We start from the raw sequence: 56870 nt of genomic DNA, 5'->3' as shown, positions 1-56870 counted from the left end.
GCGGGAAACGGTCACGCACCGGCGGCCTCCTGCGCGGACGGCGCGGCGAGCAGCGGAGCGGTGAGGGCGCGGAACTCGCGGTAGCCGTCGGCGCCCACGGGCACGTGGCCGTACCACGCGAAGTCGAAGCGGCGCGTCAGCTCACGGAACGGGGCCTTCACCTCGGGGCGGCCCCGGAACGCGCGCAGGTAGTCCCAATTGGAGAGCGTCACGTCGTACTGGATGGCGCCGTCACGGTGCAGGCGCGACAGCAGCGCGAGGTACAGGTTGCGCACGGCTTCGCGGTACTCGCCCTTCGCGGCCAGCGCGTCCGCCAGGTGCGCCCAGCCTTCGGGCGGACGCGACAGGGCGTGGTCCGGACGATTCGCGAGCGCCGCGGCGTCCAGGGTGCGCACCTCCAGCGCCGGGCCGGAGTCCTCGCGCTTGCGCTTCAGGAGGCTCACGAGGACCCACCCCAGCACCGCCAGCGTCAGCGCGACCAGCACGGCGACGAGGGCGTTGGCCACCGCTCCGCCCAGGGGGACGCTCGTGTCCTGCGGTGGAGGCTTCGGGTCGTAGTTCTTGAAGAGGTCCCTGAGCCACTCGCCCAGCTTGTCGATGAACCGGCGCCACCAGCCGGGCTCCGCTGGAGGGACCTCCTCCTCCTTGGGCTCGTCCGGAGCCTTCTCCGGGCGCTCCTGGAACTCCGGCCGCGCGAGGATGGACCGCGCCCGGTCCGTCGCCGCCCGGGCGTCCACGCGCGCCTGGGCCTCGGCCGTGGCCGTCACCTGCGCCAGCCCCTCCTCCAGCGTCACCGCCGCGCTCTCGCAGTCATCGTCGTCGAAGGCCTGGTGCTCCAGGCGGCGCACGAAACGGTCCAGCTTCACCGTCTCCCGCGCGTCCAGCGCGTCGAAGTGACGGAGCGCCGTGCCCTCCACCTGCTCGGGCACCTCACACGTCGTCGCGACCTTCACCAGCCGGGCGCGCACGGCCTGACGGTCCACGGGCGCGGCTTCCGGCGCGGCCCGCGCTGGCGCCGGGGCCGCGAGGAACAGCCCGGTGAGCAGGAGCCACGCGGCGGCCGCGCCCTTCGGCGCGAGCGAACCGCGCTGCTTGCCGCGCTCCGGGAGCTGCTCCACGGCGGCCAGCAGGTCCAGCCCCTCCTGCCGCACGCGTCCGTCCACCAGCAGCAGCGTGGTGGTGGCCGCGCGCAGGGGCTCGAAGAGGGCGAACGTCGTCGCGGCGAGGAACACGAGCCACGGCGGGTTGTCCAGCGACGCGAACCGCTCCGCGAACGTCAGGTCGATGCCCACGAGTTGCCGCCCGATGTAGAGCAGGAAGTTGAGCCCCACGTGCAGGTTGAGGAACACCAGCACCTGCACGCTCATCAGCCAGCGCACCGCGGTGGCCGTCCCTCGCGAAGGCCCCAGGAGCCGCGCCCCCAGGCCATACAGCTTCAGCGGGCTGCCCCGGCCCTGCATCGTCACGGCGTAGCCCACGCCCTGGGCGGAGAGCAGGAACAGCGCGATGCCCAGCGTGAGCGTCAGCGTCAGCACGTTGAAGCACGCCAGGTACGCCACCGCGATGAAGAGGCTGGGCAGCCGGGACAGCGCCGCGCGCAGCGACTGACGCACGGACGGCTCCGCCTTCGCGCCCAGCAGCACCTCCTGCACGTAGTGGCACGCCGCGCCCTGGCCCACGCCCCTCAGGAACCACGCGAGCGTCAGGAGCAGGGCGGGCAGGGTGGGCGAGCGCCCATGCTCCACGGCGTCCAGCAGGTGCAGCAGCGCGGCCACCACCGCCGCGCCGCCCGGCAGCGTGAGGGCCCACACGCCCGTGTCGCGCGCGCACAGCCGCAGCGCCGCGTCCATCAAGGCCACCGGACCCCGGGGGCGCAATTCCAACGCGGAGACGGCCATCGCGCTAGCCCACCGCGTGCGCCGCCAACAGCACGCCGCCCCACACGATGAATATCCCCACCAGCGCCAGCACCACGTGCGCCACGGTCCACTCGCGCCGGGGCGGCGGCCCCTCCAACGCCATGCGGCGCTTGTCGAGGCAGCTGGCGCAGCGGTTGATGCCCTCGAACTGCGTGGTGCACTCGCGGCAGATGACGCGCCGGCACTCCACGCAGACGCCCAGGCCCGCGCGGTCCGGGTGGTAGTGGCAGCGGCCCGAGCCCTGAATCATGCGCTCACCTTACGCAATCCAGGGCTCGCCACACCACCCCCGCGCGGGCCTCCCTCGCCTACAACTCGTCGAAGAACTCGTCGTTGTAGGTGTAGCGGCCCAGTCGTTTGACGAGCGCCTCCATGGCCTCCACCGGCTTCACGGAGAAGAGCATCTGCCGCAGCTTCTTCACCTTCTCGTACTCGCGAAGGGTGAAGAGCTTCTCCTCCTTGCGCGTGCCGGACTGGGCGATGTTGATGGCCGGGAAGACGCGCTTCTCCGCGAGCAGGCGGTCCAAAGTCACTTCGGAGTTACCCGTGCCCTTGAACTCCTCGAAGATGACCTCGTCCATGCGGCTGCCGGTGTCGATGAGCGCCGTGCCGATGATGGTCAGCGAGCCTGCCTCCTCCGTGGCGCGCGCGGCGCCGAAGATGCGCTTGGGGCGCTCCAGGGCGCGGCTGTCCACGCCGCCCGTCATGGTGCGGCCGGAGCTGTCCACTTCCTTGTTGTAGGCGCGCGCCAGGCGGGTGATGGAGTCCAGGAGGATGACCACGTCCTTGCCGGATTCCACCAGCCGGCGGGCGCGCTCCAGCGCGAGCTCCGCGACCTTGAGGTGGTCGCCCGTGGGCCGGTCGGAGCTGGAGGCGATGACCTCCGCCTTGATGCTCCGGCGCATGTCCGTCACTTCTTCCGGGCGCTCGTCGATGAGCACCACCATGACGTGGCACTCCGGGTGGTTCTGGATGATGGCCTGCGCGATGCGCTGGAGCATGATCGTCTTGCCCGTCTTGGGCGGGGCGACGATGAGCGCGCGCTGTCCCTTGCCGATGGGGGCAATGAGGTCCAGCACCCGCGTGACCATCTCCTTGTGGCCGTTCTCCAGCTTCAGCCGCTCCGTGGGGTCCACGGAGGTCAGGTCGCTGAAGTGCGGCAGCCGGGGCGCGCCGTCCAGCGGGCGGCCGTCCACCGTGTCCACCTTCTGGATGATGCCCTTGTGGCCGCGCATCTGCGCGAACGCGGTGAGGTACTGGCCCTGCCTGAGGCGCAGCTTCTGCACCAGGTTCTTGGGCAGCTCCGGGTCGTCCGGCGACGCCAGCAGGTTGCGCTTCACCTGACGCAGGAACGCGTTGGGGCCCTTGGCCTCCGTGTCCAGCACGCCCTCCACGGGCGCCAGGTTCTGCTGCGGCTGGCCCTGCTGCCCGCCGCCGCGCTGCTGCTGCTGCTGCGGGTGGCGGTTGTGCTGCTCATGCCGCTGCGGCTGGCCGCCCTCCTGCGGGCGGTGCTCCTGGCCCTGCGGCTGGCCGCCCTGGGGCTGCTGCTGTTGCTGCTGGGCCTGGCGCTGGCGGTACTGCTCCAGCTCCTGCGGCGTCAGGAAGACCTGCACCTGCTGGCCGTCCGGGCCCGGCTGCATGCGGTAGGCCTGGCCCTCCGGGGTGAAGTGCACCTGCGCGCCACGACGGCGACGGCGGCGGCGGCGGCGGCGGCCGCCCTGGCCCGCGGGGGCTCCGGGCGCGCCGTTCTGCGGGGCGCCTCCGGAGGCATCACCTTCATCGGGACCCTCGTCGCCCTCGTCGTCGCCGCCATCGTCATCCGCCTCGGGAGGCGCGGGGGGGCGGGCAACCGCGGGCGGGGGCGGCGGGTTGCGGGTCTCGGGGTTGTCGGAATTCTCGCTCATGGGGCTCCACGCGTGACGGCCCTGGATGGCGGCGGCCTCGAGGGGCCGACGGGGACGTCAGGAAGCAGGTTTTGGGACAGGAAGCCGGACGCGGGGCCTGCGAGAAGGCCGAAACCGCCGGTTCCTGAAACCCCCGGCGGCCCAAACGCCGGCCGGGAGGCACTCACCACCCTAACAGAGCGCCAGGATGGGGCGCCCGCAATTTCGCCGCCCGTGTGCGTGGCCTGTCCACCGGGCGACCTCCGCCTGGGGCTCCTGGAGCTCCGCGTGAGCCCCCGGGGCCCTCAGCGGATGCGCACGCGGAAGGGCATCATGGCCTTCAGGCCGGGGCGCAGGAGCTCGGCCGAGCCCAGCCCCACCTCCCGGGCGAGCACGGACAGCGCCTCCGGCGGGCGCTCCGGCAGCGCGGGCAGGAGCGCCCCCGCCAGCGCGTGCACGCCGGGCTCTCCGCCCAGGCCGGAGAGGAAGCCGCGCGCGTCCCCCATGACGTCCAGGTCCAGCTCCTCCGTGGGGGACACCTTCGCGCGCTTGCGCGCCGCCGCCACGGCCTCCGGCAGGCCGCCCATCCCGTCCACCAGCCCCCGGGCCAGCGCGTCCGAGCCGCTCCACACCCGGCCCCGCGCCACGGCGTCCACCTTCGCCTTGTCCATCTTCCGGTTGCGGGCGACCTCCGTGATGAACGTGTCGTAGGAGTCGTCCACCCAGGTCTGCACCGCGGCCTGCTGCTCGGGCGTCCATGGCTTCCACCAATCCAGGAGGTCCGCCATGTCGCCGCGCTTGAGCGTCTGCTGGCTCACCCCCAGCTTCGCGCCCAGGCCCTCCAGCGCCGGCTTCGGATAGAAGACGCCGATGCTGCCCGTCAGCGTCGTGGGCTCCGCGAGGACTTCATCCGCGGCCACCGCCGCGTAGTAGCCGCCGGAGGCCGCCGTGTCGCCCATGGAGGCGATGACGGGCTTGTGCTTCTTCGCCTCCAGCACCGCGCGGTACATCTGGTCGGACGCCAGCACGTCGCCGCCGCCGGAGTCCACGCGCAGGATGATGGCCACCACGGACGGGTCCTCCTGCGCGTCCTCCAGCGCGCGCACCACCGTCTCCGCGCCGGCCACCCGCGCGAAGCCCAGGGGGGCCTCGCGGCTGCGGCCCCCGGTGATGTCGCCCAGCACCGGCACCACCGCGATGCGGCGGCGCCGGCCCCAGCGGTCCTCGCGCTCGTCGCGCGGCGAATACGTGGGGTGGAAGCGCAGGCCCGGGAACCACTCCGCCACCTGCGCGTCCAGCTCCGACGCGGACACCACGCCATCCAGCAGGCCCGCCTCCTGCGCCCGCTTCGAGGACAGGATGCCGTGGGCCCACGCCGCGTGCTGCCGCTCCACGGACAGCTTGCGCCCCGCCTCCACGGCCTTCTCGTAGTGCGTCACCTGCGAGTCCAGGTACGCATCCAGCGTCTCGCGCTCCGCGGGGCTCATGTCCGTGCGGGTGAACTGCTCCATCGCCGTCTTGTATTCGCCCACGCGCGCCACGTCCCACTGGACGCCCAGCTTCTCCATGGTGCCGCCCAGAAACGTCACCGTGGCGGCCAGGCCGTTGATGGGCAGCGACGCCTCCGTCAGCGCGTACACGCGGTCCGCCGCGGACGCCACGAGGTAGCTGCGGTCATCCCCGGACAGCATCACCACCACGACCTTCTTGCCCGCCTCGCGCAGCCTGAGCAGCGACCGGCGCAGCTCCTCCGCCGTGCCCCAGCCCACGCCGGGCAGGCCCTCCATCTTCACCACCACGCCCTTGAGCCGCTCGTCGCGCGTGGCCAGGTCCAGGAACTTCATCAGGCGCAGGTACGGGTCCACTTCGCTGAAGCCCAGGAGGGACAGCGCGGGGCTCACGCCGCCCGAGAGCATGTCGTCCAGGTCGAGCAGGGCCACCACGCCGCCGCCGCCGCGGATGGACGGGTAGCGTTCGGATGACAGGCGCACCTGCAGCACGTGGTCCAGGCCGTTGCCCGCGCCGCCCGCCGCGTACGTCAGGCCCGCGTGGCCCAGGTCCACCGTGGCCGCGAACTGGAGCGCCAGCGGGATGCCGCTGACGAAGCCGTGGGACAGGCCGCCGCCCAGCCGGAGGCCGCGCACCACCTCCGCCTGGAGCGTGTACGTGGCCAGGCCCTCCCGGAAGCCGCCTTCCGCGAAGAGCCAGTCCACGCCCAGCGTGTAGCGCTCGCCCAGCGGGCGCAGGCCCAGGCCGAAGTTGTAGCTGCGCCGCAGCTTGAGGCCGTCGCTCTCCGGCGCGTTCAGGTTCTGGGCCACCGCGGCCAGCGACAGGAACCGGTAGGGGCGCGCGGTGAGGCCCACGTCCCAACTGGTCAACCCGCCGATGCGGCGGTCATCCGAGCTGAAGTCGTGCAGGGCGGCGCCCAGCTTCAGCGTGCGCGGCCCCAGCGACAGGCCGAAGGACGTCTTGCGGTAGTCCGGCGCGTTCTCCCCGCGGATCCACTCCAGGGAGAAGCCCGCGCCCAGGCCCAACAGCCGCGCGCCCAGGAACACCGCGTCGCCCACGGCGTCGGATTCGAGGTTGCGCTCGTGGAGGTAGAAGAGCTGCCCCGCGTCCTGGAAGCCCAGGCCGGCGGGGTTGAGCGACAGGGCGGGGGCCTCGTCGATGAGCGCCGCGTTGGTGGGCGGCAGGGTGATGCCCAGGGGCGGGGCGGGGGCCCGGTCGATGGAACTCGTCTGGGCGAGCGCGAGGCCGGGGAGGAGGGCGAGCAGCGGCAGTTGGCGCATACGGCCCGGGACTCTAGGTGCGAGCCGCCCCGGGACAAGCGCCGTGTGTCACCAGTCCTCGGTACCCGACACGTCGTCCAGCGGGTCATCCCCGGAGTGCTTCTTGACGGACTGTCGCGACTGGCCGCCCCGGTCCTCCGAGCCCCAGTCCTCCGCGCCGCTGCGGTTGTCCAGCGGGTCGCGCTTCTTGACGGACTGCTCACCCTCGCTGTTGAGGAGCTGGTTGACCACCCGCTCCATCTCCGACTTGAGCTGACCGTACTCGTCGCCCTGGAGCACCAGCTTGCGCGAACCCAGCCGCTTGCCGTTCTTCACATCGAAGTAGCCCACGGACAGCTCCGTGCCGCGCTCCGGGATGACGCGCACGGTGCCCACCAGCGCCCGGTCCAGGCTCAGGGACTTGAGCAGCGACGCGATGGCGTTGGCCGGCTTGTCGCTGGGGCGCGACACGTCCGGAATCACCTTGTCCAACTGCGCGTCGTAGGCCTTGTAGGTGGCAGTGGGGGAGAGGTTGGCGACGACCTCCACGTCGTCCGGCGTCACCTCCGCGATCTGCCCGAACTGGCGGAAGCCCGGCCGCTCCATGCGCACCAGGTGCTTGCCCACCGGCAGCGTGGGCAGCGTCAGCGGCGTGAAGCCCACCGCCTCGCCGTCCACGTAGACGCGGGCGCCCGCGGGCCGGGACTTGAAGGTGGCGGTGCCGCGCAGCTGCGCGGGCCGGCTCGTGGCCACCTGCACGCGCAGGGTGATGAACTCCCGGCTGAAGCGCTTGGGGTTCAATTCGAACGTGGGGTTGAGCGCCATCAGGTCGATGAGCAGCAGCTTCGCCTCCTCCACGTCTCCGCGCAGCTGGAGGATGGCGGCGTGCAGCGCCACCGCGTCGCACAGCGGGGAGCAGGACTGCATCGACGCGACGGAGCCTTCCAGCTCCTTGAGCGTGGCGCGCACCTTGCGCTCCGCGTCCTCGTAGTCGCGCGCCTCGAAGGCCTTGACGCTCTCCTCGTAGCCCTTCTTCGCGCGAGCGAAGGAGGCCTGCGCGCCCGGGTCGTCCGGCAGGCCGAAGAGGTCGCGCGGCTTTCGCACGGAGTAGCCGGCGAAGTTGCCGAGCGCGTCGTTCATGTAGCTCTCCATCTGCACCCCGGAGGACTCGGACGACGGGTCCATGGGGATGAGCAGCGCGGAGATGCGGCCCGGAGAGGGCGGGGCGGACAGCGCCAGGGCTGGCAGCAGCACGAGCGCGAGCGAGAGGGCTTTCATGAGGAGTCCTGTGCGCTTGACGCCGGGGCTAGAAGGAAATTCCACCGGGCAGACCGTTCACCGGGTTGAAGCCCTGTCCGCGGTCCGTGGTGGCCACGTATACGACGCCCGCCGTCACGGCCGCCACGCCCGCCGCCGCGGCCCAGAACCAGGGCTTGCGCAGCACGGAGTCGCTGGCCACGAGCGGCTGCTTCTCCTCCTTGGGGTTCTGCGGAAGGGCAGAGCCCGCGAGGAAGGTGTGCAATTGCTCCGCGGCGCCATCCGGGCTGTTCTTCCCGTCGCGCTTGCCGAAGTCCACCTCCACGCCGCGCAGGCGGTTCTTCGTGCGCAGGTCCCACGCCTGCACCTCGCCGTGCAGCCGGCCCTTCTTGTCCTGGAACGTGGCCGCCAGCACCACGTAGCGCGCGTTGAGCCGCTCGCCGATGGCGCCCACTTCCGGAGGCGTGCCGTTCGCTTCGAAGGCGGCTTCCGTGCCCGCCTTCGCCGCCGCGTCACGCAGCGCGGACAGGCCCGGCGCAGGGGCCAGCTTCGTCTTCAGCTCCGTGGGGGCGGACGGCTTCACCTCCGCGTACGTCGAGAACGGGGCGTAGCCGGGCAGCACGATCTGCACGGGGTAGTGGCCCGGGGCCAGCTTCGCGCCCGTCAGCGGCGTCGTGCCCACCTCGCGGCCACGCACCAGCACGCGCGCGCCCTGCGGGAGCGAGTTCACCACCAGCGAGCCCTGCGGCTGCGCGGACAGCTCGCGCTGCGCGTCCGAGAACACCCGCTGCACGTCCTGGCCGAAGAGGCCCGCGTCCGGGCGCAGCGACGGCTCCGCCACCAGCGCGCTCGTGAAAGAAGCCTTCGCGCCCGCCACGTCGCCGTTGAGCAGCTGGGACGCGCCGAGGAAGAGGTACGCCTCGCCCAGCTTCTCCGGACGCAGGTCGCCGGGGCGCTGCACGTAGGTGTCCGCGGCCGCCTTGAACTTCACCGCCGCGGCGTCCGGGTCCAGGTTGTCGTACGCCGCGCGGCCCTCGTCGAAGAGCGCATCACCGCGGGGGTTGGCCTGGGGCTCCGGCGGCGGGAAGGCGGTGGCCAGGTCCACGAACTGGACGTCGCCCGCGCTGGACAGCTTCGTGACGAGCGACTCCTCCAGCTTCGCCGCGGAATCCGCCGCGCCCGGCTGGCGGGCCACGCCAAAGACAGCCACGGCGTTGGACGGGGCCGCGCGCACCACCGGGGCCGGGACGTCCGCCATCTTCGGGGGGGTGGGGCTCGCCGGAGTGAGGGGGGCCGTCTTCGGGGCCGTCTTGGGCGCCACGGGCGCGTCCGACTTGGAGGCCGCTTCATCCGGCGGCGTGAAGGCGTCGTCAAGGTCGGACGCGGGCACCTGCTTGGTGGCGGCGGGGCGCTTCTTCTTCGCGGCCGCGGCGGCCTTCCGTTTGGCGGCGTCGGCTGCGGGGGCGCTCAGCACGCAGGCGAGCGCGAACGTCAGGGCAAGGCGGGTGGTGTTCACGATTCGGCGGATGCTAGCCGACCCTGGGGGCGGAAGACCAATGCCTCCCCGGGACGGGTGGGCCCGTCCCGGGTGTGCGGGGACTTCCAACTTTTCAGACGTCCAGCTCCTGCACCTCGCCGGCCTGCTCGGTGATGAACTTGTAACGCGCCGAGACGTCCTTGCCCATCAGGTCATTGATGATGCGGTCGGTCTCCAGCGCGTTGTCGATGGTGACGCGCAGGCTGATGCGGTTCTTCGCGTCGAGCGTCGTCTGCTTCAGCTCGTCCGCCGTCATCTCGCCCAGACCCTTGAAGCGCATGATGTTGGGCTTGGCGTTGCCCTTGGCCTTCTCGCGGATGATGCGGTCGCGGTCCAGCTCGTCCAGGGCCCAGTACGTCTCCTTGCCGATGTCCACCCGGTACAGCGGCGGCTGGGCGATGTGCACCGCGCCCGCTTCGATGAGCGGCCGCAGGTGACGGTAGAAGAACGTGAGCAGGAGCGTGGCGATGTGGTGGCCGTCGCTGTCCGCGTCCATCAGCAGGAAGACGCGGCCGTACCTGAGCTTCGTGATGTCGAAGTCGGATCCGATGCCGCAGCCCAGGGCGCTGACGATGTCCTGGAGCTCCTTGTTGGTGGCCACCTTGTCGGTGGACGCCTGCTCCGCGTTGAGCACCTTGCCGCGCAACGGGAGGATGGCCTGGGTGCGCCGGTCGCGGCCCTGCTTCGCGGAGCCGCCTGCGGAGTCACCTTCCACGATGAACAGCTCGCTGGACGAGGGGTCCGTGGACGAGCAGTCCGCGAGCTTCCCGGGGAGGTTCAACCGGTGGCTCACCGCGGACTTGCGGCTGATGGCGGCGGAGGCCGCGCGGGACGCCTCGCGCGCGCGGGCGGCCAGGATGATGCGCGCCAGCAGCGCTTCCGCGATGGACTTGTTGTCGTTGAACCACTTCTCCAGCACCGGGCGGATGGCGCCGTCCACCTGCGCCGTCGTCTCCGGGTTGTTGAGGCGGCCCTTCGTCTGGCCCTGGAACTGGGGCTCCACCACGTACACGGAGAGGATGGCGGTGATGCCCTCGCGGATGTCCTCCGCGGTGAGCGTCACGCCCTTGGGCGTCAGGCCGTGCGTCTCGATGTAGTTGCGCATCGCCTTGACGATGGCCGCCCTCAAGCCCGCCTCGTGCGTGCCGCCCAGGTTCGTGGGGATGCCGTTGACGTACGAGCGGATGTGCTCGTCCGTGGCCTCCGTCCACGCCAGCGCCACCTCCAGGCGGACCTCGTTGTCGCGCGAGAAGTAGAACGGCGTGCTGCCCGCGGGGACGATGGGCTTCTGCCGCTCCGACACGACCTTGGTGAGGTATTCCGCGATGCCGCCGTCGTGCTTGAACGTCTCCGACGTGGGGGGCGTGGTCGTCTCGTCCTTCCAGACGACCGTCATCCCCTTGTGCAGGTAGCTCTTCGCCTCCAGCCGCTCGCGCACCAGGGCCGCGTCGAACTTCTGCTTCTCGCCGAAGATTTCGGCGTCCGGTTCGAAGGTGATGGACGTGCCGGTGCCGCGGGCGGGGCCCTCCACCTTGAGGGGGCTGGTCGCCTTGCCGCGCGCGTACGACTGCACGTGGCGCTTGCCATCCTTCTTGATTTCGATGAGCAGCTTGCTGGTGAGCGCGTTCACCACGGAGCTGCCCACGCCGTGCAGACCGCCCGAGTGGATGTAGTTGCCCTGCTCGAACTTGCCGCCCGCGTGCAGCGTCGTGAGGATGACCTCCACGGCGGGCTTCTTGTGCTTGGGCATCATGTCCACGGGGATGCCGCGCCCGTTGTCCACGACGGTGATGGACTTCGCGCCCTTGTGGAGCGTGACCTCGATGAGGGACGCGAAGCCGTTGATGACCTCGTCCACCGAGTTGTCGACGATCTCCCAGAGGAGGTGGTGGTAGCCCGTGCTGTCGGTGCCACCGATGTACATGGCCGGGCGCTTGCGCACCGGCTCCAGGCCTTCCAGGACCTGGATGTCCGCGCCTGTGTAGGTTTCCTTCTTGGTCGCCATGGCCTTCCCGCTACTCCTTCTTCTCCGGCAGCGGCACGAAGGTGATGGGCTTGGCCACCTCCTTCACCGTGTCGCGCTTGGACATCTCATGGCCCTTGCCGCCGCGGCCCGTCACGGAGAACTTCGCCGGTGACAGGTGCAGCTTGCGGCCCTTCTGCGTCTCGAATTCCAGCGTGGCGTCCTTCTGGCTGACGGGCGCCGCGAGGAAGTCCACCACCTTGTCGCCCTCATCCACCTTGATGACCAGGACGCCCTTGCCCGGGCCGGCCAGCTCGTTCACCTCCGCCACCTTACAGACGAGGGCGTTGGTCTTCTCCGTGAGGACGGCGAGCAGGTCCTTGTCCCCCACCGGCTGCGTGCCGATGATCTCATCGCCCTCGCCCGTCTTCGCGTAGCGGCGGCCGGCGCGGGTGGAGACCTCCGTGTGCGGCGCCAGCAGGAAGCGCAGGCCCAGGCCCTGGCGCGTCACCGCCACCAGCTTCTCCGGCTGGGGCAGCCGGGCATCCAGGGACAGGGCGCCCACCACGCGCTCTCCGTCGTCGAACTTGAAGAGCTTTTGCACCGGATCGCCGTAGCCGGTGGAGGCCGGCACGTCGTTGAAGCGGGTGACGTACGCGGTGCCGAAGTTGCTGAACAGCACCAGGTTCGCCTTCAGGCTGCCGGCGAGCACCGCCATCACCGCGTCGCCTTCACGCAGGCGGGTGGTGGACGGGTCCTTCACCTCGCGCACGCGCTTGATCCACCCGTCGCGGGTGATGACGACGTGGGCGTCCTCGTCCGCGATGAACGCCTCCGCGGAGAACTCCATCTCCTCGGAGCCCGCGCCGCCAATGCGCGTGCGGCGCTTGTCGGTGTACGCCGTCTTCAGGCCGGACAGCTCGTCGTGGATGACGGCCCAGCGCTTCTTCACGTCCTTGAGGATGCCCTCGATGCGCTTGATCTCCGCGCGCTTCTCCTTGAGCTCCTTCTGGACGATGAGGATCTCCAGGCGGGCCAGCTTGTAGAGGCGCATCTCCAGGATGGCGTCCACCTGGAGCTCGTCCAGCTTGAAGCGTGCCATCAACTTCTGGGCGGCGTCCTGCTTGCCCTCGGACTGGCGGATGATCCGGATGATCTCATCCAGCGCGTCGTAGGCCTTCTCGAAGCCTTCGAGGATGTGGACGCGCCGCTTGAGCTCCGCCAGCTCGTGCTCGAACCGCTTCGTCACGATCTCCAGGCGGAAGTCGAGGAAGTAGCGGAGGATGGACTTCAGGTCCAGGCGCTTGGGCGTGCCGACGTCCGGGTTCTCCGACGGGACGAGGCACGTCAGGTTCACGCCGAAGTTCGTCTGCAAGGGCGTGTGCTTGTAGAGGTACGCCATCACCAGCTCGGGGTTGGCGTCCTTCTTGAGCTCCAGCACGATGCGCACGTCCGTGGTGGACTCGTCGCGCACGTCCGTAATCAGCGGCAGCTTGCGCTCGCGGACCAGCTCGCCAATCTTCGCGACGAGCGTGGACTTGTTCACCGTGTACGGGATGGAGGTGACGACGATCATCTGACCGCCGCGCTTGAGCTCCTCCAGCTTGTACTCGCCGCGGATCCGGACGGAGCCCTGGCCCGTCTCGTAGATTTCGCGCAGCTCCTTCTTGTCGTTGAGGATCTGCCCGCCGGTGGGGAAGTCCGGACCCTTGATGAACTTGAGCAGGTCCTTCGTCTCCAGCTCCGGATTCCCGATGAGCGCCAGCAGCGCGTCCACCAGCTCGCCCAGGTGATGGGGCGGGATGTTGGTGGCCATGCCCACCGCGATGCCGGTGGTGCCGTTCATCAGCAGCTGCGGCACGCGCGCCGGGATGACCACGGGCTCGTCGCGGGTGCCGTCGTAGTTGGGGCGGAAGCGGACGGTCTTGCTGTCCAGCTCACCCAGCAGCTCCGTGGCCAGCTTCTCCAGGCGGCACTCGGTGTAGCGGTACGCGGCTGCGGAGTCGCCGTCCAGCGAGCCGAAGTTGCCGTGGCCGTCCACCAGCGGGTAGCGCAGGGAGAAGTCCTGCGCCATGCGCACCAGCGCGTCGTAGATGGCCGTGTCGCCGTGCGGGTGGTAGCGGCCCATGATGGCGCCGACCACTTGCGCGCACTTCTGGTACTTCGTGTCGAACGACAGGTTCAGGTCGTTCCACATGCCGTAGAGGATGCGGCGCTGCACCGGCTTGAGGCCGTCTCGCACGTCGGGCAGGGCGCGCGAGGTGATGACCGACAGGGCGTAGTTGAGGTACCGGCGGCGCGCTTCCTCGGCCAGGCCCGCGGGCAGTCCGTCCCCGCCACCGGCGCCGGACCCGCCGCCGCCTCCCTTTCCTCCGCCCCCTGCCGGGCCTCCCTGCTTCTTGCGCGACTTCGTTTCGGCTTCTGCGAGCATGGTCATGGAATCCAGATGTGTTCACACGGGCCGACCGACCGTGTGTGACGCGGCGCGTGGGCGTGCCGCCGTGCGCGCTGCGACTACCAGTCGGGTCGGACCCTCGGCGTCAGTTGGGCCGGACTACCATGGGCCTCTGACATTGAGAACGAATTCGGGAGGTTGCGTCGGCTCCCGCGCGGAACTTCTATACGCCCGTGCAGTCCTGAGCCTGCTTGAAACCCACCGCCAACCCCCCGGAATTCCGAGGGGGAGTGGGTATAGCGCCTGTCTGGCGGGCTGCTTCCGGCTAGCCGTTGTCGCCGGTGTTGGCGCGGGGCTTCTTGCCCTCCGCGCCGGGCGCGCGGCCCCAGTTGCCGCTGCCGCGCTTGAAGATCTGCACGCCGCGTCCGGAGCTGGCGCCGGCCATCCCGTTGATGCTGGCGGTGAGGGCCTTGCTCCCCGGCGGATGGTAGATGACGCGCACCTTGCGGGCGGACGGCAGCAGCGCGCTGGTGGCGTCCACCAGCAGGTAGACGGTGGTGCCATCCGTCTGGATGCGCTCGGGATCCTGCCGGTTGTTGAGGTCCGCGAGCAGCTCGCCCGAGTCCGCGCTGGTGGCGTCCGAGCCCAGCTGCCGGACCTTCACCCGAAGGGCCACCTCCGGGGGGGCGTCCTGGCGCTTGTACTCCCGTACCCCCTGGATGACGATCGCCAGGTCCGCGCCGTTCTCCGGCGCCTTCTTGTTGCCGGCCAGCTGCAGGCCGGACTGGGTGCTGGAGTCGGTGTCCAGGAAGAGGGTGACGTTGGCGCAGCGCTGCTTGCACTCCTCGCCGAAGGGCTCCTTGTCGAACTTCAGCCGCATGGCGAAGTCGCTGCCCTGGGGCCCGATGGTGGCGTCCACGATGACCGGGCGCTCCTCGTCCTGCGACGGCTTGTAGCGGAGGGTGGACGCGGTCTTCCCCGCGGCGGAGGCGGTCGCGCTGGCCAGGAGCGAGCAGGCGAGCAGGATGGGCAGGCACTTCACGGACGAGACCTCCTGACGGCGTGGGGCATCAAAAGGAGGCATTCAAAAGGAACTGCCCCGGGGCGGCAAGCCCGGGGCATAGAGTGTCCGCCTGGAGGACGACCATGCCCACGCCGTACGTGCGACAGCTGAAGCTCGGACCCATGGACAACTTCGTCTACCTCGTGGGGCCGCAGGATGGTCCGGAGGTGGTGGTGGTGGATCCGGCGTGGGACGTGCCGGCCATCGAGGCGGCGGCGGCGCAGGACGGCAAGCGCCTGGTGGGCGCGTTCGTGTCGCACTGCCACGGCGACCACATCAACGGCCTGGCGGAGCTGCTGTCTCGCCACGACGTGCCGGTGTACGCGCAGGCGGAGGAGGTCGCCTTCTCCAGCCAGCTGCGCGAGTGGGGCGGTGATGCGCTGCGGCCGCTCAAGGCGGGGGACGCGGTGCCGGTGGGCGCGCGCACGTTCCATGCGCTGCACACGCCCGGGCACACGCCGGGGTCGCACTGCCTGCTGGCGGAGGACGCGCTCGTGTCCGGGGACACGGTCTTCATCAACGGGTGCGGCCGGTGTGACTTCCCGGGCGGCAACCCGGAGGACATGTACCGCTCGCTGTCGCAGGTGCTGGCGAAGGTGCCGGACACCGCGCGGCTGTACCCCGGGCATGACTACGCGGACGTGCCGGTGGCCCAGATGGAGGCCATCCGCCAGAAGAACCCGTACTTCGGCTTCCCGGACATGGCGTCCTTCGTGGCCTTCCGGATGCGGCCGCGCAAGTAGCGCGCGGCTTTCAGGGGCTCACACCCGTCGCGCGCGGGCCATGGGCGGCATCTTCACGCCGCCGGACGGCTTCGCGTGCATGGCCCACCAGGCGGACACGCCCAGCAGGGCCAGGGACAGGAGCGTCCACAGCGCGGCCCAGATGATGGACGGCACCCACGTCTCGCTGGCGAGGATGGCCGCGTCGCTCTGCGCGCGCACCGCGCTGTTCCACAGGTCGTCCCGCAGGTCGAAGATGACGTAGAGCGCGGTGAAGGCCGCGAGGAACAGGTTGAGCGCGTCCACCAGCCCCGAGGGCAGGAAGCGCGCGCCCAGCCCCATGGCCAGCGCCATGCCCAGACAGAAGGCCAGGGTGAAGAGGTCCCCCGCGTAGAAGAAGCCCATCACCGCCAGCCACACGGACGCCGCGCCCATCACCGCGCGGCCCAGGCGGAAGCGGAAGGTGGCCAGCATCAGCGCCGCGCCCGCCACCGCGCTGCCCAGGTAGCCTGCGGAGGACACGATGATGCGGTTCATGACGCCGGGCGGCAGGCGGGAGAAGCAGGAGCCGCCCTCGTTCACCTGGAGGTGCACCCGGTCCACCGAGCCCCCCACGAGCAGCGCGGCGATGGCATGCCCGCTCTCGTGCATCATCACCACCAGGACCTTCACCGGCCAGAGCACCGGCGAATACCAGAAGTACCAGGAGGCCCCCATCAGGACGAGGAGCAGCGCCAGCCTTCCGAAATCCAGAGTCGCTCCGCTCGCGGTCCGCATCGCCGGGTCCCCTCCTGCCTGGACACCAGAACATCCAAGCGCGTTCCATCTTCCGCGAAAATGGCCGCCGCCGACATTGTAACGGTCGCGCCAGGGCGGCGGACGGGGTAGGGAGGAGGGCACCATGAAGAAGACGCTCCTTCTCCTCTCGCTCGTGGCTGCCCCGGCCTTCGCCGGGGAAGGGAAGTGGACCCCGCAGCAGGTGCTGGAACTGAGCCCGGCCTGGCTCAAGGCGCAGGGCCTCCAGCTGCCGCCGAACAAGCTGTGGGACCCCAAGCGCGGCACGGGCCTGCTGGCCGGCACGGTGAACACCGGCGGTTGCTCCGGGTCGTTCATCTCCGCCTCCGGCCTCATCATCACCAACCACCACTGCGCCTTCTCCATCATCCAGGAGCACAGCTCTCCGCAGAAGGACCTCATCACCGACGGCTTCCTCGCGAAGAGCCAGGCCGAGGAGCTGCCCGGCAAGGGCTCGCGCGTGCAGGTGCCGCGTGGCTTCAAGGACGTGACGGCGGAGATCAACGCCGCCGCGGCGCAGGGCGCGGACGACCTCGCGCGCTACAAGGCCATCGACCGCAAGCAGAAGGAGCTGGTCGCCGAGTGCGAGAAGCGCCCCGCCACGCGCTGCCAGGTGGCCACCTTCGACGGCGGCGTGAACTACACGCTGGTGGACGCGGTGGAGCTGCAGGACGTGCGCCTGGTCTACGCGCCGCCGCGCGCCGTGGGCGAGTACGGCGGCGAAGAGGACAACTGGATGTGGCCGCGCCACACCGGCGACTTCGCCATCATCCGCGCGTACACCGCGCCGGACGGCGCCTCCGCCGCGTACAGCGAGAAGAACGTGCCCTACAAGGCGGAGTTCTTCTTCCCGCTGTCCACCGAGGGCGTGAAGCCGGGCGACTTCGTGATGGTGCTGGGCTACCCGGGCAGCACCTACCGCACGCTGCTGGCGGATGAGATGGCGGAGCGCCAGGCGCGCTACTACCCGCGCATGCGCGACGTGCTGGGCGAGGCCATCCGCATCCTGGAGACGGAAGGAGAGAAGGACCCGGCCGGGAAGATCGCCGTGGCCTCGCAGCTCAAGGGCCTGCACAACGCCTACAAGAACGCGGGCGGCCAGCTGGCGGGCCTCAAGCGCGGCCACATCGTGGAGAAGCAGCACGTCACGGAAGCCGCCACCGTCGCCTGGGCGCAGAAGGACGCCGCGAAGTGGGGCGACGCGCTCAAGGCCCGGGAGGCGCTGCTCGCGGAGCAGCAGGCGTCCGGAAAGACGTTCGAGCGCGAGTTCCTCTTGAACATGTCCGGCCGCCTGGCGCGCGGGCCCGCGCTGGCCACGTCCGTGGCCCGGCTGGCCATGGAGCGCGCGAAGCCGGACCTGGAGCGCCGCCCGGAGTACATGGACCGCGAGGTGCCGCGCATCAAGGACCGCCTGGAGCGCGAGCAGAAGAACCTCTTCATCGCCGCGGACAAGGCGCTGCTGCACGCGTTCGTCAAGCGCGCGCAGGCGCTGAAGCCGGACGAGCGCATCGCCTCCGTGGACGCCGTGTTCGGCAAGACGTACTCGGAGAAGGACGTCGCCGCGAAGATCGACTCGCTCTACGCGGGCACGCAGGTGCTCACGCTGGCGGAGCGCCTGAAGATGGCGGACGAGTCCGTGGCGCAGCTCACCGCGCGCAAGGACCCGATGCTGGCATTCGGCATGGAGCTGGCGAAGGAGCAGGCCGCGCTGGATGACACGCGCGACCGGCGCCAGGGCGCGTCCTCGCGGCTGCGGCCGGCGTGGCGCAAGGCGGTGATGGCGCAGGCGGGCAAGCCCATTGCTCCGGACGCCAACAGCACGCTGCGCGTGTCGTTCGCCAAGGTGCAGGGCTACACGCCGCGCGACGGCGCGCTGTACCTGCCGCAGACGACGCTGGCCGGCATGCTCCAGAAGCACACGGGCGAGGAGCCCTTCAACGCGCCGGAGAAGGTGCGCGCCGCCGCCGAGGCGAAGAGGTTCGGGCGGTGGGTGGACCCCCGGCTGAAGGACGTGCCGGTGGACTTCCTGGCGGACGCGGACACCACGGGCGGCAACTCCGGCAGCCCCACGGTGAACGGCAAGGGCCAGCTCGTCGGCGTGAACTTCGACCGCGTGTGGGAGAACGTCGCGAACGACTTCGGCTACAATCCGGACGTGGCCCGGAACGTCAACGTGGACGTGCGCTACCTGCTGTGGCAGCTCGACCAGGTCGAGGACGCGGACGCGCTCCTGCGCGAGCTGAACATCCGCAAGGGCCCGGCCGTGACGAAGGAGACTCGCTGACATGTCCGACGCGGGGGACGGGACTCCAGCGCTGCCCACCTTCCGGCCCGACGAGCGGGTGTGTGGCAATTGCAAGCTCTGGAGCCCGCACTCCACGGATCACCGGGGGTGGGTGGGGCCGTGCCGCTTGCAGGGCTCGCGCGGCATGTTCCCGCCCTCCGCGCCCATCTGTGACAAGTACGCGCCCCGGGGCTCGGCGGCCCCGGCGCCTGTCGTTTCGAGCACGCGGACCCGCGCCCCGCGGAGCGTGGCGCCCGTGGTGGTGCGCCACCGCGCGGATCCGCACGCAGTGGTGGACCTGGAAGGGCTGAACATGACGCGCGAAGAGCTGATGGACATCTTCCGGGAGGCGGCGGCCCTCAGCGATCCGCCGCTCGCGGGCAAGTGGGAGGGCGGCACCGTGCGGCTGGTGCCGGGCAACCCCGAGCTCCAGGCGAAGGACCTGCCCATCGACAACCTGTTCCACAAGGTCACCATGGTGCGCGACCGGCTGCGCGTGCTGGAGCAGAAGCTCAACGCGCACCCCAAGCTCACGGAAGGCGAGAAGGCGGAGATGCAGGGCTACATCACCCGCGTCTACGGCTCGCTCACCAGCTTCAACCTCCTCTTCAAGGAGAAGGCGGATCAGTTCGTGGGCAGCAAGGGCGAGGACTGACGGCCTCCGCCGTCAAGGCTGCTGGCCGCGCTCCTCCATCACGGTGAGGGCGCGCTGGCGGCCGCGGTGCAGGGCGCTCTTCACGGTGCCCTCGGGGATGCGCAGGAGCCGGGCGATCTCCGCGGAGCCCAGGCCGCGCACCTCGCGCAGGTAGAGGACCTGCCGCTGCTGGGGATTCACCTCCTCCAGCGCTTCGTGGAAGTGGCGGTGCATCTGCGCGCCCACGGCGTGGGCCTCCGGCGACACGGTCTCCTGGGGCGCGTGCGTCAGCCGCTCGCGGCGCCTGCGCGCGCGCAGCCAGTTGATGCTGCTGTTGACCATCACCCGGTGCAGCCAGGTGGTCCACGTCGCCCGCCCGTCCAGCCCCGGGGGCTGGCGCGACAGGCGCAGGAAGACGTCCTGCACCACGTCCTCCGCGTCGTCGATGTCCCCCACGATGCGCCGGGCGATGGCCAGCGCTCGTGGACGGTGCCGGGCGTACAAATCATCCAGGGTGGGGACGGGGAGGACGGCGGCGTGCGGGCCCATGGTGGACGGTCTCCTGTGTCTCCTCCTGGAACGAACGGGCGCCGGAAAGGGTCTATCGCCCTGAAGGACATGCGACCGTGGGGTGGGGGGCCGGAGCGGCCCGCCCCTCGAGCGGCCCGCTGGAGCCCGTCCACGGAAGCCAGGGCCGTGTTCCCGCGCGGACAGCCGGTGCGCACCTTCCGGGCCAGGGGGACGCCACCATGGCTCAGCTGGCCGAGTATGGACGCAGGAGGCCGTTCATGCCCCGGCTCCGCGAGGGCAGCGGCCTCATGGACGTGCTCCTGGGGCGTCCGCTCACCAGCGCCCAGGCGAGGCAGGAGAAGACGGGCGTCCTCACCGGCGTGGCCCTGCTGGGGCTGGACGCGCTGTCCTCCGCCGCGTACGGCCCGGAGGCCGCGCTCACCGTGCTGCGCCCGCTGGGCAACGTGGGGTTGTGGCTGCTGCTCCCCATCACCGCCGCCATCGTCGGGCTCCTGACCCTCGTCGCCAGCTCGTACGCGCAGACCCTCGCCGCGTACCCCAGCGGCGGCGGCGCGTACACGGTGGCGAAGCAGAACCTGGGGCGGGGCGCGGGGCTGCTCGCGGCGACGGCGCTGATGCTGGACTACCTGCTCAACGTGGCCGTGGGCATCTCCGCCGGCACGGGCGCGCTGGTGTCCGCGCTCCCCGCGCTGAGGCCCCACACCCTCCACATCACCCTGGGCCTGCTGGCGCTGCTCACCCTGGTGAACCTGCGCGGCGTCAGCGAGGCGGGCGCCGTGTTCGTCGTGCCCACCTGGTTCTTCATCACCTCGCTGAGCCTGGTGCTGCTCGTGGGCCTCTTCAAGCTGGCCGCCGGTGACGCGACGCCCGTGCAGCCGCCGCCCCCGCTGGCGGCGTCCACCGCGCCCCTGGGGGCGTGGCTCGTGCTCCGCGCCTTCGCCAGCGGGTGCACGGCGATGACGGGCGTGGAGGCCATCAGCAACGCCGTGCCCATCTTCCGCGACCCCACCGTCCGCCGCGCGCGCGTCACGCTGGGCATCATCGTGGTCATCCTGGTGACGATGCTCCTGGGCATCGCGGTGTTGTGCCGGGTGTACGGCGTGGGCGCCACGGATCCGGGCGGCCCCCACTACCAGACGGTGCTCTCGCAGCTCATCGCGGCGGTGATGGGGCGCGGCGTCTTCTACTACGTGGCCATGGCCGCCATCCTCTGCGTGCTGTCGCTGTCCGCGAACACCAGCTACGCGGGCTTTCCGCTCGTCTGCCAGGTGCTGGCGCGCGAGCGCTACCTGCCGCCGGCCTTCGCCCACCGCGGCCGCCGCCTGGCCCTGTCGCGCGGCATCCTCACGCTGTCCGGGCTCGCGGCCGCGCTGCTCATCGTGTGCAAGGGCATCACGGACCGGCTGATTCCCCTGTTCGCCATTGGCGCGCTGATGGCCTTCACCCTGTCCCAGGCGGGCATGGTCGTGCACTGGAGCCGGCACCGGGAGCAGGAGGGCTGGCGGTGGCGCCGGGCCCTCAACGGCGCGGGCGCGGTGATGACGGCCATCACGCTGTGCATCGTGGCCGTGTCCAAGTTCGTGCACGGCGGCTGGGCCGCGTTCGTCATCGTGCCCCTGGGGTTGATGCTGCTGTCGCGCGTCCACGCCGCGTACGGGCGCACGCGGCGGGTGACGGAATTGAAGCGGCCCCTGCTCCTGACGCCCGCGTCGCCGCTGGTCGCGGTGGTGCCGGTGGACCGCTGGTCCCACGCGTCGGAGACGGCGCTGCGCTTCGCGCTGGAGCTGACCGACGACGTGCGCGCGGTGCACATCTGCAGCGGCGACACCGACGAGGCGGCGCTGGACTCGCAGTGGCAGCACTTCGTCCAGGGCCCGCTCCTGGCGGCCGGACGGAGGCCCGCGCCGCTCGTGCACGTGGGGTCGCCGTACCGCGCGCTGGTGTGGCCGCTGATGGACTACCTGGACGCGCTGCTCGAGGAGGTGCCCGGCGGCACCGTGGCCATCGTGCTGCCGGAGCTGCTGGAGCGGCGCTGGTACCGGTCCATGCTCTATGGCCGCCGCTCGGAGCTGCTCCGCAGCGCGCTGCTGTTGACCGGCGAGCGGCGCCTCGTGGTGATCAGCGTGCCCTGGTACATGAGCACGGAGGCGCGCCCGGAGCCGCACTCGGCCTGGGGCGACTCCGCCCACCCGGGGCACGGGTAGGGCGAGGGCCCCTCGAAGTCACTCCTGCTCGTCCTGCTTCGTCAGGCCCCAGTCCTTCAGGCGCTTGAAGAGGGTGGAGCGCGCGAGCCCCAGCTCCCGCGCCACGCGCTCGCGGTTGTTGTTGAAGCGGCGCAGCGCGGTTTCGATGATCTGCCGCTCCAGCTTCTCCAGCATCTGCTCCAGCGTCATGCCCGGCGGCAGCTCCGGCACGGTGATGCCCGTCTCGCGGTTGACCTCCTGATCGAAGGACAGGTCGCTCGCGTCGATGGACGGGCCCCTGCGCAACAGCAGCGCGCGGTGCACCACGTTGCGCAGCTCGCGGATGTTGCCCGGCCACGCGTGCTGCTGGAGCCGGTCCAGCGCGGCCGGCGTGAAGCGCACCGTCTGCCCGCGCGGGGCGAACGCGCGCACGAAGTGCTCCGCCAGCGCCACCACGTCCCCCCGGCGGTTGCGCAGGGGCGGCAGGTGCAGCGGCACGACGCACAGACGGTAGTAGAGGTCCTCGCGGAAGCGGCCCTCGCGCGCCGCCGCCAGCAGGTCGCGGTTGGTGGCCGCCACCACGCGCACGTCCACGTGCAGCGGGCGGCTGGCGCCCACGCGCTTGATTTCGCCGCTCTCCAGCGCGCGCAGCAGCTTCGCCTGGAGGTCCAGGGGCAGCTCGCCAATCTCGTCCAGGAACAGCGTGCCGCCGTCCGCCTCCTCGAAGGCGCCCTTGCGCGCGCCCACGGAGCCGGTGAACGCGCCCTTCTCATGGCCGAACAGCTCGCTCTCGATGAGCTCCTTGGAGATGGCGGCGCAGTTGACCGGGATGAGCGGCCGGTTCGCGCGCGGCGAGCACGCATGCAGCGCGTTCGCCACCAGCTCCTTGCCCGTGCCGGACTCGCCCAGGATGGTGACGGCCGCGGTGGACGGCGCCACGCGCTGGATGAGGTCCGTGAGCTGCCGCACCGACGGGTCGCTCCCGAGGATGCCGTGGAAGGCCTGCGCCTCCTTCTTCAGCGCGGGCACGGCTTCGAGGACAAGCTCCGCCTCGCCCACGCGCAGCGTGGTGGGCAGCGTCACCTCCGCCTCGAACAGGCGCACCGGCCCCAGCCACGTGCCGTTGGTGGAGCGCAGGTCCACGACGTGGAAGACGCCCTCGCGGCGAGTCACTTTCAGGTGCCGGCCGGAGATGAACCGGTCCTGGAGCACCAGGTCGTTGCCCGCGTCCTTGCCCACCGTGAAGCTGTCGCCCGTGAGCCGGTGCACGGCCTCGTTGCCGCCCTGCTTCACGCGCAGCTGCGCGGGCTGCCAGCGCTGGGCGTCGCGGTCCTGCACGGCGGTGGCGTTGCCGGCCTCCGTGGCGGCGTCCGCGTCCTCGCTGGCGCCATGCTGGCGGAACACCGCGCGCCACTGGCCCAGCTCGATGTCCGCGCCGTCCCGGAGGTCCGCGCGCTCCACCACCGCGCCCGCCACCTTCGTGCCCTTGCCGGAGAGGTCCTCCACGCGGCACTTCTGGCCATCCCACAGGAGGGCCACCTGCAGGCGGCTCACCTCCGGATCCGGAATGGCCACGTCGCTCGCGTCGCCCCGGCCGAGCACCACCCGCGCCCGGTCCACCGCCACCCGCAGCACTTCCTCGCCTCGACGGAAGAACACCAGCTCCGGCATTACGAACTCTCTCCCAAGCCCCCGGACATCGGGGCCGCGCGCAGCGCTTTACACGGCGCGTGCGCGGGCATCAACCGGGGCCCGCCCGGGGTGGGGGAGGGCCGGGAACGACCCTGCCCACCGCTACCGCTTGGGACCGAAGCGAGGGCTGCTCACCATGCCGGTGAGCCGGCCGCCGCGCCAACCCGGGTTGTCATGGTCCTGCGGCAGCATGTTCACCGCGAGCGCCAGGGGACCCAGCCGCTGCTGGAAGGCCTGCTCGAACTTCAGCTTCACGTCGAGCGCCAGCTCGCTGTACTCCAGCCGGCGGCCCAGCTTCACCGTGCCGGTGCCGGAGCCCTCCAGGTCCTCGCTCTTGATGTTCAGGTCGCGCACCGTGCCCAGGCCCTTGTCGAACTGGAGGTCGCCCTTCAATTCGCCCAGCAGCATGCGCGGCAGCTCCATGGCCATGGCGGGGCCGCCGCCCATGGGGATGGCCGCCTTGCCGCCCTTGATGGTGAGCCCCTGGGTGTCCAACGTCACCGTGCCGGAGGCCTGGGACCAGTCCACCGGCTGTCCGCGCATCATCGTCCCCGGGGCCTGGAGCGCCAGCTTCCCGTTGAGGGTGCCCTCCATGTCCACGCCCGTGTACTTCGGCAGGTTGCCGCCGCTGGCTTGCACGCCCTCGATGTCCACGTTCAGCGACGTGCCGCTCAGGCCGCCCACGTGCACGTCCACCGTGCCGCCCATGCCCTTCATCTTCACCACCACGCCAGGCGGGAAGAGGGACGGGCGCAGCGCCACGCTGTCGAAGATGAGCGCCTCGCCCAGCTCATCCGGGCCCAGGCCGCCGGACTCGCCGCGGGCGAGCGCCGCGATGGAGTCCGCGCCCAGCGGCGTGGGCGGCTTGCTCACGCGCACGTTGGTGGCGGTGACGCCGGACAGGCCGGGGCGCAGGCCGCCAATGCGCACCGCGAGCCCCTGCGCCGCGGCCTCCGTCACCAGCCGCGAGCGGACGGCGTCGTACGGGAACGTGAACATCAGGCAGAGGACGAACGCGGCCACCGCGAAGGCGGTGTAGCCCACGACGAGCTTCCAGCGGGCGGTCTTGGATTCAGTGGCCATGGGCTATTGCTTCATCCGGTAGGTGGCGACGGTCGTCCACGCCGTCAGGGTGTCCGTGGCGGGCCGGGGCTCCACGCGCAGGTACTTCACCTTCACGATGCCCGGGCCCGTCTCCACCGTGCGCAGGAAGTCCGTCAGCTTGCGCAGGTCCACGTCCGTGAAGGTCAGCTCCACGGAGCTCTCGATGATCTTCCCGTCCCCCACGCCCACGTCGCCCTTGGGCGTCATGTTGGGGACGGTGAGGCCCGCGGCGGTGGCCTTGTCCTCAATGTACGTGATGAGGCGCACGTTGCTCTGCGTGAGCTGCTGCTCCACGTTCTGCCGCTCCGCCTGCGCCTCGCCGTAGCTGGTGGCCAGCGCCTGGACCTCCTGCAGCTTCGCCAGCTTGTCCTGCGTGCGCCGGCGGTAGCCCTGCGCGCTGTTGGCGAAGCTAAAGAGGGTGACGAAGAGCACGAACACCAGCACCGCGGAGCCGGCAACCGCCACCAGCTTGCGCTCGCGGTCGGAGAGCCGCTCGAACCACGTCTGGAGGGGCGCGAAGAGTTCTTTGAGGTTTCCCATGTCAGGTCTCTCCCCCCTGCTTCTCGCCGGGGCACTGCACCTGCACGTCCAGGCGGAAGGTCACCTTCTGCCCGTCGCGAGTCTTCTCCACCTTGCCCTCCTTCACGTCCTTGAAGCAGCGGTGGCCCTTCAAGGCGGCGGAGAGCGTGTCGATCTGCTTGGAGCTGTCCGTCTCTCCCTGGAGCATCACGCGGTCCAGGTCCACCTGGATGCGGTCGAACTTCACCGGCACCTCCGGCGGGATGCGCTGGGTGATCTCCGCCAGCAGGTTCACCGCGGACATCGAGGGCAGCGCCGCGGCGGGGCTCTCCACGCCCTTGAGCATGTTCAGCGCGCGGTCGTAGTTCGTCTCGCAGGAGCCCAGGATGCGCTGGGTCGTCTTGCAGAGCACCGCGTCCACCTCCTTCTCGCGCCGCGACAGCACCGTGTTGCGCACGACGCCGAAGGCGACGAGCAGGAGCAGCAGCGTCACCGCGAAGGACGCCAGCAGGCCCAGCCGGTCCTTCACGTAGTCGTAGCCGCCCTTGAAGGCGAACTCGCCCCGGCGCAGGTTGAAGCGGGGCGCCCGGGCCCCGGCCGCGTTGCCGCGCATGGCCAGCGCGAACGCCTGCGCCGCGGACGGCACCTCCCGCGTGCCAATCTTCTCCACCGCGTCCGCCGGGAGCGCCAGCACGCGCACCGGCAGGTTCAAATCCTTGGACAGCTGCTCGGCCAGGCCCGGCATGCGGGACGTGCCGCCGCACAGCACCACCGCGGAGACCTGCCGGCGGGTGCGCGCGGCGAAGGACTTGAAGGACGGGCGCAGCTCGCGCAGCACCGGCTGCATGCCGCGCACGAAGGCGTTCGCGGCGCGCTCGGCGTCCGGCCCCTGCGCGGCGCTGGCCATGGCGCCGTGCGCTTCCTTCCACGCGTGGGCCTCCGGCAGCGTCGTCTGGAACTCCGTGGCCAGGGCGCGCGTCAGGTCGCGCCCGCCGCCCGCGAAGGTGCGCGCGAACTCCACGCCCTTGCCGGGCTGGCCAATGGCCACCGCCGTGCGCTCATGGCCGATGTCCACCACCGCCACCGGGCCACCCTCGCCCAGTCCCTCGAAGAGGCCGGGCAGCTGGGTGAACAGGTTCTGGTACGCGAGCCCCGGGTGGGTGATGACGCGCGGATCCACCTGGAGGCCGCTCAGCAGCGACAGGAGCGACTGGAGCTCCTCCTTCTTCACCACGCCCACCAGCAGGTCCGCGGCCTTGTCCTTGCCGCCGGTGTCCTTCTGGCCGACCACCTGGTAGTCGTAGACGACCTCCGAGATGTCGAACGGCAGCTGGCTGCCCACTTCGAAGGGCAGCGTCGCCTCCACGCGCTTGCTGTCGGAGAAGGGCAGGCTCACCGTGTGCGTGGTGAGGGACGGGCCGGGCAGGGCGATGACGATCTGGTCCACGTGCCCCTGCGGCATCTTCGCGAGCAGCTCCTCCACCGCGGCGCGCAGCGTCTCGGGGCGCTCGCCCTCCTGCGCGCGGCGCACCTCCGCGTAGGCCTGGGTGCTTTGGCTTTTCGCTCCGGAGTTGAGCACCACCCCCTTCACGGAGTGGCTGCCCAGGTCCAGGCCAAGAATGCGGGCCATGCTATTCCTCTCTGTAATACACGAGCTTGCCCAGCCCGTCGTCCAGGCGGATGACGGCGGTGAGCGTCTTCTGGACGCTGCCCGCCTCTCCCACGGACTTGATGGTGAAAGTCTTGCTCTTGTCGCCCAGGTAGCGGTTCTGCTGGACGTTGCCCTTGATGAGCGGGTTGACCGCGATGCCGGCCTGCTCCACCACGTTCAGGAAGTCCGCCACCGACATGCCGAAGAAGCTGAACATGCGCGCGGCGCGGATGCGGGTGATGAGCTCGTTGAGGAACACGGGGTCCGTCAGGCGCGGGTCCGGGTGGTTGGGGTCCGCGGCGGACATGATGGCCAGCCCCAGCATGATGGGGTCGTCGGTGTTGATGTTGGGCTTGGAGTTGATGTCCGGGTACACCGTGAGCCGGTCGCGGAAGGCCGCCATGAAGCGGTCGTTGACGCCATGCACGCGGTACAGCTCGTCCAGGCTGTCGAAGCGCGCGTTCTTGACGTCATAGCGCGGTTCGTAGCGGCTGTACGGGGAACCCTCGTCCGCGAAGCCGTTGACGAAGGGGTTGGTGGGGTCCCGGGGGTTGAGGCTGGACTGGGTGGTGTCATCGTCCGCCCAGTCCTTCAGCGCGATGACGGTGTCCATGGGCGTGGAGCGCACGTGGTTGGCGTCATCCTGCTGCCAGAGGAACTCGAAGCGCTTGTCGGAGAACATGTCCAGCATGCGCGAGGCGGTGGCCTGCGCCTCCGCGCCACCGGTGTTGAGCCGCATGACGTTGAGCTTCTCCTCTTCATCGCTGATGGTCGCGAGGAAGCAGCCCTCGAAGCCGCCGAAGGACCTGCGCTGCATCTGCGCCGCCATCTGCGTGGCCGCGCCCGCGTTCTCCCCCTCTTCGCCTTCCATCTGGAAGTGGGGGTCCACCGCCACGCTCCCCGTCTCCACGGGCCGGCCGTCCGCGTCCGCGGCGCCGTCGCTCTTCACCAGCCCCTTGAGCATGTGGCAGTCCACCCGCGCCAGCTTCCAGAGCTGGAGGTTGAGCGACTGCGGCTGGAAGTTGTTCGTGCCGGTGCCACCGCCTCCGCCGAGGGCCCCGCCCAGCGCGCCCAGGAGGCTCGCGGGGTTGGGGATGGGCGTCTGGTCCACCTGCTTCTGGAAGCGCAGGAGGAGCCGCCCCAGCGATAGGCCGGAGCGCGCCATGTAGTAGGCGCGCACTTCGTCGCGCTGGTTGGCGGCGAGCTGCAGATCCACGCGGCTGTTGTACGCGAACTCCGTGGCCACCACCGTGAGCAGCGTGATGGACACGAGCGCGATGATGAGCGCCACGCCGCGCGAGCGCCGGTGCTTGCGCTGCGCGGGCGTGCGCGCTGGCGCCTGGGAGAGGGCCGTCCGCGCCTTGCCGCGCCGGCGGGACGCCTGCTGGAAGTAGGGGAAGGCCATCAGTTGAACCTCTGCAGGGTCGTGTTGAGCACGATGCGCGTCTGCGTGGTGTAGCGCGCCTCCTTGCCCGACTCATCCAGGGCGATGACGGTGATGCGCACGCGCGTGGGGAGGATGTCCTTTCGCTCCGTGCGCCGCGTGTCCCATTCGTCGTCCCATTCCTTCTTGTCGGAGTCCCAGTAGGCGAACTCCACGCCCTTGACGCCCTCGAAGAGGACGTCCGTGGTGCCGCCCCGGTCCATGCGGTCCCCCACGTTGGGGTTCACCCGCCGCTTCAGGTCCATCCGCTGACGGGCGCCGCGCTCGGTGGAGTTCTCCACGAAGTACTCCACCACCGCCTGGTCGGACTCCTTCACGTCCGTGTAGAGGCGCTGGTGCGCGAACGTGGTGAAGGTCAGCTTGTCGCGCTCGCCAATGAAGTTGGTGGGCCGGTCGTTCTGGTCGCGGAAGCGGCGCAGGTCGTAGCGGTCGCTCACGAAAGCGGAGCCCACCTCCCGCGCCATGCGGTTGAGCGACACGCGCACCATGCGGTAGCGCTCCGCCTCGCCCTCCACGACCTCCTTCGCGTTGATGCCCGTCTGGAAGGCCAGGGCGACGACGGTGCCCATGAGGGCGGTGATTCCCACCGCCACCATGACCTCCATCAGGGTGAAGCCTCGCATGCGCCGCTTCATTGGATGCTCCCGCGTCCCGGCAGGCCGCGCAGGCCTCCGCCGCCGAAGATGCCGCCAGGCACGCGCGGGTTGATGCCGGTGTTGCCGGTGCCGCCGCCCTGCTGCCCACCCGGGTTGTTGAGCTGGTTGAGCATGGCCGCCCGGTTGACCAGCGGCTCACGCGTGTTGGGGTCCAGCATCTGCCCGTTGGGGCCGGGGATGGGGTTGTCCACCAGCTGGCCCGTGCGCGGATTCACCCACTGGTTCTCCGCGCCCGCCGTGCTGCCCGCGTTGGGCGTGAAGCCGCCGTTGCGGTCGCCGCCCGGCCCCAGCGACACGACGTGCGTCACCACGTCCACGCTCTCCACCTGGGTGCCTTCCTTCCAGTACACGGTGAGGTGCACCTCCCGGACGGACTTGGTGAGCTGATCCACCATCTGCGTGAACATGGGCTGCGCCATGCTCATGGCGGACGCGCCCAGGGGGCTGGCCGAGGTGCTGCTTCCGGGGGGCGTGCCGCCCTTGCCGCCGCTGGAGCCGCCGCCGAAGAGGCTGGCCAGGCCGCCCAGCGGGTCGCCGGAGTCGCCGCCGCCCATGGGCAGGTTGAAGATGGCGCCGATGAGCTGCTCCGGCGTCACGCCGTCCGTCTTGGGCGCGATGACGCGGGCGCGCCACTTGAACTGGGGCCAGCCCTCCGCGGAGAAGTCGCCGGACTGCTCGTCGTCGTCCGCTTCGAAGCCGTCGTCGTAGAGCTTCTGCTCCAGGTCCGTCATCTTCGAGCGGGCCAGGAGCGCGGCCACGGTCAGCCGCTTGGTGTAGACGTGGTTCGCCACCGCGCCGGAGTTGAGGTCGAAGATGGCCATCAGAGCGACGCTCAGAATGGCCATGGCCACCATCGTCTCCAGCAGGGTGAAGCCCCCGCGCCTGCGCGTTGGGGTCCTCATGAGCGGGGCACCTCCAGGGCCTCGGATGCGATGAACACCTTGCCCGTCAGGGGTGACACGTCGAGCGTCCAGGCGTTGTCACCCTGACGCAGGAACACCATCGCCTTCTCCGTGTAGCCCTGCGGGAAGAAGTAGAGATAGGCCACGCCGCTCTCCACCGGAGCGCGCTGCTGCCGCGTCCACACCGACACCGCCACGCCCGCCGGAAGCTCCTTGGGGGAGATCTCCTCCGCGGTGTACGCGGAGAAGGTGGACTGGGACTCGATGCGGTTCTTCTCCTCGTCCATCAGCTCCTGCGCGGACGGCTGCGAGCCCTCCGAGCGCGTGTAGTTCTTGCGCGTGTCGCCGCCGTTCCTGCGGTCGCGCGCGGCGCGCTCGCGGTCGCGCGCTTCGTCGCGGAGCGCCGAGTCCCGGTCTCGCGAGGTGGTGACGCCGCCCGCGGCGCATTCCGCGTGGTAGCGCGTGGGCTCCTCGCGCTTCGGGTCGGGGATGTCGAACACCAGCCGGCACGTCCGGCCGCTGAGCGCCGCCGAGTCGTAGAGCGAGCGGATGACACCCGCCAGCTCCGTGGCGCTGCCCTTCGCCTTCGCGCCGGTGATGGCACCAATGCCAAGGGTCACCGCCGCGAACATCACGGCCGCGATGGCCAGCGCGATGGAGATTTCAATCAGCGTGAGGCCGCGCTGGGCGCGGTGACGGCGGGCGGGAGTCATGAACATGACGGGCGTCATGGCTGCACCTCCTGTGCCATGATGCCGCCGCTGAAGAGGTCCGCGGCCTCGCCGGTGCCGCCGGGCCTGCCGTCGGAGCCGAACGACAGCACGGCGCCCGTCTTGCCCACCATGCGGTAGACGTAGGGGTGGCCCCACGGGTCGAGCGGCGGGGCGTCAATCACCTTCGACTCGATGAGCGGCGTGAAGCCCTGCTCCTGCGAGGGGAAGGAGCCCATCAGCCGGTGGTAGGCCTTGAAGAGGCCCTCCAGGCGGCGGATCTGCTCCCGGGCCTGGCGCTGGGTGGGCGTGAGGGTGTTGTCCTCGGTCACCCACACCAGCGTGAAGGCGAGCAGGGTGGCGGCGCCGAAGACGCCCAGCAGCAGCAGCCGGCCGCGGCGCTGCGAGCGGGCGAGCGCCTGCTCGCCGGAAACGGCTCGCGCCTCACGCGCGGACGTCGATGAGGAAGTGTGCTCGGGGGTCATCACGGGCATTCCTACGACAACACGCGGGAGGCGCGGCTTTGCTTCCGCAGAACGGCCGTTACTGCTTGGCGTTCTGGTCCTTGGAGGAGATGTCGGCGTCGGAACCCTCGCCGCCCGGGTTGCCGTCCGCGCCGTAGCTGGTGATGACCGGCTTGCCGCCCTCGTTCATGTAGACGTACTCGCGGCCCCAGGGGTCCACGGGCATGCGCTCCAGGTTGTTGGTGTCCACCAGCGCCTTGAGGCCCGTGGCGGTGTCCGGGTACGAGCCCTTCTTCGTGTAGTAGAGCTTCATCGCGCTCTGGATGTTGCGGATGTCCAGGCGGGCCGTGTCCTGCTTGGCCTCTTCCAGCTTCGGGATGACGGCCACGCCCACCGCCGCCGCGATGAGCCCGAGGATGGTGATGACCACCATGATCTCGATGAGGGTCATGCCGCGGTTCTTGCGGCGCTGCTGCTTCCTGGCGTTCGTCGTCGTCGTCATGTCTTCCTCACCTTCGGGTGACTTTCTGGCAAGCCACCGCGCAATGGGTGTGTCGGGATGTCAGAGGGGTTGATTCAGGGGGCCGTGCCCGCGCTGGAGGCGGCAGGCGGGTCCCGGTGGGCGTAGAGGGTGGCCCCCACCGTCGCCAGCGTGGCGGCCAGGGCCAGCAGGCCCGTCAGCGTCGCGCGCTGGATCCACCGGTCGAGCGTGTCGTTCATCGCGAGGCTCCCTCCACCTAATGGATGGCCGTGTTCACCTGCAGAATCGGCATCAGGATGGAGAGCGCGACGAATGCAATCATCACGCCCATCACCACGATGAGCATGGGCTCCAGGAGGCTGGTGAGCGCCCCGATGCGCACGTTCACCTGCGTCTCATAGGAGTCCGCCACCGACAGCAACATGTCCTCCAGTTGCCCTGATTTCTCACCGATGGCGACCATGTGGTACACGAGCGGCGGGAACTGGCCGGAGCGCTTGAGCGGGTTGGCGATGCTTTCGCCCTCGCGGATGGATTCGCGGGCGTTCTCCACCGCGTCCGCGAGCACCGAGTTCGTCATCACCGCCTTGACGATGTCCAGCGCGGCAAGCATGGGCACGCCGCTCTTGAGCAGCGTGGCCAGCGTGCGCGCGAAGCGGGAGATGGCGAGCAGGCGCACGAGGCTGCCGAAGATGGGGGCCTTGAGCGCGAAGCGGTCCCACTTGGGCTTGCCCTTGGGGCTCTTGGTCCAGCGCATGAACATCACGCAGCCGGCGATGAAGGCCGGAATGATGATGAACCACCACGACTGCATGAGGTTCGACGCGGCGATGAGGATGCGCGTGTTGAGGGGCAGGGTGGCCTTCATCGTCTCGAAGATCTTCGTGACCTTCGGGACGACGAACACCATCAGGAGCACCAAAATGCCGCCGCCCACCGCCAGCATGATGACGGGGTAGATCATCGTGCCGATGATCTTCTGCTGCAGCTTGGCCTGGTTCTCCGTGAAGTCCGCCAGGCGTAGGAGCACCTGGTCCAGCGCGCCGGAGGCCTCGCCCGCGCGCACCATGTTGATGTAGATGCTGGGGAAGATCTTCGGGTGCTGGGAGAAGGCGTCCGCCAGGGACGAGCCCTCGTTCACTCGCTGCTTGATGTCGGACAGGGCGCGCTTGAGGCGCTCCTTCTCCGCCTGGTCCACCAGCGCGTTGAGCGAGTCCACGATGGTGACGCCCGCACCCAGGAGCGTGGCCAGCTGCCGGGTGAGGATGGCGACGTCCTCGGTGGACACGCGGCCGCGGCCCAGCTTGCGCAGGTCCACGTCGCGCGCGAGCAGGTTCGCGTTGGCGCCCTTGGCGACGCCCGCGCGGCTGCCTTCCGCCTGACCCAGCACGTCCGTGAGGAAGATGCCGTCCGCGCGCAGCTTGGAGCGCAGCGTCTTGGGCGAGTCCGCCTCCAGCAGGCCCTTCTTCTGCCTGCCCTGGGAATCAAGGCCTCTGTATTCAAAGACGGGCATGGTGGACTAGATGTCCTCCTGCGTGATGCTCAGCACTTCGGCGATGGTCGTCTCGCCCAGGGCGATCTTCCGCACGCCGTCGTCGAGCAGCGTCGTCATGCCCTTGGACAGGGCGGACTTCTTGATGGTGGACGCGTCCACGTTCTTGAGCACCAGCTGGCGCACGTCGTCGTCCACGAAGAGGAACTCGTAGATGCCGGAGCGGCCGCGGTAGCCGTTGCGGTTGCAGGACGGGCAGCCCACCGCGCGGTAGATGCGGTCCGTGCCGAACTTCGCCTTGAAGCTCTCGACCGTGTAGCCCAGCTCCTTCAGGTCCGCGTCCGTGGGCGTATAGGCCTGCCGGCAGTCCGGGCACACCCGGCGCACCAGGCGCTGGGCGAGGATGCCGGTGAGCGACGACGCCACGAGGAAGGGCTGCACGCCCATGTCCACGAGTCGCGTCACGGCGCCGGCCGCGTCGTTGGTGTGCACCGTGGAGAGCACCAGGTGGCCCGTGAGGGACGCCTGGATGGCGATCTCCGCCGTCTCCTTGTCGCGGATCTCACCGACCATGATGACGTCGGGGTCCTGGCGGAGGAAGGAGCGCAGGCCCTGCGCGAACGTGAGGCCGATCTTCGGCGCGATGGCCATCTGGCCAATGCCCTTGAGCTGGTACTCGACCGGGTCCTCGACGGTGAGGATGTTCAGGTCCGGCGTGTTGATCTTGGAGAGCGCGCCGTAGAGCGTGGTCGTCTTGCCGGAGCCCGTGGGGCCCGTCACCAGGACGATGCCGTGCGAGCGCTTGATGACCGACTCCATGTTGGCCAGCACCTGCGGGCTCATGCCGATCTCCGCCAGGTCCAGCAGCGTCGCCGTCTTGTCCAGCAGACGCATGACGATGCGCTCGCCGAAGGACGTGGGCGTGGTGGACAGACGGATGTCGATGTCGCGGCCCGCGAGCTTGATGCGGATGCGGCCGTCCTGCGGCAGGCGCTTCTCCGCGATGTTCAGCTGCCCCATCACCTTCACGCGCGCGATGATGGAGTTCTGGTAGCGCTTGGGCGGCTTGATGACCTCCTGGAGCACGCCGTCGATGCGGAAGCGCACCAGGAGCTCGCGCTCCATGGGCTCGATGTGGATGTCGCTCGCGCGCTCCTTGGCGGCGCGGAAGAGCACGGAGTTCACCAGCCGGATGACGGGCGCTTCGTCGTCCGCGTCCAGCAGGTCCTTGGGCTCCTCCAGCTCATGGGCCAGCGAGTCCAGGTCCTCCGTGGTCTCCATCTCGTCCACGAGCGCCTCGGCCTCGTTGACGGAGCGGTCGTACACGCTGTTGATGGCGTCCACGATGGTGGAGGCGAGCGCGATGCGCGGCTGGATGCCCTGGCCCAGCAGCAGGCGCGCGTGATCCAGCGCCGTCGTGTCCAGCGGATCCGCCACCGCGAGCACCACCTCGTCGCCCTCCAGGGAGAGCGGCAGCAGCTGCGTCTGGCGGGCGAAGTTGATGGGGATGCGCTTGACCAGCTCCGCGTCCACCTCCTCCGCGAAGATGCGCTGGAGGTAGGGCAGGTCCAGCTGGTGGCCGAGGGCGCGGGACACGTCCTCCTCGCTCACGGCCTTCATGCCCACCAGGATTTCGCCCAGACGCCCGCCCTTCTCCTGCTGGGTGGCGAGCGCCTCCTGGATCTTCTCCGGGGTGAGGCTGGGAACGAGCGCGCGGAGGATTTCGCCCAGCGGCCGGCCGCAGAGGTACGCCAGCCCGTGGCCGACGACCTGCGTGGCGTCGTTGCGACCGCCGGACAGGTCGGGCGTCGCGGCGGAGCCTTGGGAGGTGGTGGTGTCGGCGGTCAGGTCCATGGGTCTCTTACTCTCCGTCTCCCGGCTGGATGCGCAGCCGCTCCGTGTCCGCGTCCGGTGTGGGCGCGATCACCTCGGGCTGTGGCGCGGGGACTGATCTCTCCGAACCCTCCGGAGGCGCCTCGAAATTTCGCGGTGCCTGCTCACCCTGGGGGGCGGGGGCGGCGCCTTGCGGCGGGGGCGGCGCTCCCCCGCCCGGCCGCGCGGGGGAGGGGGAGGGAGCGGACGTCCCCCCGGTGCCCTGCGTGCCGTTGGGGCGGATGACGCGCTCGTTGGGCGTGCCGCCGCCGCCGTTCTCCACGCGCTGCTCTTCCTTGATGACGGCCTGGTTCATGCGCGACAGGGGGCCGGGCTTGCGGCTGAAGTCCACCGCGACGTCGTAGCCGGGGACCTGGCCGTAGAACTGCTCCACGAACTGCTGCCGCTCCTTCATCTTGCGCTCGAAGATGCGACGGAAGTCGTCCTGGCCGCGGATGATGTACGGCGTGAGGAAGAGCAGCAGGTTCGTCTTCGTCTTGCGGCGCGTGGTGTCGCGGAACAGGTGGCCCAGCAGCGGGATGTCACCCAGCACCGGCACCTTGGAGACGGACTCCAGCGTGCGGTCCTGCATGATGCCGCCAATCACCACCGTCTCCATGTCCCGGGCGATGATCGTCGTCTTCGCGCTGCGCTTGGACGTGGTGGGGCCGAGGACGGGGTCCGTGGACGCGATCTCCTCCGTCTGCTCCGTGATGACCAGGCGGATGTAGTCGCTCTCGTTGATCTGCGGCTTGACGGTGAGCTTGAGCTCCACGTTCTGGCGGGTGATGGGCGCGTACAGCGAGCCCAGGCCGCCCAGCGAGCCCAGCAGCGAGGCCTGCACGCCGTTGACGCCGGTGTTGCCGCCCGTGAGCGAGCTGCCCAGCGCGGACGGGGTGAAGCCGGACTGGAAGGGCACGTTCTGGCCCACCGTGATTTCGGCCTCCTCGTTGTCGCTGGTGAGCAGGTGCGGCGTGGACAGCACGTTCACGTCGGACGACTGCTGCATGGCGTTGAGCACCACGCCGAAGGCCGGGATGTCGATGCCCAGTGCCTTGAGCTCCGGCAGCACGGGGCCCTGGATGCCGGCGAGGAAGCCGCCCATGCTGGCCAGGTTCGCCAGCGAGAAGGACGGCGGGATGGAGCCGCCGGAGTAGTTGGTGCCCAGGATGCCCGGGATGGCGCCGTTGTCCGTCTTCAGGCTGAAGCCCTGGTGGAAGTTGATGCCGAACTCGCTGTTGCGGTCCAGGTTCACCTCCATGATCACCGCCTCCACGAACACCTGACGGCGCGGCTGATCCAGCTGCTGGATGATCTGGACGATGTTCTTGTAGTCCGCCTGGCTGGCGACGATGACCAGCGAGTTGGTGCCCTTGTCCGCGGAGATCTTCACCTCGCCGCTGAACAGCTCCGCGGCCTGGGTGGGCGCGCGCGGCAGGCCCTGCGCCTGGGCGGGGATGGGGCCGCGCTGGGGGCGGTTGGCGGTGCCCTGCGCGAGCGACTGGAGCGTGCTGGCCAGCTCCTCCGAGTTGGCGTTCTCCAGCGGGTAGACGTTGATCTTGTTGCCGCTGCCGGACGGGATGTCGATCTCCCGCACCAGGTCCTGGATGCGGCCGAAGGCGGCGGGGCTGGCCACGACGATGAGCTTGTTGGTGCGCTCGTCCGGGATGATCTGCGACAGGGTGGCCACGCCGCTGGACTCGGTGCCGGCCGCGCCCTCCATGCCGGGAGGCGGCGAGCCGGGAGTGCCCTGCGGCGTGAAGGCGCCTGCGCGCTGACCCGCGCGGCCGCCCGCGCCGGCCTTGGCTTCAAAGAGCTTCTGGATGGTGTTGGCCACGTCCTGCGCGGTGGCGTACTGCACCTGGATGATGCGCATCTCGTCGCTGGAGGCGCGGGTGTCCAGCTGGTTGATGAGGCGCTCCAGGCGGTGGATGTTGGAGCCCACGTCGTTGACGATGATGGTGTCCGGCGGGTACGGGATGGTGTCGCCGTCCTTGGACACGAGCTGCTGGAGGACGCCGCGCAGCGGCTCCACCTCCACGTACTTGATCTTGAACAGCTTGGTGACCATCTGCTCGTTCGTCGTGTACGGGGTGTTCTCGTCCACGATGGTCGGGATGGGGTTCTGCTTCGCCGAGCGCTTGTCGACGATCTTCAGGAAGCGGCCGTAGGGGTAGACGGCGAGCCCGTTGGCGTCGAGCGCGGCGAGGAAGGCGGAGTAGAACGAGTCCGCGTCCACCTCCACGCGGCCGTTCTCCGGGCCGATGATGGAGATCTTCCCGCGCACGTTCTCCGGGAGGATGAAGGTGCGGCAGGTGGCGTCCGACACGGTCTGGACGAGCTTCTCGATGTCCACCTTGTCGAAGTAGATGCCGTAGCGCGCGTTGCGCCGGGCCTGCTCGCACGTGGGCGTCTGGCGGGGGCCCTGGTTCTCGGCGGGCGCCGTGGCGCCACCGCCCTGCGGGGTGATGGTCCGGTCACCCTGGGCCGCCGGAGCGGGGGCCGGGGAGCCGGGCTGCGTGGGACGGCGCTGGGCCCACGCGGGGACGGAGAGCGCGAGGCACAGACAGAGCAGCCAGGACGGGAGCGTCGTCTTCATGGAGGAGCGGGCGCTGTGGCGGGGGTGTTTAACGGACGTTGTAGGATTTGCGGATCGGCGCGCCGTTGCGCTCGATCTCGATCTCGATGCGGGAGGAGTCCTTCAGCTTCGAGTAGATCTCCAGCGCCTTTTCAGGGCTGTTCATGTCGAAGCCGTTGATGCGGCGGATGACGTCGCCGTTCTGGACGCCGATCTTCGAATAGATGCTGTCCGGGCGGATGGAGAACAGCTTGAAGCCCACCGCCTGGCCGTCCTTGAAGGCGGGCACGATGCGCGCCTGCATCGCCACGTCGTTGAGGTTGCTCAACGTCTTGTCGATCTCCGCCTTGGGGACCTCGTACTCGTTCTCACCCGTGGACTTGATGCCGTTGCCCAGGCTGTTGGTCGGGGTGGCGGCGGGAGTGGCCATGGGGGGCGGGGTGTAGGCGGCCACGGCGCCGTCACCGGGCTGCCCGTCGATGAACTCGCGGCGGCCGCCGTTGTTGATGATCACGCGCTCGCGTTCGATCTCCATGATGGTGGCGCCCATCAGGTTGTTGCCGATCATGTACGTCTGCGACCGCTGCGTGGTCATGTCCTGGATGGACGCGAAGGACCAGTCCGGGTTGGCCGCGACGAGCGTGCCCAAAAGCTTCACGCGCAGGCCGCTCTTGGCCGGCGGTGCGTTGGCGTCGAACTGGGGAGGACCCGGGGGCTCCTTCACCGCGACCTCCACCTCCGGCAGCTTCACGCCGGTGAGCTTCGACAGGCGCTCCGGGTCGAGGGAGGCAAGGCCGCTGTCCGCGGCGTGGGGTCGCTGCGCGCCCCGGGCCGGAGCCTCGGACGCGGGCGCGGGGGAGATGGAGGATTCAACGAACAGGTTCACCGTGCGCGCCGCCAACAGGGCGACGAGCAGGATGAACAGCAGGTTCACGCTCCAGAAGTACTTGCGAAAGAAGAGTTCCATCACGCTTCCGGGAGAAAGCCAGCCCCATGGAGGACCTTGAGCAAGGCAGGTGCCATCGTTGGGCGGGCGTCAAACCCAGGCCTTACGGCCAAGTCCGCGAAATTATTTCGGAATAGGACGGAGCCCCGGCCAGGGGAGCGGCGGGGACCGGGGCCAGGGACAAATTGTCAAAAGCAGGCGGGGGCCGGTGTGACGGCCTGTCAGTCCGCGTCGGTGGGGGGGGAGGGGGGCGTCGCGGGGGTTTCCGGGCCGCCCTGCTCGCGCTCCAGCTTGCGGTAGATGGTGCGCGCGGCGATGCCCAGCAGGCGGGCGGCGAGCGTCTTGTCGCCGCGGGTGTGGCGCAGGGTCTCGTGGATGACGCGCCTTTCGATCTCCTCCATGGGCGTCCCGATGGGGATGACCAGCTGTCCGGCGGAGCCCAGGGGCCCCTTGCGCACGGACTCCGGCAGGTCGCTCGCCTCCAGCACGTCCGTGCGGGCCAGCACCACGGCGCGCTCCACGGCGTGCTCCAGCTCGCGCACGTTGCCGGGCCACGCGTAGTTCTCCAGCACGTTCAGCGCGTCCGGAGAGAAGCCGCGCAGCACCTTGCCGTTCTTCGCGGCGAAGCGGCGCAGGAACGCCTCCGCCAGCAGCGGGATGTCCTCGCGGCGCGACGCGAGCGCGGGCACGCGGATCTCGACCACGTGCAGGCGGTAGTAGAGGTCCTCGCGGAAGCGGCCCTCCGCGACCTCCTTCTGCAGGTCCTTGTTGGTGGCGGCGACGAGCCGCACGTCCACCTTCACGACCTGCGTGCCGCCCAGCCGTTCCAGTTCTCCCTCCTGGAGCACGCGCAGGAGCTTCACCTGCGCGGAGAGGGGCATCTCGCCCACCTCGTCCAGGAAGAGGGTGCCGCCGTCGGCGCGCTCGAAGCGGCCCTCGCGGCGGGTGACGGCGCCGGTGTACGCGCCGCGCTCCACGCCGAAGAGCTCCGCCTCCAGGATGCTCTCCGGGATGGCGCCGCAGTTGACCGCGATGAACGGCTGCTTCGCCCGGGCGGAGTGCTCATGCAGCGCGCGGGCGGCCAGCTCCTTCCCGGTGCCGGACTCGCCCAGCAGCAGCACCGTGGCGGTGGAGGGCGCGGCCTGGCGGATGGTGTCCAGCATGGCGCGGAAGGCGGGGGACTGGCCCACCATGGCGCGCCCGCCGGCGGGGTTGATCTCCGCGAGCTTGGCCTTGAGGGAGGTGTTCTCCTGGACGAGCGCCTGCTTCTCCAGCGCCTTCTGCACGGCCTTCACCAGGGCGTGGCGCTTGAGGGGCTTGGTGATGAAGTCGTAGGCGCCGTCCTTCATGGCGGCCACGGCCGTCTCCACCGTGCCGTAGGCGGTCATCAGGACCACCTCCACGTCCGGGCGGATGGTCCGGCTGGCCTTGAGCAGCTCCTGGCCGTCCATGCCGGGCATCATCAGGTCGGTGACCATGACGCTGACCTCGGGGCGCCGGAGCATCTCCAGCGCCTCCGTGCCCTGCGCGGCGGACAAGGTGGCGAAGCCTTCCCGCTGGAAGATGCGGGCGACGGAATCGAGGTTGGCGCGGTCGTCGTCGACGACCAGGACCGTGGGAGATGTCATGGGAGTGCGGGGCCTCTCCAACACCGCCCTGCAATCCCCATTCCCTTCAGGCCTGCTCTTCGTCCGGTTCCAGGGGCCCGCCGCCCATGCGGCCAATGTCCTCGCGGCGCACCTTGTCCACGTTGAAGCGGCGGGCGCTGGCGAGCATGCGGCTGAGGGTGGCGTCGAAGGTGGGCGGAGGGCCGTCCTTGCGGAAGCGCAGGAAGTTGAGCCGGGCGACGACGAAGTTCTTGAGGTAGGGGCTCTGGAGGCCGCGCTCCTTGAGGGCGTTGACGATGGCGATCACCGCGTCATCCAGCTCCAGCAGCGCGTCCGCCTGGGCGTCGCGCACGGCCAGGGCCTGGGGCAGCGGCACGCCCTGGAAGCCGTCCACCACCTTGACGAAGGGGTGGTAGGCGCCCGCGGAGAAGCGGGGGCGCTTCTCGTAGGCGGCGCCGAGGGTGAGGAAGGAGGGCTCGTCGAAGAGGTGGGCGAAGGCGGACTCCTTGCCCGGGCGGTTCGCGCCCACCAGGCCCCGCGCCATGCGGATGACCTCCAGCGAGCGCTCCTTCAGGTTGTGGGCCTTCTCCGTGTTGAGGGCGAGGATCTGATAGGCCACGTCCTCGTCCGGGAGGATGAGCGCGACGATGGACTTCGCGCCCAGCATGCGGCTGGCGTTGAGCCGGTGGTTGCCGTTGGGCGTCCAGTAGCGGCCCTCCATGCGCACGGCGATGACGGGGTCCAGAAAGCGATCCAGGCGCTCCATGGCGGTGACGAGCCGCTTGACGTGCGGCTCGGACAGGTCGCGCTGGTAGGGCGTGGGCTCCACCTTGTCGATGGGGAGCGCGGCGAAGACGATGGGGTGCCCGCCCAGCGGGTCTCGGTAGACGGAGAGCACCTCGCCGCCGTCCTCGCGCACCGCCTGGAGGAGGGCGTCGGGGAAGGCGACGGCCTCGCTCGCCACCTCCGCCGCGCTCAGGCCCCGCGACTTCGGTTCGGCCTTCTTGCGGCGCGGCTTGCGCGGCGTGGCCGATTTCGACTTCGCGGGGGCGGCGGACTTGCGGGCGGACTTCGCGGCCATGCGGGGCGGACCTCCAACCGGGGGGAAAGAGGTCCGCGAGCGTAGGCCACCGCGTGGCGCCGGCTATGCGCCCGAGACGGTGAGCTGTCGGAAGCGGACAGTGGGCGCGCCCACGCTGCCGCCCCGGAACTGGAGGTCGCTGCCCACCGCGTCCACGTCCTTCAACATCTGGAGGAGGTTGCCCGCGACCGTCACCTCCTGCACCGGGTGCGTCAGCTCACCGTTCTCAATCCAAAGGCCGTTGGCCCCGCAGGACATGTCCCCGGACACCGGATCCGCGCCGTGGCCCAGGAGGGCGGTGATGTAGAGGCCCTGGGGGACCTCGCGGATGAGCTCCTCCGGCGTCCTGGGGCCCTTCTCCAGGTAGAGGTTGGTGGTGCCGATGCCCGGCAGCGCGTTGTAGCCGCGCGACGCGTTGCCCGTGGTGCGCGCCTTCGCCTTGCGCGCGGTGAAGGCGTCGTAGAGGAAGCCGGACAGCACGCCCTGATCGATGATGGGCGTGCGGCGCGTGGGGACGCCCTCGCCATCGAACGGCGCGGTGGCCAGGCCCCGGGGCAACAGGCCGTCATCCACCAGCGTGACGTGCTTGCCCGCGAGCCGCTTGCCCAGGTGGGGCGCGAGCACGCTGGCCTGCTGGTGGACGGCGTTGCCATTGGCGGCCTGGGACAGGTTGCCCACGAAGCTCGCGGCCACCAGCGGGTCGAACACCACCGGCACCTGCTGCGTCTTCACCGGCTTCGCGCCCAGCATGCGCACGGCGCGCTTCGCGGCCTCGCGGCCGATGGACTCGGGCGACTCCAGGTCGTCCAGGAAGCGCTTGTAGTCCAGCCAGTAGCCCGTCTGGAGCTGCCCGTCCTGCGCCGCCACCGGCACCGCGACCAGGTACACGTACGTGCCGGAGTAGCCGCCGGTCGCGCCCTCGCTGGAGGCCAGGTACACCTCCGCCACGAAGTCGCCCGCGGACACGGAGTCGAACGTGGCCACGCGCGCGTCCTGCGCCCGGCCCGCGCGCTCCGCCTCCAGCGCCGCGTTGATCTTCCAGTCGCCGGGCAGGTTCGCGACCTTCGGGTCGAAGAGGGCGCCGGTGTCCCCGCGCTTGCCCAGGTCCTTCGTGCCGGGCAGGCCGTTCAGCTTGTTGGGCGCGGCGGCCTCCGCCAGTTGAACGGCCAGGTCCACCACGCGGTCCAGTCCGGCGGGGGTGAAGTCGGAGGTGTAGGCGAAGCCCAGCCGGTCCTTCACGATGACCCGCACGCCCACGCCCTTGCTGGTGGCCTCCGTGAGGTCTTCAATCTGCCCTTCGCGGACGCGCACGCTGCTCTGGCGGCCCACCTCCAGGAAGGCTTCCGCCTGCTTCGCGCCCTTCTTCACGGCGCGCTGGACGATCTTCTTCGCGAGCTGTTCGTAGTTCACGGGAGTCCTCAGCCGACCTTCGTTCCGCCCACGGTCACGTTGTCGATGCGCACGGTGGGCAGGCCCACGCCCACGGGCAGCATCTGCCCATCCTTCACGCAGATGCCCATGCCGGGGTCCGGCAGCGGGTCACACCCCACGCGGCTGATGTTCTTCAGCGCCTCCGGCCCCACGCCGATGAGGATGGCGTTCTTCACCGGGCGGCCCAGCCTGCCGTCTTCAATCTGGTAGGCCTCGCTGACCTCGAAGACGAAGTTGCCGTTGCTGATGTCCACCTGGCCTCCGCCGAAGGTGGCGCAGTACAGCCCGCGCTTCACCTCCTTGAGGATGTCCTCCGGCGCGTGGTCCCCGGGCGCCAGGAAGGTGTTCGTCATGCGCGGCAGGGGCAGGCTCTTGAAGGACTCGCGCCGGCCCGAGCCGGTGGAGCGCTGGTTCATCAGCTTCGCGTTGAGCTGATCATAGAGGTAGCCCTTGAGGACGCCGTTCTCGATGAGGACCTTGCGCTCACCCGGCACGCCCTCGTCGTCGATGTTGATGGACCCGCGCGCGCTGGACACCGTGCCGTCGTCGATGACCGTCACCAGGTCCGAGGCCACCTTCTCCCCCAGCTTGCCCGCGAACAGCGACGTGCCCTTGCGGATGAAGTCCGCCTCCAGGCCGTGGCCCACCGCCTCGTGCAGGAGGATGCCGCTCCAGCCGGGCGCCAGCACCACCGTCTGCGGACCGGCCACGCAGTCCACCGCGCCCAGCGTGGCCACGGCCTGTCGCGCGGCCTCCTCGGCCACGGACTCCGGCGTCACGCTGTCCCAGTAGGTGAAGGACACCCGGCCGCCGCTGCCGTACATGCCGGTGCGCCGCTCGCCGCCCCTGCCCAGCGCCACCACGTGCACGCTCATGCGCGACTGGTCCTGCGTGTCCTCGCTGAGGCGGCCGGCGGTGTTGGCCACGGCGATGCGCCGCGTCTGATCCACATAGGACGCGTTCACCTGCTGGATGCGCGAGTCGAAGGCGCGGGCGGCGATGTCCGCGCGGGTGAGGAGCGCCGTCTTGCGCGCCACCGCCACGTCCTCCAGCGGCTGCCCCACGCGGTAGTGGCTGGGCACCGGCACGCGCTTGACGGGGTAGGCGCGCTCGGAGCCGCCGCCCTGGGCGATCATCGCCGCGGTGCGCGCGGCGCGGACGAGCGCGGCCTCGTCCCAGTCGTCGGAGTAGGCATAGCCCACCTTGGCCCCGGCGATGACGCGCACGCCCACGCCCTGCACCAGGCCCACCTGCGCGCTGCGGATGCGCTGCTCCTCCAGCACCACGGCCGTGGTGGACGTGCGCTCCACGTACACCTCCGCGAAGTCCGCGCCCCGCGCCATGGCTTCCGCCAGCAGACGTTCCAACAGACCGGGGGGCAGGAGCGGGGGCGCGGCCGCCTGCCGTGCGGCCGGAGGGGCGAGCTGGGCGGGACGGGCGCGCCGGGAGGGCGCGAGGGCTCGGGGCATGGGGTGGCTCGTGGCGCTGAGGAAAGAGGGAATGGAGGAAACCTACATCGGAGACGGGACGGCGTGCGGGCCAACGAACCGGAGCGAGCCCGTCTTCCCTGAAAGGAACGCCGGAGCGCATTCCCACCGTGCGATGGGCGCTCTAAGATGCTGGCCGCTTCAACCCGGACCCACCCATGCCTCCTCGCCGTCCCCCACCGTCATCGCGTTCAGGCACCGGCCGCCCGGCCGGGGGCGCGAAGGCGGACCGCCGCCCCCCTGCTCCCGCTGGAGGCGGCTCGCGCCGCGTCTCCGCCGTGCCGGATGAAGACTGGTCCGCGCCCCTGTCGGGCGAGGACAGCCAGGACGGAGGCGATCCGGAGCTGTACGGCGACGCGGAGCCCGTGCGTTCGCGCACGGGCGAGACGCGGGTGGCCTCCATCTCGGACATGCGTCCGGAGGCGGAGGAGCCCGCCGAGGAAGAGGAGGACAACTCCGAGACGACGCGCGCCGGCCCCCCGGTGCTGATGCTGGTGCTGGACGGCCCGGACAAGGGGCGCAAGAAGCGCTTCAAGGGCGTGCGCATGGTGGTGGGGCGCAGCAAGGAATGCGACTTCGCCCTGGGCGACCAGACCGTGTCCCGCCGCCACCTGGAGCTCGTCTACGGCGAGAACGGCGTGGTGATGCGCGACCTGGGCGGCATCTCCGGCACCCAGGTGAACGACCAGAAGGTCGACGAGTGCATCCTGAAGCACGGGGATGAAATCTCCGTGGGCAAGACGCGCCTGCGCTTCGTGGACGAAGGCGAGCTCATCAAGGAGATGCGCGCCAAGGCCGAGTCCGGCGAGGTCGAGAAGAAGGAGGAAAAGAAGGAGGAGAAGAAGGACCCTCGCCTGGATGAGAAGACCAACGCGAACTACAAGCTCGCGGACCTGATGCGCGACGAGAAGGCGCGCAAGACGGGCGTGCCCCGTCCGCGTCCGGTGCGCTCGTCGGCGCGCGAGGGCTTCAAGCCCACCTTCAAGATGAAGGTGGGCGCGGCGGTGGGGGGCCTGCTGCTCCTGATGCTGATCATGGGCCTGGCGCTGTCCAAGGGGAACCAGCCGCCGCCCAAGCCGCCGGTGGACCCCAACCAGGTGCGCGCCCAGGAGCTGATGCAGCGCGCTCGCGACAAGGTGCGCGACGGCGATTACGCGGACGCGGTGCGCTTCGCCCAGGAGGCGGAGAAGCTGCGCGTGGGCATCGACGTGGACGGCGTGGCCAAGGCGGCGCAGAAGCTCCAGGACATCATGGACTCGTTCCAGGCGGTCCGGGGGCTGATGGCGGAGAACCGCTACGTGGACGCCCGCGCGAAGCTGAACGCCACGCCCGAGGGCACGGCGCGCACGGACGACGAGCGCAAGAAGCTGGTGGAGGAGCTCGACCAGCGGGAGCAGACGTATACGCTGAACCTCATCGATGAGGCGCTGAAGGAGCGCCGGCCGGACGACGCGCGCACCCTCATCGTGGAGCTGCCGCAGGGCATGCGTTCCCTCTACGAGCAGAAGCTCTCGGACCTGGAGAGTCAACTGGCCAAGGAGGCCCAGCAGGCCGTGCGGCAGGCCGGCATCCGTCAGGCGGTGGCGGCGGAGAACGCCAAGCAGCGCCGCGCGGCGTTCGTCGCGGAGGCCTTCCAGGACGTGGAGCGCCGCTTCAACGGCGGGGACTTCCAGCGCGCGACGCTGGAGGTGGACCGGGTGATGGACAGGTTCCGCAACGAGGCGGACATCCAGGCCCGCGCGCGCAACCTGAAGAAGCTCATCCCCCAGTTTCGCTCCGCCTTCGAGGAGGGCCAGAAGAAGTACGAGAACAACTCGCTGGAGGCGTCCGTAAAGCCGCTGCGCCGCGCGGCGGAGGTGTACCGGCAGATCGGCTTCGCGGGCTCGCTGGGTGACACGCTGGACAACGAGCTGGCGTCCGCGTCCGTGGCGGCGGGGCAGGCGGCCTTCAAGCGCAAGGAGTACCCGCTGGCGGGCCGCAGCTTCCGCGAGGCGCTGCGCCTCAACCCGGGCGACTCGCGCGCCCGCGACGGCCTGGATGAGCTGCAGAAGAAGGTGGAGGAGCTGTACCTGTCGGCGTACATCTCGCGCGACCGCGATCCGGCCCTGGCGACGGAGCAGTTCAAAATCGTCATCGAGGCCTCCGCGGAGGGCGCGGACGTGAAGCGCAAGGCGGAGATGGCGCTGAGCGAGCTGCAGAAGGGCGGCGGTTCGTAGCGCGAGCACCGGAGGCCGCCCACCTTCGTCCCGTGGGCGGCGGCCTCCCTTCCTGGATTCCTGTCACACCTGTCGTCGTGCGCGGTCTGGAGACACTGGATGAACGAGTCGTCGTTGCGTGAGTTGGGCATGGACCTGCTCGAGGAGCGCCAGTTCGAGCGCGCCCTCGCCGTCTTCGCGGAGGCCGTTCGCCGCGTGCCCGCCGACCACCGCTCACGCATGCTGGCATCCCGGTGTCTGGCGGAGCTGGGCGAGCGCGAGCGCGCCGTCACCGCGTACCACGCGTGCGCGGAGGGGCTCTTGCGCCGCGACTACCTCTTGAGCGCCATGGCCGCGTGCAAGCTGGCCCTGGAGCTGTCCCCCAACGAGCGGCGCCTGAAGGAGACGCTCTACCGCGTGCACTCTCGCGCCGCGCGCAGCGCCCCGGGCCGCGCCGCCGTGCCGCCGCCGCTGCCGCCGGAGCACCTGTACGACGGCAAGGTGGACACGGACCTGATGGGCCTGGTGGGCGAGGAGCTGTCCAACCGCGCCATCGAGGTGCTGGCCGCGCCGGACACCGGCGGCACCGCGGATCCGCAGAGCCGTCCGCCCCTGCCGCTGTTCGCGGACCTGGACCGGGACGCGTTCGTGGACCTGGTGGGGCGCATGGTGTGGCGCACCATCAAGCCGGAAGAGGTCATCAGCCGCGAAGGCGAGCCGGATGACCACCTGCACGTGCTCGTCGCGGGCAAGGCCGAGGTGACGCGCAGGACGGACGGCGAGGACCGCACGCTGGGCTTCCTGGGCGGCGGCTCCATCTTCGGCGAGCTGGCGCTGCTCACCGGCGCGCCGCCCACCGCCACGGTGACGGCGGTGTCGGACTCGGAGGTCTTCGAAATCCGCCGCGAGCACCTCAACGCGGTGGCGAAGAGCCACCCGGCGGTGCCGCAGCTGCTGGCGGACTTCGCGCAGCAGCGCATGATGCGCAACCTGATGGCGAACTCGCCGCTCTTCCAGCAGCTGCCGGAGTCGGAGCGGGGCGCCTTCTTCCAGCGCTTCACCTTCCGCGCGCTGCAGCCCGGGGAGAAGGTCCTGGTAGAGGGCGAGTACTCCCAGGGCCTCTTCCTGGTGCTGGCCGGCGAGCTGACGGTGCAGAAGGAGGACCCGGCGGGCGGCATGGTGACGCTGGGCGTGTTGCGCGAGGGCGACGTGGCGGGGGAGATTTCGCTCCTCACGGGCCTGAGGGCCACGGCCACCGTGTCCGTGACGCGCAAGACGGCGGCGGGGTGGCTCCGGCGCGAGGCCTTCCAGGAGCTGGTGAGGACCTTCCCCAACATCCGCACGTACCTGGAGCAGCTGTCCGACCGCCGGCTGAAGCAGATTGGCGAGGCACTGCGCCCGCTCGAGATCATCGACGCGGACGACATGATGCTGGAGCCGGAGACCGGGGCCGCCTGAGATGGTGCTGACTCAAGCCCGGGTGGTGAGCGGCATGGCGGCGGTGGTCGCCGCGGCGCTGGTGTTGTTCTTCTGGCCGCGCGAGGAGCCGGGCGTGAAGGACGCCGTCACCCGGCGCATCATCGCGATGACGCGCTCGGCGGAGGAGAAGAACGTCGGCGAGGTGATGGAGGGCGTCTCCGACCGGTTCAAGACGCCGGAGGGCTGGAACAAGCAGGACGTGCACCGCATCCTGGCCGGGCAGGTGCTGCGCGGACAGTGGGTTCGCATCTTCACCACCGACATCGACGTGCACGAGGTGTCGCCCACGCAGGGCGACTTCCAGGCGCGCTTCATCTTCGGCCGCTCGCAGGCGGACAAGCTGGAGGACCTGGCCCGGGACAGCGTCCTCAACGCCTACTCCATCGAGGGCACCTTCGAGAAGGAGTCCGACGGCGAGTGGCGCGTGGTGAGGGCGACGCAGCGCCGGTTGGATCCCTCCGACCTGCTCTAGCGGCTCACTGCTGCTGGAAGAGGGGGCTGGCCTCGTTGAGCCAGGCCTTGGCCATGGCGGGCTGGCCGCTGGTCTCCAGGCGCTTCTTGATGTCGTTGGCGCGCGTGGCCAGCTGCTCCACGGGCGCGCCCTGCGCGCGGGCGCGCACGAGCGCGAAGTAGTGCTGCTGGCAGCCGGCGGCGAAATCGCCCTGGGCGAAGAGCAGCTCGCCCAGCGCCGCGTAGGCCTCCGGGATGGTGCCCGCGCCCGTCTCCGGGGCCACGGCGGTGAGCAGCGCCTTCGCGCCGTCGAAGTCCTTGCGCGCGAGCAACAGCGCGCCCTTGGCGTACTGCGCCCGCGCCAGCCCCACGCCGCGCGCCGCGAGCGCCTTGTCGTAGGCGGCGAGCGCGTCGTCCTGGCGTCCGGCCATCTCCATCACACCGCCGCGCGCGAGCCAGTACCGGTCATCCCGGTCCAGCGCGGGCGCCTCCTTGCCGTCCGGCGTCCGCGCCTTCACCTCGCGGAAGGTCTTCTCGTAGGTGTCCAGCAGGGCCAGCGCGCCCTCGCCGTCACCCTGGGCCTGGAGCAGCCGCGCGCCCTCCAGCGTCAGGAGCGGCGCGGTGGGCCGCTTCGCCACCGCCGCCTCGAAGGCCTGGCGGGCCTCCGGCGCGCGCTTCACCGCGAGCGCGCGGCCCCGGGTGAAGAGGGCGTAGTGCTCGTCCGGCCAGGCCTTGAGCGCCGCGTCCACGTGCGTGAGCGCTTCGTCCGGCGCGCCCTTCGCCAGCGCGACCTCCGCCTGGGCCACCGCCACGCGGGCCTGGAGCTCGGGCGTCATGTCCTTGGCGCGCGAGCGCACCTCCTCCAGCGTCGCCGCCACGCCGTCCGGTGGCCGCCCCGCGTACAGCTGGGCCAGCACGGACGACACCCGCGCCAGCAGGTGGTCCGGGTTCGCGGCGGTGGCGCGCCCGAAGGCCTCCACCGCCTGGGGGAACAGGCCCTCATCCAGCAGCGCGTCGCCGTAGGCCACGGAGAAGCGCGGATCCTTCCAGGCCGCTTCCGCCGCGCGCGCGAAGGCCTGGCGGGCCTCCGACAGGCGCCCCTCCTTCTGCAGCAGCCGCGCCTGGGCCAGCGTCAGCTTGGGGCTGCTGGCGCCCTGGGTCTTGAGCTCCTCCAGCAGCTTTTCCGCCTCCCCGGTCTTTCCCTCGCCCACGAGCAGCAGCGCCCGCGCGCCGTAGCGCTCACCGGAGCGCGAGCCCAGCGCCTCCGCGCGCTCCAACTGCTCGCGAGCCTTCGCGTCCGCGCCGGGCTGGTGGTGGGTGAGCCACAGCTCCGCCTGGAGGTCCGCCGCCAGCGCCCGCGCGTCGCGCGAATCCGGCGCGAGCGTGAAGAGGGTCTCCAGGTTCTGCTGCGCCATGGCCAGGTCGCTGGGGTTGCCCTTCAGCACCGCCGCGCGCGCCGTGCGCAGGTGGGCGTCCACCTCCTGGCGCACCTGTCCCCGGTGCACGTACCAGGCGACACCGCCCGCGAGCAGCACGGCGGCGACGCCAATCTGGGCCAGGGCGCTTCCCAGTCCCTCGCGACGCTTCCAGTCACCGCGGCCCGACGTTTCCATGGGGGTGGCCTCACGCGCAAAGATTGAAGGTTTTCAGACAGTGATGCGAAGTAGGACAGGCATGAGCAGATAGGTCTGGCCCCCCTGGGTGTCAACGGGTGGGGGCGCACGCACGTGGGGGCGCCACGCCCCGGAGGCACGCCATGGCCGTGTACACGACACTCCCCCCGGAAGCCTTCACCCACGTGGCGGACGCCTACGGCCTGGGGGCCGTGCGCTCCATGACGCCCATTCCCCAGGGCTCCATCAACACCAACCACCGGCTGGAGACGGACGCGGGCCGCGTCTTCGTGCGCCACACCACCGTGCGCTCGCCGGAGGACCTGCGCTTCGAGGCGTCCCTGCTGGAGCACCTCGCCCGCGCGCACTTCCCCGCGCCCGTGCTGCTCAAGCCGCGGGGGCCCACGCCCTTCCTGGAGCTGCACGGCGGGCGGATCAGCGTCTTCAAGTGGCTGGCGGGAGAGGAGCTCACCCGCGAGCGCCTCACGCCGGAGGTGCTGGAGCGCCTGGGCGCGGAGCTGGGCAAGCTGCACCGGGTGACGCAGTCCTTCGGCGGCTCGCGCGCGAACCCCTACGGCCCCGGGGTGGTGAAGGGCTGGCTGGACGGGCTGTCGCGGCGGCCGGAGCCGGAGCTGGTGGCCGTGGCGGCGGAGCTGGAGGGCCACCTCGCGCGCGCGGAAGGGGAGCACCAGGGGCTGGAGCCCCGGGGCGTCATCCACGCGGACCTCTTCCTGGACAACGTGAAGTGGCTGGGCGACCGCGTGGGCGCCTTCTTCGACTTCGAGATGGCCTGCGTGGACGCGTACGCGCTCGACGTGGCCATCACCCTCAACGCGTGGTGCTTCGAGGGGACGTACCAGCCGGCGCTCTGCCTGGCGCTCCTGCGCGGCTACCAGGACGCCCGGCCGCTGTCGGAGGTGGAGAAGCGGGCGCTGTACGGCCACGCCCTCTATGGCGCGGTGCGCTTCACCACCAGCCGGATTCGCGACTACCACCTGTCGCCGCTGGGCGCGGACAAGCTCGCGCCCAAGGACTTCCGCACCTATCTCGCCCGCGCGCGGGCCCTGGACGGCATGGGCCCGGACGGGCTGCGGGCGCTGGTGGGCGTGTGACGAAGGCCGCCCGCGGCTAGATGCCGGAGACGATCTTCCACTCGCCGTTGATCTTCTGGAACACCATCTGCTCCAGCTCCGAGTCCGACTGGGGCCGGGCGTTGAGGCCGGGCATCCGCCAGGACGCGTTCCAGTAGTAGATGGCGAGCGCGACGTCCCCTTCACGGAACTCCACGCGGCGGACGTTGAAGTCCACCTTGGGGTTCTGCAGCTTCTGGAAGAGGGCCTGGAGGTGGGGCCCCAGGTTGTCGGCGGTGAGGTCATCCGACGGGTCGTCCGGGGTGCCGCCGTCGTCGCGGAACTTCGGGGACACCAGCGCCTGGATGGCCTTCGCGTCGCGGGCCTCCAGGGCGGCGCGGTACTTCTCCATCACGGCGAGGATGGCGCGGGTGTCATCGGTGTCTTCCAACTCCGTGCCGGGGATGCGCTTCGGGGCGCACGCGGCCAGGAGGAAGACGGCGCAGAGGGCGAGGAAGCGGTTGTTCATGGCGGGGCCTTATGGGTTCAACCGCATTTGTGTCAACCCATTCCCAGGCCCCGCCGGCCCGCGCGCGCTTTGACTATTTGGCGCGGATGACTTCAGCGATGAAGCGGTTGAGCACGGGCAGCTCACCGTCGAGGATCTTCAGCCCCTCCGTCTTGATGAGCGGCTCCGCGATGAGGGCCACGGGCTTGAGCAGGAAGGGCACCTTGAGCGACAGCTCGCCCTCCATCTTGCGCTCCGTCTGGCCATTGCCCAGGTCGCGCAGCTTCAGCACTCCCGTGTTCACCAGCATCTTGGAGATGGTGTGCGACGTGGGCGTGTTGGTGAACTTGAGCGTCTTGGTGCGCTTGTCGTAGGTGGACGTCTCGATGAAGGCGAACCACTCCGGGGACACCTTCTTGGGGCCCACGGAGGAGATGACGGGCTTGGGGCGGTAGCGCACCTTGCGGTGCACGCGGTCACCGTCGACGCGCACCTCCTGGGGCTGCAGCTCCAGCAGGACGCCGTGGTGCTGGAGGAGGAACGGGAAATAGCGCTCGTCCAACAGCGCGCGCTCCACCTCGTCCGCCGTCCCCTGGATGTACTGCGTCTTCTCGAAGTGCATGCCCCATCCACCTTTCCGTCAATGCGTGAATCACTGAGTCCGCAGGGGCCCGCGTCTAGCGGAAAGCCTGACGCGGCACCAGGGGCCCGCGAAAGGCCGTCTGCTCGAAGTCACAACGGGCCTCCCACTCGGAGGCCGCCGCGCGGAAGGCGGCCCCATAGTCCGGAAGCGCGCCCACCTCATGCCGCACGGCGCCGCAGTCGCCCGCCAGGTAGGCGGCCTCGATCCTGAGCCGCGTGGCCTCCCGGCGGATGGCCTCCGGGAGCGCGGTGTCCGCCAGGGCGCGCTGGAGCTGCTCGCCCGCGAGCGCCGGGGCCCCCACCTGGTGCAGCCGCCGCCCCAGCAGGTAGTGCAGCCACGGGTCCTGCGGCGAGGTGAGCAGGGCCCGGTCCAGCAGCAGCATCCGCAGCTCGTCCTGGGGCGCGCGGAAGTACGCCTCGATGGGCGCGCGCCGCGACGGGCTCTCCAGCGCGGCCAGCTTCACCTGGGCGGTGCGCGTCACCTCCGGGCCGGCGTCCAGCGCGAGCGCGGCCCGGAGGAAGGCGCGGGCCCCCTCCACGTCCTCCAGGTGGAGGGCCACGTCGGCGCGCGCCACGGCCACCTCCGCGGCGAGCGCGGGCCGGTCCTTCACCTGCTCCGCGAGCGCGGCCAGCACCTTCGCCGCGTCGGGCGCGCGCTCCAGGGCGTCCAGGGCCACGGCCTGGCCCAACTGGAAGGACGGCTCCTCCGGCTGGAGCCGGGCGGCGCGCTGGTAGCGCTGGAGCGCGTCCTGCGGGTCGCTGGCGAGCGCGTCGCGGGCGGAGTCCGACAGGCGGGCCACCTCGCGGGCGCAGGCGCGGGAGAAGAGGCTGCCGGTGCGGAAGCGGGCGAAGGCGCGCGCCAGCGTGGACGCGTCCAGGGGCAGCGCGTCCAGCATTCGCTCCCATTCCGTGACGAGCTCGTTCAGGGGCCGGCCGTAGGCCTCCTCGAAGTCCGCGTGCGCGTAGACGGCGCGCAGCCGGTCCGCGCCGTAGGTGTCCGCCAGGTAGCGCAGGAACGAGCCCGCCACCGTGTACGCGCGCGCCGGGGCGGACTGGTAGAAGCCCTTGGGCCCCATGAGGTCGCGCATGTCCGGGGCCAGCCCCTGCCGGCGCATGCCCGCGGCCCACTGGTGCAGGGTGAGCTCGCCCTGCACGGGGTCGTCCGCGGCCACGGCGAGCCCTTCAATCACGCCCATCAGCGGCCACACGCCCAGCCGGGTGGTGACGCGGAAGAAGCCGGAGCCCGCGGGGCCCGCCATGACGTGCGCCAGCTCGTGGTGCAGCGTGGAGTGGGGGAAGGGCTTGTCCTGGATGTGCAGCTCCGTGCGCCAGGGCTTGGCGAACTGGGTGCGGCCGGCGCCCACCAGCCGCTGCTTCTCGTCCTCGGAGCGGTAGAGCCACACGCGCACGCGCTCCCTGGGGGCCACGCCCAGGAAGCCCGCCGTCTGGGCGAAGCGGAACTCCAGGTCGCGGGCCATCCGGTCCACGTCCTGGCGCGCCTTGCCGCGCGGGTAGTGCAGGATGAAGTGCTCCGTCTCCCGCACGCCGCCCAATTGTTCGGCGAGGTACGCGTCCGTCATCCGCAGGCCCAGCTGGGGGGCGTGCCCCTCCATCCAGAGGATGCCCAGGACACAGGGGAGCGCCAGGCCCAGCAGGCCGCCCAGGCGCGCGCCCTTCAACGAGAGGCGCCCGGTGCGCACGTCCAGGAGCGCGAGGGCGAGCCCCGCGAACACGCCCACCGCCAGGAGCGTCTCCAGCCGGAACCAGCCCAGCGCGGCCGTCATCTGGAGCGCCTCGTCGTACAGCGGACCGGGCAGGTGGCCGAGGAAGACGTTGAAGGCGAACACCTGGGGCCCGAAGACGATGGGCCACACCGTCACCGCCAGGGAGGCCAGGAGGAGCAGGGCATACAGCCCCGCAGCGCCCCGGGGCCGGGCCGTCGCGAAGCCCAGGAGGACACCCGCCGCGGCGGCGATGAGGGCGGAGGGGAGGGTCAGCAGGGGATAGAAGCCGGCCAGCTCGAACGGGTCGCACGCGGTGCGAAGCCGGGCGAAGAGCAGGGCGCACACGAAGGGGGGGGCCAGCACCCCCAGGTTCAGGAGGGCGCTGGCGCCCAGGGCCCGGCCCACGGCGGTTCCGGGCAGGGCGGAGGCTTCCAGCCCGGCGGGCCGGGGCGCGGCGCCGGTGAGGAGGCGGCGCTCCTGGGCGGCGGCGGCGATGCCTGTCCCACCCCCGAGCAGGCCGACGGCGATGGACAGGGCCAGGCCCAGCTCGAAGCCGGGGACCCCGAAGAGCGGGAGGAGGACGAGCGCCGACCCCCCGCCGCCGAGCAGCAGCACGGTGGCCAGGACGGCTGGACGGCCCAACAGTGCGCGGGCGCGGGAGAGGACTTGCCGCATGGCGTCCCCTATACTCCCCGGCCGCATGTCCGAACAGAAGAGCGGATCCGAACTGCGCACCCACGGTCGTGCGCCCATCGAGCTGAAGGTCGACTACAAGAAGCTCAATTCGTTCTTCGCCGACTACACGAAGAACATCAGCAAGGGCGGCACGTTCATCAAGACGAAGAAGCCGCTGCCCATCGGCACGCGCTTCCTCTTCAAGCTGACGGTGCCGCACCGCGAGGCACCCTTCGAGCTGTTGGGCGAAGTGGTGTGGTCCAAGGCGGACGCGGAGGAGCCCGGCATGGGCATCCGCTTCATCTACAGCAGCGAGTCCCAGCGCGTGGACTTCGAGACACTGGTGGAGCGGCTCATGTCCGACAGCCTGGGCTCCGAGCTGACCGAGAAGCTGCTCAACAAGCCCCTGCATCCCCAGCACCCATGAAGACGCGCCTCACGTTCGTCATGGCGGCGCTGGCCTTCGCGGGCGGCGCGTGTCAGGAAGCGCCCGCCGCGCCTCCGAAGCCCGCCGCGCCCGCTCCGGCGCGCCCCCGGTCCAGGGACGTGTCGGCGGAGGACTACGTGATGCCGACCCTGCCGCGCGCGCACGTGCGGCTGAAGGACGCCTACGGAGGGGTGCACCGCCTGGAGGTGGAGGTGGCCGCCACGGCCGAGTCGCGCACGCGCGGGCTCATGTGGCGCAAGTCGCTGCCGGCCGGGCAGGGCATGCTCTTCCTCTTCCCGGATGAAGAGGTGCGCGGCTTCTGGATGCGCAACACGCTCATCCCGCTGGACATGCTGTTCATCACGTCCGAGGGCCGCGTCGTGGGCATCATCGAGAACGCGGAGCCGCGCACGCTGACGAACCGCTCGGTGGGCATCCCCAGCCAGTACGTGCTGGAGGTGCCGGGCGGCTGGTGCCAGAAGAACGGCGTCGTCCGCGGCGGCACCGCCGAGTTCGAGGGCGTGAGCACCATCCCCATCACGCCGTGACACACCGGCGGCCGGTGACGCATGTTTGTCGCGCGCCGGGGCCGCCCGTGATGAAGAAGTGACGCGCTGCTCAAGGCAACGCCATGCCACCTCCGCAGGATGCGCGCCGCGCGTGAACGCTCCGACACCCGGTTCGGGGCGCGCGCCAGCTCCTGGAGGATGTACGCATGGCTTCTCGTCTGTTGAGCCGCGCCACCGGCGCGATGCTCCTGCTTGGCACCGCGACGTGGGTGGGTTGCGAGGGAGATTCAGGTCCCGCGGGGGCGGAGGGGCCCAAGGGGCAGGACGGCCAGAATGGCCAGGACGGAGCGCAGGGGCCGGCGGGTGAGCCCGGAGCTCCGGGCCCGGGCACCCAGGGACTGCCGGGGCCGGGCGCCACGGCGCGCGCTCCGGGGGTGGAGCCCGGCACGCCGCTGTCGTCCGTCATCGCGGTGACGTTCCGGGGCGACCTGGGCACGGGCGCGACCAACGTTCCGGAGTACGTGAAGGCGCGCGTGGAGCAGGTCGTCACGGGGAAGCTGCCCTCGCCGCTGGTGTTCCCGCTGTCGCCCGCCTCCACGGACACGGTGCGCTCGGTGCCGGGCCTGTATCCGACCACGGTCATCAAGTGGATGGATCCGCTGGCCTATACCAAGGGCGCGGCGCGCTTCGGCGCGAACGTGGACTACATCGCCTTCTTCGGTGACGGCTGGTCGCAGGACGGCAGCGCGCCGCAGTACCACGGGCAGGCCTCGGCCGGCTGGATGTGGATCAACCACGAGTACATCTCCGGCACGAAGCCGCGCGCGAACACGGCGCCCATTGGCCAGCACCTGGACTTCGCGCGCTTCCTGCGCAACACGGGCACGCTCTCCAACACGGTGGCGGACGGCACGTCGTGGCAGGCGGACGCGCTCGCCTCCTACAACCGCGAGTGGAAGAAGCAGGTGGGCGGCACCTGGATGCGCGTGGTGCAGGACCCCGCGACGGGCGGCTGGGCGGTGGACCGCAGCGCGGCCAACGTGCGCTACGACGCCTCCAGCGCCACCCTGGCGAAGGTGGTGGGCGTGACGCTCTCCGGCGAGGAGCATGACGACTCCGGCGAGGCGCTCGCGGCGGGCGTGGTGCCCGGCACGCACTCCAACTGCTCCGGTGGCCAGACGCCGTGGGGCACGGTCATCGTCGGCGAGGAGAACGTCCAGGGCGTCTATGGCGATCCGGAGGCCGCGCTGTGGACGGGGAAGAACGACTGGATTCCGGCGGCCCCGGGCTTCGCGCCGGGCGCTCCGCTCGCGCCCGATTTCTCGGCCCCGGCGGACGGCGACATGATCAGCGGGGACCGCAACTCCGCGCACCGGAAGGACGGCTACGGCTACCTGACGGAGGTGGATCCGGGCCAGCCGCCGGAGCTCTGGTACGGCAAGGACGCGGAGAAGCCGGGCGCGGGCCACCGCAAGCTGGGCGTGATGGGCCGCGCGCACTGGGAGAACGCCACGTTCGTGGTGGACG

General features: G+C 70.6%; 46 protein-coding genes (2 of these 46 only partly in view). 11 read left to right on the top strand and 35 right to left on the bottom strand.

What is annotated here, in order from left to right; all coding sequences use genetic code 11:
- The 10 genes from KYK13_RS27125 to KYK13_RS27080 form a co-directional block, all read right to left on the bottom strand.
- Positions 1-19, bottom strand: the 5' end (the start) of a protein-coding gene (locus KYK13_RS27125; protein WP_223635227.1) for a DUF4350 domain-containing protein. It extends 1259 nt beyond the left edge of the window; the window shows 19 of its 1278 coding nt (coding positions 1-19); its start codon is at positions 17-19; its stop codon lies off the left edge, out of view.
- Positions 12-1898, bottom strand: a complete 1887-nt coding sequence (locus tag KYK13_RS27120) for a DUF4129 domain-containing protein (protein WP_223635225.1) — start codon at positions 1896-1898, stop codon at positions 12-14. Before KYK13_RS27120 ends, KYK13_RS27125 begins: the two co-directional genes overlap by 8 nt.
- 4 nt (positions 1899-1902) lie before the next feature.
- Positions 1903-2169 (bottom strand): hypothetical protein, encoded by a 267-nt coding sequence (locus KYK13_RS27115; protein ID WP_223635223.1) that lies wholly within the window; start codon positions 2167-2169, stop codon positions 1903-1905.
- Between the two features lie 58 nt (positions 2170-2227).
- On the bottom strand, positions 2228-3823 hold the full coding sequence (gene rho, locus KYK13_RS27110) for a transcription termination factor Rho (protein WP_223635222.1): 1596 nt from the start codon (positions 3821-3823) through the stop codon (positions 2228-2230).
- 284 nt (positions 3824-4107) lie between these two features.
- Positions 4108-6591, bottom strand: coding sequence for a signal peptide peptidase SppA (sppA, locus tag KYK13_RS27105; protein WP_223635219.1), 2484 nt, complete (start codon positions 6589-6591; stop codon positions 4108-4110).
- 48 nt (positions 6592-6639) lie between these two features.
- Positions 6640-7848: a PEGA domain-containing protein gene (locus KYK13_RS27100; protein ID WP_223635217.1), complete on the bottom strand. Its 1209-nt coding sequence runs from the start codon at positions 7846-7848 to the stop codon at positions 6640-6642.
- Positions 7849-7876: 28 nt separating this feature from the next.
- Positions 7877-9343 (bottom strand): PEGA domain-containing protein, encoded by a 1467-nt coding sequence (locus KYK13_RS27095; RefSeq protein WP_223635214.1) that lies wholly within the window; start codon positions 9341-9343, stop codon positions 7877-7879.
- Between the two features lie 94 nt (positions 9344-9437).
- Positions 9438-11369: a type IIA DNA topoisomerase subunit B gene (locus KYK13_RS27090; protein WP_223635211.1), complete on the bottom strand. Its 1932-nt coding sequence runs from the start codon at positions 11367-11369 to the stop codon at positions 9438-9440.
- A 10-nt stretch (positions 11370-11379) separates the two neighbouring features.
- Positions 11380-13758, bottom strand: a complete 2379-nt coding sequence (locus tag KYK13_RS27085) for a DNA topoisomerase (ATP-hydrolyzing) subunit A (RefSeq protein WP_223635209.1) — start codon at positions 13756-13758, stop codon at positions 11380-11382.
- A 289-nt stretch (positions 13759-14047) separates the two neighbouring features.
- Positions 14048-14764 (bottom strand): hypothetical protein, encoded by a 717-nt coding sequence (locus KYK13_RS27080; RefSeq protein ID WP_223635206.1) that lies wholly within the window; start codon positions 14762-14764, stop codon positions 14048-14050.
- Positions 14765-14868: 104 nt separating this feature from the next.
- Between KYK13_RS27080 and KYK13_RS27075 the strand changes: the two genes are divergently transcribed.
- Positions 14869-15528: an MBL fold metallo-hydrolase gene (locus tag KYK13_RS27075; RefSeq protein ID WP_223635203.1), complete on the top strand. Its 660-nt coding sequence runs from the start codon at positions 14869-14871 to the stop codon at positions 15526-15528.
- Positions 15529-15546: 18 nt separating this feature from the next.
- On the opposite strand, the gene KYK13_RS27070 is transcribed toward KYK13_RS27075, so the two are convergent.
- On the bottom strand, positions 15547-16284 hold the full coding sequence (locus KYK13_RS27070) for a M50 family metallopeptidase (protein WP_223635200.1): 738 nt from the start codon (positions 16282-16284) through the stop codon (positions 15547-15549).
- Between the two features lie 124 nt (positions 16285-16408).
- Between KYK13_RS27070 and KYK13_RS27065 the strand changes: the two genes are divergently transcribed.
- Positions 16409-18586 (top strand): S46 family peptidase, encoded by a 2178-nt coding sequence (locus tag KYK13_RS27065; protein WP_223635197.1) that lies wholly within the window; start codon positions 16409-16411, stop codon positions 18584-18586.
- Position 18587: 1 nt separating this feature from the next.
- Entirely contained in the window at positions 18588-19241 is a 654-nt protein-coding gene (locus KYK13_RS27060) for a hypothetical protein (protein WP_223635194.1), read from the top strand.
- A gap of 12 nt (positions 19242-19253) precedes the next feature.
- On the opposite strand, the gene KYK13_RS27055 is transcribed toward KYK13_RS27060, so the two are convergent.
- Positions 19254-19769, bottom strand: coding sequence for an RNA polymerase sigma factor (locus KYK13_RS27055; RefSeq protein WP_223635191.1), 516 nt, complete (start codon positions 19767-19769; stop codon positions 19254-19256).
- 239 nt (positions 19770-20008) lie between these two features.
- Between KYK13_RS27055 and KYK13_RS27050 the strand changes: the two genes are divergently transcribed.
- Positions 20009-21955 (top strand): APC family permease, encoded by a 1947-nt coding sequence (locus tag KYK13_RS27050; RefSeq protein WP_223635188.1) that lies wholly within the window; start codon positions 20009-20011, stop codon positions 21953-21955.
- 18 nt (positions 21956-21973) lie between these two features.
- Here KYK13_RS27050 and KYK13_RS27045 read toward each other — a convergent pair whose 3' ends face one another.
- From KYK13_RS27045 to KYK13_RS26955, 19 genes are all read right to left on the bottom strand, one after another.
- A complete protein-coding gene (locus KYK13_RS27045; protein WP_223635185.1) occupies positions 21974-23605 on the bottom strand; it encodes a sigma 54-interacting transcriptional regulator in 1632 nt (543 codons plus the stop codon).
- Positions 23606-23728: 123 nt separating this feature from the next.
- Positions 23729-24709 (bottom strand): type II secretion system protein GspN, encoded by a 981-nt coding sequence (gene gspN / locus KYK13_RS27040; protein ID WP_223635182.1) that lies wholly within the window; start codon positions 24707-24709, stop codon positions 23729-23731.
- 3 nt (positions 24710-24712) lie between these two features.
- Positions 24713-25270, bottom strand: coding sequence for a type II secretion system protein GspM (gene gspM, locus KYK13_RS27035; RefSeq protein WP_223635179.1), 558 nt, complete (start codon positions 25268-25270; stop codon positions 24713-24715).
- Between the two features lies 1 nt (position 25271).
- The gene (gene pilM, locus KYK13_RS27030; RefSeq protein ID WP_223635176.1) at positions 25272-26879 is read right to left on the bottom strand and encodes a pilus assembly protein PilM; all 1608 of its coding nucleotides are present in this window, start codon (positions 26877-26879) and stop codon (positions 25272-25274) included.
- Position 26880: 1 nt separating this feature from the next.
- Positions 26881-28305 (bottom strand): type II secretion system protein GspK, encoded by a 1425-nt coding sequence (locus KYK13_RS27025; protein ID WP_223635172.1) that lies wholly within the window; start codon positions 28303-28305, stop codon positions 26881-26883.
- Positions 28305-28979 carry a type II secretion system protein GspJ gene (locus KYK13_RS27020; protein ID WP_223635170.1) on the bottom strand — a complete coding sequence of 225 codons (675 nt, stop codon included), beginning with the start codon at positions 28977-28979 and terminating at the stop codon, positions 28305-28307. Before KYK13_RS27020 ends, KYK13_RS27025 begins: the two co-directional genes overlap by 1 nt.
- Positions 28976-29902: a prepilin-type N-terminal cleavage/methylation domain-containing protein gene (locus KYK13_RS27015; RefSeq protein WP_223635168.1), complete on the bottom strand. Its 927-nt coding sequence runs from the start codon at positions 29900-29902 to the stop codon at positions 28976-28978. The genes KYK13_RS27020 and KYK13_RS27015 overlap by 4 nt, the downstream gene beginning before the upstream one ends.
- Positions 29899-30633 carry a Tfp pilus assembly protein FimT/FimU gene (locus KYK13_RS27010; protein ID WP_223635165.1) on the bottom strand — a complete coding sequence of 245 codons (735 nt, stop codon included), beginning with the start codon at positions 30631-30633 and terminating at the stop codon, positions 29899-29901. Before KYK13_RS27010 ends, KYK13_RS27015 begins: the two co-directional genes overlap by 4 nt.
- Complete coding sequence (locus KYK13_RS27005; protein ID WP_223635162.1) at positions 30630-31097, bottom strand: type II secretion system protein GspG; 468 nt, start codon at positions 31095-31097, stop codon at positions 30630-30632. The genes KYK13_RS27010 and KYK13_RS27005 overlap by 4 nt, the downstream gene beginning before the upstream one ends.
- A gap of 58 nt (positions 31098-31155) precedes the next feature.
- Entirely contained in the window at positions 31156-31578 is a 423-nt protein-coding gene (gene gspG / locus KYK13_RS27000; RefSeq protein ID WP_223635160.1) for a type II secretion system major pseudopilin GspG, read from the bottom strand.
- 74 nt (positions 31579-31652) lie between these two features.
- Positions 31653-31796, bottom strand: a complete 144-nt coding sequence (locus tag KYK13_RS26995) for a hypothetical protein (protein ID WP_223635157.1) — start codon at positions 31794-31796, stop codon at positions 31653-31655.
- A gap of 17 nt (positions 31797-31813) precedes the next feature.
- A complete protein-coding gene (gene gspF / locus KYK13_RS26990) occupies positions 31814-33070 on the bottom strand; it encodes a type II secretion system inner membrane protein GspF (protein WP_223635155.1) in 1257 nt (418 codons plus the stop codon).
- A gap of 6 nt (positions 33071-33076) precedes the next feature.
- Positions 33077-34903 (bottom strand): type II secretion system ATPase GspE, encoded by a 1827-nt coding sequence (gene gspE / locus KYK13_RS26985; RefSeq protein ID WP_223635154.1) that lies wholly within the window; start codon positions 34901-34903, stop codon positions 33077-33079.
- Between the two features lie 7 nt (positions 34904-34910).
- Entirely contained in the window at positions 34911-37520 is a 2610-nt protein-coding gene (gspD, locus tag KYK13_RS26980; protein ID WP_223635152.1) for a type II secretion system secretin GspD, read from the bottom strand.
- A gap of 28 nt (positions 37521-37548) precedes the next feature.
- A complete protein-coding gene (gene gspC / locus KYK13_RS26975) occupies positions 37549-38466 on the bottom strand; it encodes a type II secretion system protein GspC (RefSeq protein WP_223635150.1) in 918 nt (305 codons plus the stop codon).
- A gap of 200 nt (positions 38467-38666) precedes the next feature.
- Positions 38667-40073: a sigma-54 dependent transcriptional regulator gene (locus KYK13_RS26970; RefSeq protein WP_223635148.1), complete on the bottom strand. Its 1407-nt coding sequence runs from the start codon at positions 40071-40073 to the stop codon at positions 38667-38669.
- A gap of 46 nt (positions 40074-40119) precedes the next feature.
- Positions 40120-41133, bottom strand: a complete 1014-nt coding sequence (locus KYK13_RS26965; RefSeq protein WP_223635146.1) for a ParB/RepB/Spo0J family partition protein — start codon at positions 41131-41133, stop codon at positions 40120-40122.
- A gap of 63 nt (positions 41134-41196) precedes the next feature.
- On the bottom strand, positions 41197-42543 hold the full coding sequence (locus KYK13_RS26960) for a TldD/PmbA family protein (protein WP_223635143.1): 1347 nt from the start codon (positions 42541-42543) through the stop codon (positions 41197-41199).
- An 8-nt stretch (positions 42544-42551) separates the two neighbouring features.
- The gene (locus KYK13_RS26955; RefSeq protein WP_223635140.1) at positions 42552-44033 is read right to left on the bottom strand and encodes a TldD/PmbA family protein; all 1482 of its coding nucleotides are present in this window, start codon (positions 44031-44033) and stop codon (positions 42552-42554) included.
- A gap of 176 nt (positions 44034-44209) precedes the next feature.
- Here KYK13_RS26955 and KYK13_RS26950 point away from each other — a divergent pair, with 176 nt between their 5' ends.
- From KYK13_RS26950 to KYK13_RS26940, 3 genes are all read left to right on the top strand, one after another.
- On the top strand, positions 44210-46267 hold the full coding sequence (locus KYK13_RS26950) for an FHA domain-containing protein (protein ID WP_223635138.1): 2058 nt from the start codon (positions 44210-44212) through the stop codon (positions 46265-46267).
- A 99-nt stretch (positions 46268-46366) separates the two neighbouring features.
- Complete coding sequence (locus KYK13_RS26945; RefSeq protein ID WP_223635135.1) at positions 46367-47704, top strand: cyclic nucleotide-binding domain-containing protein; 1338 nt, start codon at positions 46367-46369, stop codon at positions 47702-47704.
- Position 47705: 1 nt separating this feature from the next.
- Complete coding sequence (locus KYK13_RS26940) at positions 47706-48197, top strand: hypothetical protein (protein ID WP_223635132.1); 492 nt, start codon at positions 47706-47708, stop codon at positions 48195-48197.
- A 4-nt stretch (positions 48198-48201) separates the two neighbouring features.
- Here KYK13_RS26940 and KYK13_RS26935 read toward each other — a convergent pair whose 3' ends face one another.
- Complete coding sequence (locus tag KYK13_RS26935) at positions 48202-49788, bottom strand: tetratricopeptide repeat protein (RefSeq protein WP_223635129.1); 1587 nt, start codon at positions 49786-49788, stop codon at positions 48202-48204.
- Positions 49789-49931: 143 nt separating this feature from the next.
- On the opposite strand from KYK13_RS26935, the gene KYK13_RS26930 reads away from it, so the two are divergent.
- Positions 49932-50900 (top strand): homoserine kinase, encoded by a 969-nt coding sequence (locus KYK13_RS26930; protein ID WP_223635126.1) that lies wholly within the window; start codon positions 49932-49934, stop codon positions 50898-50900.
- A gap of 16 nt (positions 50901-50916) precedes the next feature.
- Here KYK13_RS26930 and KYK13_RS26925 read toward each other — a convergent pair whose 3' ends face one another.
- The 3 genes from KYK13_RS26925 to KYK13_RS26915 all read right to left on the bottom strand — a co-directional run bounded on the left by KYK13_RS26925 (position 50917) and on the right by KYK13_RS26915 (position 54407).
- A complete protein-coding gene (locus KYK13_RS26925; protein WP_223635123.1) occupies positions 50917-51387 on the bottom strand; it encodes a nuclear transport factor 2 family protein in 471 nt (156 codons plus the stop codon).
- Between the two features lie 73 nt (positions 51388-51460).
- Positions 51461-51988 (bottom strand): hypothetical protein, encoded by a 528-nt coding sequence (locus KYK13_RS26920; protein WP_223635120.1) that lies wholly within the window; start codon positions 51986-51988, stop codon positions 51461-51463.
- A gap of 55 nt (positions 51989-52043) precedes the next feature.
- On the bottom strand, positions 52044-54407 hold the full coding sequence (locus KYK13_RS26915) for a hypothetical protein (protein WP_223635117.1): 2364 nt from the start codon (positions 54405-54407) through the stop codon (positions 52044-52046).
- A gap of 25 nt (positions 54408-54432) precedes the next feature.
- Here KYK13_RS26915 and KYK13_RS26910 point away from each other — a divergent pair, with 25 nt between their 5' ends.
- The 3 genes from KYK13_RS26910 to KYK13_RS26900 form a co-directional block, all read left to right on the top strand.
- The gene (locus KYK13_RS26910; protein ID WP_043321926.1) at positions 54433-54834 is read left to right on the top strand and encodes a TIGR02266 family protein; all 402 of its coding nucleotides are present in this window, start codon (positions 54433-54435) and stop codon (positions 54832-54834) included.
- Positions 54831-55382: a DUF192 domain-containing protein gene (locus KYK13_RS26905; protein WP_223635114.1), complete on the top strand. Its 552-nt coding sequence runs from the start codon at positions 54831-54833 to the stop codon at positions 55380-55382. The genes KYK13_RS26910 and KYK13_RS26905 overlap by 4 nt, the downstream gene beginning before the upstream one ends.
- Before the next feature lie 167 nt (positions 55383-55549).
- Positions 55550-56870, top strand: partial view of an alkaline phosphatase PhoX gene (locus KYK13_RS26900; protein ID WP_223635111.1) — the 5' portion only. The gene runs 1016 nt beyond the window's last position; 1321 of the gene's 2337 nt are visible here — the first part of the coding sequence; the start codon lies at positions 55550-55552; the stop codon falls past the right edge of the window.

The sequence above is a fragment of the Corallococcus sp. EGB genome (genome assembly GCF_019968905.1).
GTDB lineage: Bacteria > Myxococcota > Myxococcia > Myxococcales > Myxococcaceae > Corallococcus.
The sequence above is the reverse complement of the archived record's forward strand: the minus strand, read 5'-3'. Positions and strand labels throughout refer to the sequence as shown.

Excerpts from the sequence above, each read along its gene's own strand:
- KYK13_RS27120 (WP_223635225.1), bottom strand. The coding sequence starts at position 1,898 with ATGGCCGTCTCCGCGTTGGAATTGCGCCCCCGGGGTCCGGTGGCCTTG.
- KYK13_RS27115 (WP_223635223.1), bottom strand. The coding sequence starts at position 2,169 with ATGATTCAGGGCTCGGGCCGCTGCCACTACCACCCGGACCGCGCGGGC.
- rho (WP_223635222.1), bottom strand. The coding sequence starts at position 3,823 with ATGAGCGAGAATTCCGACAACCCCGAGACCCGCAACCCGCCGCCCCCG.
- sppA (WP_223635219.1), bottom strand. The coding sequence starts at position 6,591 with ATGCGCCAACTGCCGCTGCTCGCCCTCCTCCCCGGCCTCGCGCTCGCC.
- KYK13_RS27100 (WP_223635217.1), bottom strand. The coding sequence starts at position 7,848 with ATGAAAGCCCTCTCGCTCGCGCTCGTGCTGCTGCCAGCCCTGGCGCTG.
- KYK13_RS27090 (WP_223635211.1), bottom strand. The coding sequence starts at position 11,369 with ATGGCGACCAAGAAGGAAACCTACACAGGCGCGGACATCCAGGTCCTG.
- KYK13_RS27085 (WP_223635209.1), bottom strand. The coding sequence starts at position 13,758 with ATGCTCGCAGAAGCCGAAACGAAGTCGCGCAAGAAGCAGGGAGGCCCG.
- KYK13_RS27075 (WP_223635203.1), top strand. The coding sequence starts at position 14,869 with ATGCCCACGCCGTACGTGCGACAGCTGAAGCTCGGACCCATGGACAAC.
- KYK13_RS27070 (WP_223635200.1), bottom strand. The coding sequence starts at position 16,284 with ATGCGGACCGCGAGCGGAGCGACTCTGGATTTCGGAAGGCTGGCGCTG.
- KYK13_RS27065 (WP_223635197.1), top strand. The coding sequence starts at position 16,409 with ATGAAGAAGACGCTCCTTCTCCTCTCGCTCGTGGCTGCCCCGGCCTTC.
- KYK13_RS27060 (WP_223635194.1), top strand. The coding sequence starts at position 18,588 with ATGTCCGACGCGGGGGACGGGACTCCAGCGCTGCCCACCTTCCGGCCC.
- KYK13_RS27055 (WP_223635191.1), bottom strand. The coding sequence starts at position 19,769 with ATGGGCCCGCACGCCGCCGTCCTCCCCGTCCCCACCCTGGATGATTTG.
- KYK13_RS27050 (WP_223635188.1), top strand. The coding sequence starts at position 20,009 with ATGCCCCGGCTCCGCGAGGGCAGCGGCCTCATGGACGTGCTCCTGGGG.
- KYK13_RS27045 (WP_223635185.1), bottom strand. The coding sequence starts at position 23,605 with ATGCCGGAGCTGGTGTTCTTCCGTCGAGGCGAGGAAGTGCTGCGGGTG.
- gspN (WP_223635182.1), bottom strand. The coding sequence starts at position 24,709 with ATGGCCACTGAATCCAAGACCGCCCGCTGGAAGCTCGTCGTGGGCTAC.
- gspM (WP_223635179.1), bottom strand. The coding sequence starts at position 25,270 with ATGGGAAACCTCAAAGAACTCTTCGCGCCCCTCCAGACGTGGTTCGAG.
- pilM (WP_223635176.1), bottom strand. The coding sequence starts at position 26,879 with ATGGCCCGCATTCTTGGCCTGGACCTGGGCAGCCACTCCGTGAAGGGG.
- KYK13_RS27025 (WP_223635172.1), bottom strand. The coding sequence starts at position 28,305 with ATGGCCTTCCCCTACTTCCAGCAGGCGTCCCGCCGGCGCGGCAAGGCG.
- KYK13_RS27020 (WP_223635170.1), bottom strand. The coding sequence starts at position 28,979 with ATGAAGCGGCGCATGCGAGGCTTCACCCTGATGGAGGTCATGGTGGCG.
- KYK13_RS27015 (WP_223635168.1), bottom strand. The coding sequence starts at position 29,902 with ATGAGGACCCCAACGCGCAGGCGCGGGGGCTTCACCCTGCTGGAGACG.
- KYK13_RS27010 (WP_223635165.1), bottom strand. The coding sequence starts at position 30,633 with ATGACGCCCGTCATGTTCATGACTCCCGCCCGCCGTCACCGCGCCCAG.
- KYK13_RS27005 (WP_223635162.1), bottom strand. The coding sequence starts at position 31,097 with ATGACCCCCGAGCACACTTCCTCATCGACGTCCGCGCGTGAGGCGCGA.
- gspG (WP_223635160.1), bottom strand. The coding sequence starts at position 31,578 with ATGACGACGACGACGAACGCCAGGAAGCAGCAGCGCCGCAAGAACCGC.
- KYK13_RS26995 (WP_223635157.1), bottom strand. The coding sequence starts at position 31,796 with ATGAACGACACGCTCGACCGGTGGATCCAGCGCGCGACGCTGACGGGC.
- gspF (WP_223635155.1), bottom strand. The coding sequence starts at position 33,070 with ATGCCCGTCTTTGAATACAGAGGCCTTGATTCCCAGGGCAGGCAGAAG.
- gspE (WP_223635154.1), bottom strand. The coding sequence starts at position 34,903 with ATGGACCTGACCGCCGACACCACCACCTCCCAAGGCTCCGCCGCGACG.
- gspD (WP_223635152.1), bottom strand. The coding sequence starts at position 37,520 with ATGAAGACGACGCTCCCGTCCTGGCTGCTCTGTCTGTGCCTCGCGCTC.
- gspC (WP_223635150.1), bottom strand. The coding sequence starts at position 38,466 with ATGGAACTCTTCTTTCGCAAGTACTTCTGGAGCGTGAACCTGCTGTTC.
- KYK13_RS26970 (WP_223635148.1), bottom strand. The coding sequence starts at position 40,073 with ATGACATCTCCCACGGTCCTGGTCGTCGACGACGACCGCGCCAACCTC.
- KYK13_RS26965 (WP_223635146.1), bottom strand. The coding sequence starts at position 41,133 with ATGGCCGCGAAGTCCGCCCGCAAGTCCGCCGCCCCCGCGAAGTCGAAA.
- KYK13_RS26955 (WP_223635140.1), bottom strand. The coding sequence starts at position 44,033 with ATGCCCCGAGCCCTCGCGCCCTCCCGGCGCGCCCGTCCCGCCCAGCTC.
- KYK13_RS26950 (WP_223635138.1), top strand. The coding sequence starts at position 44,210 with ATGCCTCCTCGCCGTCCCCCACCGTCATCGCGTTCAGGCACCGGCCGC.
- KYK13_RS26945 (WP_223635135.1), top strand. The coding sequence starts at position 46,367 with ATGAACGAGTCGTCGTTGCGTGAGTTGGGCATGGACCTGCTCGAGGAG.
- KYK13_RS26940 (WP_223635132.1), top strand. The coding sequence starts at position 47,706 with ATGGTGCTGACTCAAGCCCGGGTGGTGAGCGGCATGGCGGCGGTGGTC.
- KYK13_RS26935 (WP_223635129.1), bottom strand. The coding sequence starts at position 49,788 with ATGGAAACGTCGGGCCGCGGTGACTGGAAGCGTCGCGAGGGACTGGGA.
- KYK13_RS26930 (WP_223635126.1), top strand. The coding sequence starts at position 49,932 with ATGGCCGTGTACACGACACTCCCCCCGGAAGCCTTCACCCACGTGGCG.
- KYK13_RS26925 (WP_223635123.1), bottom strand. The coding sequence starts at position 51,387 with ATGAACAACCGCTTCCTCGCCCTCTGCGCCGTCTTCCTCCTGGCCGCG.
- KYK13_RS26920 (WP_223635120.1), bottom strand. The coding sequence starts at position 51,988 with ATGCACTTCGAGAAGACGCAGTACATCCAGGGGACGGCGGACGAGGTG.
- KYK13_RS26915 (WP_223635117.1), bottom strand. The coding sequence starts at position 54,407 with ATGCGGCAAGTCCTCTCCCGCGCCCGCGCACTGTTGGGCCGTCCAGCC.
- KYK13_RS26910 (WP_043321926.1), top strand. The coding sequence starts at position 54,433 with ATGTCCGAACAGAAGAGCGGATCCGAACTGCGCACCCACGGTCGTGCG.
- KYK13_RS26905 (WP_223635114.1), top strand. The coding sequence starts at position 54,831 with ATGAAGACGCGCCTCACGTTCGTCATGGCGGCGCTGGCCTTCGCGGGC.